This window comes from Mycobacterium sp. MOTT36Y (assembly GCF_000262165.1).
GTDB classification, from domain to species: domain Bacteria; phylum Actinomycetota; class Actinomycetes; order Mycobacteriales; family Mycobacteriaceae; genus Mycobacterium; species Mycobacterium intracellulare.
Window position 1 is genome coordinate 3,323,813 of record NC_017904.1, and the last position, 57,671, is coordinate 3,381,483.

The 57,671-nt window shown below is 69.5% G+C and carries 48 protein-coding genes, 1 pseudogene and 1 riboswitch (2 of these 50 running past the window's edge); of the genes and pseudogenes, 21 read left to right on the top strand and 28 right to left on the bottom strand.

Annotation, left to right across the window (positions count from 1 at the left end; all coding sequences use genetic code 11):
- Both W7S_RS14970 and nadA read right to left on the bottom strand, forming a co-directional pair.
- On the bottom strand, positions 1 to 1,014 hold the 5' portion of the coding sequence (locus W7S_RS14970; protein ID WP_014711918.1) for an L-aspartate oxidase. Its footprint begins 576 nt before the window's first position; only the first 1,014 of its 1,590 coding nucleotides appear in the window; it begins with the start codon at positions 1,012 to 1,014; the stop codon falls past the left edge of the window.
- Positions 1,011 to 2,060, bottom strand: coding sequence for a quinolinate synthase NadA (gene nadA / locus W7S_RS14975; RefSeq protein ID WP_014711919.1), 1,050 nt, complete (start codon positions 2,058 to 2,060; stop codon positions 1,011 to 1,013). The genes W7S_RS14970 and nadA overlap by 4 nt, the downstream gene beginning before the upstream one ends.
- 45 nt (positions 2,061 to 2,105) lie before the next feature.
- Between nadA and W7S_RS14980 the strand changes: the two genes are divergently transcribed.
- Positions 2,106 to 2,831: an NUDIX domain-containing protein gene (locus W7S_RS14980; protein WP_009954673.1), complete on the top strand. Its 726-nt coding sequence runs from the start codon at positions 2,106 to 2,108 to the stop codon at positions 2,829 to 2,831.
- A gap of 163 nt (positions 2,832 to 2,994) precedes the next feature.
- The gene (locus W7S_RS14985; protein WP_008257785.1) at positions 2,995 to 4,335 is read left to right on the top strand and encodes a lipase family protein; all 1,341 of its coding nucleotides are present in this window, start codon (positions 2,995 to 2,997) and stop codon (positions 4,333 to 4,335) included.
- Here W7S_RS14985 and W7S_RS14990 read toward each other — a convergent pair.
- From W7S_RS14990 to bioB, 3 genes are read right to left on the bottom strand one after another with little or no spacing between them, the layout of a single operon-like run.
- Positions 4,330 to 4,995, bottom strand: coding sequence for a DUF2567 domain-containing protein (locus W7S_RS14990; protein WP_008257786.1), 666 nt, complete (start codon positions 4,993 to 4,995; stop codon positions 4,330 to 4,332). The two genes, W7S_RS14985 and W7S_RS14990, sit on opposite strands and share 6 nt — an antisense overlap.
- Positions 4,992 to 5,219: a hypothetical protein gene (locus tag W7S_RS14995; protein ID WP_008257787.1), complete on the bottom strand. Its 228-nt coding sequence runs from the start codon at positions 5,217 to 5,219 to the stop codon at positions 4,992 to 4,994. The genes W7S_RS14990 and W7S_RS14995 overlap by 4 nt, the downstream gene beginning before the upstream one ends.
- A 30-nt stretch (positions 5,220 to 5,249) precedes the next feature.
- Positions 5,250 to 6,287: a biotin synthase BioB gene (bioB, locus tag W7S_RS15000; RefSeq protein WP_008257795.1), complete on the bottom strand. Its 1,038-nt coding sequence runs from the start codon at positions 6,285 to 6,287 to the stop codon at positions 5,250 to 5,252.
- 135 nt (positions 6,288 to 6,422) lie between these two features.
- On the opposite strand from bioB, the gene W7S_RS15005 reads away from it, so the two are divergent.
- From W7S_RS15005 to W7S_RS15030, 6 genes are all read left to right on the top strand, one after another.
- Positions 6,423 to 6,623, top strand: coding sequence for a hypothetical protein (locus W7S_RS15005; RefSeq protein ID WP_008257797.1), 201 nt, complete (start codon positions 6,423 to 6,425; stop codon positions 6,621 to 6,623).
- 113 nt (positions 6,624 to 6,736) lie between these two features.
- Positions 6,737 to 8,569: a hypothetical protein gene (locus tag W7S_RS15010; protein WP_014382779.1), complete on the top strand. Its 1,833-nt coding sequence runs from the start codon at positions 6,737 to 6,739 to the stop codon at positions 8,567 to 8,569.
- A gap of 4 nt (positions 8,570 to 8,573) precedes the next feature.
- Entirely contained in the window at positions 8,574 to 8,936 is a 363-nt protein-coding gene (locus W7S_RS15015) for a hypothetical protein (RefSeq protein ID WP_014385129.1), read from the top strand.
- Positions 8,933 to 10,297: a hypothetical protein gene (locus W7S_RS15020; RefSeq protein WP_008257803.1), complete on the top strand. Its 1,365-nt coding sequence runs from the start codon at positions 8,933 to 8,935 to the stop codon at positions 10,295 to 10,297. The genes W7S_RS15015 and W7S_RS15020 overlap by 4 nt, the downstream gene beginning before the upstream one ends.
- Before the next feature lie 51 nt (positions 10,298 to 10,348).
- Positions 10,349 to 12,532 (top strand): adenylate/guanylate cyclase domain-containing protein, encoded by a 2,184-nt coding sequence (locus tag W7S_RS15025; protein ID WP_014711920.1) that lies wholly within the window; start codon positions 10,349 to 10,351, stop codon positions 12,530 to 12,532.
- Positions 12,533 to 12,542: 10 nt separating this feature from the next.
- Positions 12,543 to 13,958, top strand: coding sequence for a mechanosensitive ion channel domain-containing protein (locus W7S_RS15030; protein ID WP_237394573.1), 1,416 nt, complete (start codon positions 12,543 to 12,545; stop codon positions 13,956 to 13,958).
- 66 nt (positions 13,959 to 14,024) lie between these two features.
- Here the strand turns inward: W7S_RS15030 and W7S_RS15035 are convergent, their stop codons facing one another.
- From W7S_RS15035 to W7S_RS15055, 5 genes are all read right to left on the bottom strand, one after another.
- A complete protein-coding gene (locus tag W7S_RS15035) occupies positions 14,025 to 14,534 on the bottom strand; it encodes an isoprenylcysteine carboxylmethyltransferase family protein (RefSeq protein WP_014711922.1) in 510 nt (169 codons plus the stop codon).
- A gap of 273 nt (positions 14,535 to 14,807) precedes the next feature.
- Positions 14,808 to 15,317: a 2'-5' RNA ligase family protein gene (locus W7S_RS15040; protein ID WP_014711923.1), complete on the bottom strand. Its 510-nt coding sequence runs from the start codon at positions 15,315 to 15,317 to the stop codon at positions 14,808 to 14,810.
- The gene (gene bioD / locus W7S_RS15045; RefSeq protein ID WP_014711924.1) at positions 15,317 to 15,997 is read right to left on the bottom strand and encodes a dethiobiotin synthase; all 681 of its coding nucleotides are present in this window, start codon (positions 15,995 to 15,997) and stop codon (positions 15,317 to 15,319) included. The genes W7S_RS15040 and bioD overlap by 1 nt, the downstream gene beginning before the upstream one ends.
- Before the next feature lie 9 nt (positions 15,998 to 16,006).
- Complete coding sequence (locus W7S_RS15050; RefSeq protein ID WP_014711925.1) at positions 16,007 to 17,164, bottom strand: 8-amino-7-oxononanoate synthase; 1,158 nt, start codon at positions 17,162 to 17,164, stop codon at positions 16,007 to 16,009.
- A gap of 196 nt (positions 17,165 to 17,360) precedes the next feature.
- A complete protein-coding gene (locus tag W7S_RS15055; RefSeq protein ID WP_014711926.1) occupies positions 17,361 to 18,665 on the bottom strand; it encodes an adenosylmethionine--8-amino-7-oxononanoate transaminase in 1,305 nt (434 codons plus the stop codon).
- Between the two features lie 62 nt (positions 18,666 to 18,727).
- Between W7S_RS15055 and W7S_RS15060 the strand changes: the two genes are divergently transcribed.
- The 7 genes and pseudogenes from W7S_RS15060 to W7S_RS27185 all read left to right on the top strand — a co-directional run bounded on the left by W7S_RS15060 (position 18,728) and on the right by W7S_RS27185 (position 29,187).
- Entirely contained in the window at positions 18,728 to 19,165 is a 438-nt protein-coding gene (locus W7S_RS15060) for a hypothetical protein (protein WP_008257820.1), read from the top strand.
- A 332-nt stretch (positions 19,166 to 19,497) separates the two neighbouring features.
- Positions 19,498 to 20,151, top strand: a pseudogene (gene ripD, locus W7S_RS15065) (NlpC/P60 family peptidoglycan-binding protein RipD); the annotation flags it as partial.
- A 329-nt stretch (positions 20,152 to 20,480) separates the two neighbouring features.
- On the top strand, positions 20,481 to 22,667 hold the full coding sequence (locus W7S_RS15070) for an acyltransferase family protein (RefSeq protein WP_014711928.1): 2,187 nt from the start codon (positions 20,481 to 20,483) through the stop codon (positions 22,665 to 22,667).
- 59 nt (positions 22,668 to 22,726) lie between these two features.
- Positions 22,727 to 24,937, top strand: a complete 2,211-nt coding sequence (gene glgX / locus W7S_RS15075; protein ID WP_014711929.1) for a glycogen debranching protein GlgX — start codon at positions 22,727 to 22,729, stop codon at positions 24,935 to 24,937.
- A 3-nt stretch (positions 24,938 to 24,940) separates the two neighbouring features.
- Positions 24,941 to 27,250: a malto-oligosyltrehalose synthase gene (gene treY / locus W7S_RS15080; protein ID WP_014711930.1), complete on the top strand. Its 2,310-nt coding sequence runs from the start codon at positions 24,941 to 24,943 to the stop codon at positions 27,248 to 27,250.
- The gene (gene treZ / locus W7S_RS15085; RefSeq protein ID WP_014711931.1) at positions 27,243 to 28,985 is read left to right on the top strand and encodes a malto-oligosyltrehalose trehalohydrolase; all 1,743 of its coding nucleotides are present in this window, start codon (positions 27,243 to 27,245) and stop codon (positions 28,983 to 28,985) included. Before treY ends, treZ begins: the two co-directional genes overlap by 8 nt.
- 37 nt (positions 28,986 to 29,022) lie before the next feature.
- A complete protein-coding gene (locus W7S_RS27185; RefSeq protein WP_014711932.1) occupies positions 29,023 to 29,187 on the top strand; it encodes a hypothetical protein in 165 nt (54 codons plus the stop codon).
- Between the two features lie 7 nt (positions 29,188 to 29,194).
- Here W7S_RS27185 and W7S_RS15090 read toward each other — a convergent pair whose 3' ends face one another.
- Positions 29,195 to 30,523 (bottom strand): aminotransferase class I/II-fold pyridoxal phosphate-dependent enzyme, encoded by a 1,329-nt coding sequence (locus tag W7S_RS15090; protein WP_014711933.1) that lies wholly within the window; start codon positions 30,521 to 30,523, stop codon positions 29,195 to 29,197.
- Between the two features lie 40 nt (positions 30,524 to 30,563).
- On the opposite strand from W7S_RS15090, the gene W7S_RS15095 reads away from it, so the two are divergent.
- A complete protein-coding gene (locus tag W7S_RS15095; protein ID WP_014711934.1) occupies positions 30,564 to 31,232 on the top strand; it encodes a pyridoxamine 5'-phosphate oxidase family protein in 669 nt (222 codons plus the stop codon).
- A gap of 2 nt (positions 31,233 to 31,234) precedes the next feature.
- Here the strand turns inward: W7S_RS15095 and W7S_RS15100 are convergent, their stop codons facing one another.
- From W7S_RS15100 to fadD11, 6 genes are all read right to left on the bottom strand, one after another.
- Complete coding sequence (locus W7S_RS15100; protein WP_014711935.1) at positions 31,235 to 32,140, bottom strand: phosphatase PAP2 family protein; 906 nt, start codon at positions 32,138 to 32,140, stop codon at positions 31,235 to 31,237.
- Positions 32,141 to 32,156: 16 nt separating this feature from the next.
- Positions 32,157 to 33,440, bottom strand: a complete 1,284-nt coding sequence (gene ilvA, locus W7S_RS15105; protein WP_014711936.1) for a threonine ammonia-lyase — start codon at positions 33,438 to 33,440, stop codon at positions 32,157 to 32,159.
- 38 nt (positions 33,441 to 33,478) lie between these two features.
- Entirely contained in the window at positions 33,479 to 33,916 is a 438-nt protein-coding gene (locus W7S_RS15110; protein ID WP_014711937.1) for a nitroreductase family deazaflavin-dependent oxidoreductase, read from the bottom strand.
- A gap of 623 nt (positions 33,917 to 34,539) precedes the next feature.
- Positions 34,540 to 35,325: a DUF6065 family protein gene (locus tag W7S_RS15115; protein WP_008257843.1), complete on the bottom strand. Its 786-nt coding sequence runs from the start codon at positions 35,323 to 35,325 to the stop codon at positions 34,540 to 34,542.
- Positions 35,326 to 35,412: 87 nt separating this feature from the next.
- Positions 35,413 to 37,317 (bottom strand): lysophospholipid acyltransferase, encoded by a 1,905-nt coding sequence (locus tag W7S_RS15120; protein WP_014711938.1) that lies wholly within the window; start codon positions 37,315 to 37,317, stop codon positions 35,413 to 35,415.
- A complete protein-coding gene (fadD11, locus tag W7S_RS15125) occupies positions 37,314 to 39,140 on the bottom strand; it encodes a fatty acid--CoA ligase FadD11 (RefSeq protein ID WP_008257846.1) in 1,827 nt (608 codons plus the stop codon). The genes W7S_RS15120 and fadD11 overlap by 4 nt, the downstream gene beginning before the upstream one ends.
- A gap of 100 nt (positions 39,141 to 39,240) precedes the next feature.
- Between fadD11 and W7S_RS15130 the strand changes: the two genes are divergently transcribed.
- Entirely contained in the window at positions 39,241 to 40,113 is an 873-nt protein-coding gene (locus W7S_RS15130; RefSeq protein WP_014711939.1) for a class I SAM-dependent methyltransferase, read from the top strand.
- Here W7S_RS15130 and W7S_RS15135 read toward each other — a convergent pair.
- Positions 40,092 to 40,481 (bottom strand): helix-turn-helix domain-containing protein, encoded by a 390-nt coding sequence (locus W7S_RS15135; RefSeq protein WP_008257853.1) that lies wholly within the window; start codon positions 40,479 to 40,481, stop codon positions 40,092 to 40,094. The two genes, W7S_RS15130 and W7S_RS15135, sit on opposite strands and share 22 nt — an antisense overlap.
- Positions 40,482 to 40,542: 61 nt before the next feature.
- On the opposite strand from W7S_RS15135, the gene W7S_RS15140 reads away from it, so the two are divergent.
- Positions 40,543 to 41,004 (top strand): PPOX class F420-dependent oxidoreductase, encoded by a 462-nt coding sequence (locus tag W7S_RS15140; RefSeq protein ID WP_008257855.1) that lies wholly within the window; start codon positions 40,543 to 40,545, stop codon positions 41,002 to 41,004.
- A gap of 69 nt (positions 41,005 to 41,073) precedes the next feature.
- On the opposite strand, the gene dnaE is transcribed toward W7S_RS15140, so the two are convergent.
- From dnaE to W7S_RS15160, 4 genes are all read right to left on the bottom strand, one after another.
- A complete protein-coding gene (gene dnaE, locus W7S_RS15145) occupies positions 41,074 to 44,607 on the bottom strand; it encodes a DNA polymerase III subunit alpha (RefSeq protein ID WP_014711940.1) in 3,534 nt (1,177 codons plus the stop codon).
- A 121-nt stretch (positions 44,608 to 44,728) separates the two neighbouring features.
- The gene (locus W7S_RS15150; protein ID WP_008257858.1) at positions 44,729 to 45,160 is read right to left on the bottom strand and encodes an SRPBCC family protein; all 432 of its coding nucleotides are present in this window, start codon (positions 45,158 to 45,160) and stop codon (positions 44,729 to 44,731) included.
- A gap of 381 nt (positions 45,161 to 45,541) precedes the next feature.
- Positions 45,542 to 46,345 carry an SDR family oxidoreductase gene (locus W7S_RS15155; protein WP_014711941.1) on the bottom strand — a complete coding sequence of 268 codons (804 nt, stop codon included), beginning with the start codon at positions 46,343 to 46,345 and terminating at the stop codon, positions 45,542 to 45,544.
- A gap of 3 nt (positions 46,346 to 46,348) precedes the next feature.
- Complete coding sequence (locus W7S_RS15160; RefSeq protein ID WP_014385148.1) at positions 46,349 to 47,389, bottom strand: SDR family NAD(P)-dependent oxidoreductase; 1,041 nt, start codon at positions 47,387 to 47,389, stop codon at positions 46,349 to 46,351.
- A 220-nt stretch (positions 47,390 to 47,609) separates the two neighbouring features.
- Between W7S_RS15160 and W7S_RS15165 the strand changes: the two genes are divergently transcribed.
- Entirely contained in the window at positions 47,610 to 48,017 is a 408-nt protein-coding gene (locus W7S_RS15165) for a group 1 truncated hemoglobin (protein ID WP_014711942.1), read from the top strand.
- Between the two features lie 44 nt (positions 48,018 to 48,061).
- The gene (locus W7S_RS15170) at positions 48,062 to 48,820 is read left to right on the top strand and encodes a methyltransferase domain-containing protein (RefSeq protein WP_014711943.1); all 759 of its coding nucleotides are present in this window, start codon (positions 48,062 to 48,064) and stop codon (positions 48,818 to 48,820) included.
- A gap of 7 nt (positions 48,821 to 48,827) precedes the next feature.
- Here W7S_RS15170 and W7S_RS15175 read toward each other — a convergent pair whose 3' ends face one another.
- Positions 48,828 to 49,754: an RluA family pseudouridine synthase gene (locus W7S_RS15175; protein ID WP_008257866.1), complete on the bottom strand. Its 927-nt coding sequence runs from the start codon at positions 49,752 to 49,754 to the stop codon at positions 48,828 to 48,830.
- Positions 49,747 to 50,349, bottom strand: coding sequence for a signal peptidase II (lspA, locus tag W7S_RS15180; RefSeq protein WP_072501351.1), 603 nt, complete (start codon positions 50,347 to 50,349; stop codon positions 49,747 to 49,749). The genes W7S_RS15175 and lspA overlap by 8 nt, the downstream gene beginning before the upstream one ends.
- A 70-nt stretch (positions 50,350 to 50,419) precedes the next feature.
- Between lspA and W7S_RS15185 the strand changes: the two genes are divergently transcribed.
- Positions 50,420 to 51,346 (top strand): asparaginase, encoded by a 927-nt coding sequence (locus tag W7S_RS15185; RefSeq protein ID WP_008257868.1) that lies wholly within the window; start codon positions 50,420 to 50,422, stop codon positions 51,344 to 51,346.
- On the opposite strand, the gene W7S_RS15190 is transcribed toward W7S_RS15185, so the two are convergent.
- The 4 genes from W7S_RS15190 to W7S_RS15205 form a co-directional block, all read right to left on the bottom strand.
- Positions 51,311 to 52,705, bottom strand: a complete 1,395-nt coding sequence (locus tag W7S_RS15190) for a DNA polymerase IV (RefSeq protein ID WP_165606224.1) — start codon at positions 52,703 to 52,705, stop codon at positions 51,311 to 51,313. The genes W7S_RS15185 and W7S_RS15190 overlap by 36 nt on opposite strands.
- Positions 52,706 to 52,912: 207 nt before the next feature.
- Positions 52,913 to 56,062 carry an isoleucine--tRNA ligase gene (ileS, locus tag W7S_RS15195; protein WP_014711946.1) on the bottom strand — a complete coding sequence of 1,050 codons (3,150 nt, stop codon included), beginning with the start codon at positions 56,060 to 56,062 and terminating at the stop codon, positions 52,913 to 52,915.
- A gap of 206 nt (positions 56,063 to 56,268) precedes the next feature.
- Positions 56,269 to 56,514 carry an Rv1535 family protein gene (locus W7S_RS15200; RefSeq protein ID WP_008257871.1) on the bottom strand — a complete coding sequence of 82 codons (246 nt, stop codon included), beginning with the start codon at positions 56,512 to 56,514 and terminating at the stop codon, positions 56,269 to 56,271.
- Between the two features lie 287 nt (positions 56,515 to 56,801).
- Positions 56,802 to 56,983: riboswitch (M-box (ykoK) riboswitch) on the bottom strand.
- 82 nt (positions 56,984 to 57,065) lie between these two features.
- A protein-coding gene (locus W7S_RS15205; RefSeq protein ID WP_008257872.1) for a nitronate monooxygenase family protein crosses the window boundary here: on the bottom strand, positions 57,066 to 57,671 show its 3' portion. Its footprint extends 519 nt past the window's final position; only the last 606 of its 1,125 coding nucleotides appear in the window; its start codon lies beyond the right edge, outside the window — the gene reads right to left on this strand; it ends in the stop codon at positions 57,066 to 57,068.

A 57,671-nucleotide genomic window follows, 5' to 3' on the forward strand; every position in this document is an offset into this window, starting at 1 on the left:
AACGGGAATGGGTTGACGGACGGGGTCGACGCCAGCGGCCCGGCAGGCGGCCGTCACCGTCGGGAACCGGTTGGCGAAGTCCCCGATGTGGCGGGCGTCGAGGAAGACGCACGGGTCACCGGTGGCCTTCATCCGCGCGTCGATGGCCGCGGCGACGACATCGCGGGGGGCCAGGTCGCCCATCGGATGAACACCGGCGGTTACCGAATCCCCTTGCCGGTCAATCAGTCTGGCGCCCTCTCCGCGGATGGCCTCGGTGACCAGCGGGCGCCGCCCGCCGGCGGCCCCGGGCGCGAAGAGCATCGTGGGGTGGAACTGGATGAACTCGAGATCGCTGACCGCGACGCCGGCCCACAGGCCCAACGCGATTCCGTCGCCGGTGGATCCCTCCGGGTTGGTGGTCGCGCCGTACAGGTGCCCGAGCCCCCCGCTGGCAATGATCACCGAGGGCGCGCCGATGATTCCGTATCCCTGCGGGTTGCCCACCAGGACGCCGGTCACGGCCGCGCCGTCGTGCAGCACGCGCAGGGCCACGTGCCCGGTGCGGATGTCCAGCGTGCGCGCGGCGTGGTCGAGTGCGCGCTGCACCTCGGCGCCGGTGGCGTCACCCCCGGCGTGCACGATGCGCCGCCGCGAGTGCCCGCCTTCGCGCGTCAGCGCCCACTGGCCGGGCGCGGATTCGTCGAATCGTGCTCCGTCGCCGACCAATTCGGTCACGGCCGCGTACCCGTCGGCGACGATCGAGTAGACCGCCTGCGGATCGCACAGGCCCGCCCCGGCGACCACGGTGTCGGCGACGTGCGCCTCGACGGAGTCGTCGTTGTCGGGCAGGACGACCGCGATGCCGCCCTGCGCGTAGTGGGTCGCCGTCGCGCCGCGCGCCTGATCGGCCTTGCTCAGCACGACGACGCGGCGCCCGGCGCGGTGGGCGGCCAGCGCGGCGGCCAATCCCGCGACACCGGTGCCGATCACGACGACGTCGGCGCTGTCAGTCCACTGGGGACGGGCGGTCATTCGCCACCGCCCGGCTGCCCGATCTCGATCATGCGCTGCACGCTGCGGCGGCCGGCGGCCGCGATGTCGGGGTCGACGTCGACTTCGTCGGCCCCCTCGACGAGGCAGCGCAGCAGGGCCGCCGGGGTGATCATCTTCATGAACTTGCAGGAGGCGCGGTCGTTGACGGCGCGGAAGTCGACCTGCGGCGCGGCCCGCCGCAGCTGATAGAGCATGCCGACCTCGGTGGCCACCAACACTTTTCGCGCGTTGGTCTGGGTCGCGGCGTCGAGCATGCCGCCGGTGGACAAGATCTTCACCCGGTCCGGGGGGAACGCGCCTTCGCCGGCGAGGTAGAGGGCCGATGTGGCACAACCACATTCGGGATGCACGAACAGCTCGGCGTCGGGATTCGCGCGGGCCTGGTCGCCCAGTTCGTCGCCGTTGATCCCCGCGTGCACGTGGCATTCGCCGGCCCACACGTGCAAATTCTTGCGGCCGGTGACCCGGCGCACGTGGGCGCCGAGGAACTGATCCGGGCAGAACAGCACCTCGCGGTCCGGGTCGATGGACTCGACCACGTCGACCGCGTTGGACGACGTGCAGCAGATGTCGGTGAGCGCCTTGACCGCCGCCGTCGTGTTGACGTAGGAGACGACGACCGCGCCGGGGTGCTCGTCCTTCCACGTGCGTAACTCGTCGGCGGTGATCGAATCGGCCAGCGAGCAGCCGGCGCGCTGATCCGGGATGAGCACCGTCTTGTCGGGGCTGAGCATCTTGGCCGTCTCGGCCATGAAGTGCACGCCGCAGAACACGATGGTGTCCTCGGCCGCCTCGGCGGCGATCCGCGACAGCGCCAGCGAGTCGCCCACGTGGTCGGCGACGTCCTGGATCTCGGGCAGCTGGTAGTTGTGCGCGAGCACGGTGGCGCCGCGCAACTTCGCCAGTCGGCGAATCTCGGCGGCCCACTGCGCATCGGCGACCACGCCGGCGTAGCCGGTGGGCGAATTCGTGATGTCGGCAACCATGTCTTCGGCGAGCGTGTCCATGCGATTGATCACCGTCATGGGGGCTCCTTTCAGCCAGGAGGTTTTCGACTTATAATCGAAAACATGGCCCATCGTAGCACCGCCCACGAAGTGCTCGCGGTCGTGTTCCAGGTTCGCGAAATCACCGACGGGGTTGCCAAGGGGCGACCGACGGCGAAACCGCAGCTGAACGTGCTGTTATGGCAGCGCGCCAAGGATCCGCAACGCGGCGCGTGGTCGCTGCCGGGCGGGCAGGTCCGAAACGACGAGGACATGATCACCTCGGTGCGCCGCCAGCTCGCCGAGAAGGTCGACCTCAAGGAGCTGGCCCATCTGGAACAGCTCGCGGTGTTCTCCGACCCGCACCGGGTGCCGGGCGCCCGGGTGATCGCGTCCACCTTCCTGGGCCTGGTGCCCTCCCCCGCCAGCCCCGAGCTCCCGCCGGACACCCGCTGGCACCCGGTGAACCGCCTGCCACCGATGGCCTTCGACCACGCCCCGATGGTGGATCACGCCCGCACCCGGCTGAACGCCAAACTGTCCTACACCAACATCGGGTTCGCTTTGGCGCCAAGGGAATTCGCGCTCTCCACGCTGCGCGACATCTACGGAGCGGCGCTGGGGTATCAGGTCGACGCGACGAACCTGCAGCGGGTGCTGGCGCGGCGCGGCGTCATCACCGCGACCGGCACCATCGCGCAATCCGGCCGCAGCGGCGGGCGCCCGGCCGCGCTGTACCGGTTCACCGACGCCGCGTTGCGGGTCACCGACGAATTCGCCGCGCTCAGGCCGCCCGGGGTCCCCGGCTAGGCTTACCCGAACGCGTCGTTGCAGCGACGCGCCATCCGGTCGGCACCCGTGACGTGTCTGGCCCGCCCGCAGGTGACGAGAAGTCGCTCACAGCGCGGCGATGACGTTTTGGTTACCTGCCGTTCGTACGCGAGAATGCCGGGTGGCCACGAAGGGAGCCTCAATGGCTGAGCTCGGCAACCTGGCAGGCACGCATGGCGCGGAATGGATCGCCCGGCCGCCCCACGAGGAACTGCAGCCCAAGGTGCGTCCGCTGCTGCCCTCGGACGACCCGTTCTACCAGCCGCCGCTGGGATTCCAGCACGCCGAGCCCGGGACGGTGCTGCGCTCGCGCGACGTCGAGTTGGCATTCCTCGGCCTGATCCCGCAGCCCATCAAGGCCGTCCAGCTGCTCTACCGGACCATGGACATGCACGGCCAGCCGGAGGCGACCGCGACGACGGTGATCGTCCCGACCGACCTCGCCCCGGGGCGTCCCTGCCCGGTGCTGTCGTACCAGTGCGCGATCGACGCCGTGTCGTCGCGCTGCTTCCCGTCCTATGCGCTGCGCCGCCGGGCGAAGGCGTTCGGGGCGATCGGCCAGTTCGAGCTCTTCCTGATCGCCGCCGCCGTCGCCGAGGGCTGGGCCGTCTCCGTGCCCGACCACGAAGGCCTGCGCGGCTTGTGGGGGGCGCCGTATGAGCCCGGCTACCGGGTCCTGGACGGCATCCGGGCCGCGCTGGGCTCCGAGCGGCTCGGGCTGTCCAAGTCGGCCCCGATCGGGCTGTGGGGGTACTCCGGGGGCGGCCTGGCCAGCGCATGGGCCGCCGAGGTGTGCGCCGAATACGCGCCGGAACTCGACATCGTGGGCGCGGTGCTCGGCTCGCCCGTCGGGGACCTGGGCAACACCTTCCGGCGGCTCAACGGCAGCTTCCTGTCGGGCTTGCCCGCGCTGGTGGTGGCCGCGCTCGCGCACATCTATCCCGATCTGGACCGGGTGATCAAGGAGCACGCCAACGAGGAGGGGCGCGCCCTGCTCGACTCGCTGGAGAAGATGACGACCGTCGGGGCCGTCGTCCGCATGGCCGGCAAGAACATGGGCGACTATCTCGACGAGCCGCTCGAGAAGATCCTGTCCACCCCGGAAGTCTCGTACGTCTTCGACCACATCAAGCTGGGCGCCGCGGTCCCGACGCCACCGGTGCTGATCGTGCAGGCCGTGCACGACTACCTGATCGACGTCCACGACATCGACGTGCTGGCCGACGCCTATTCGGCGGGCGGTGCGCGGGTCACCTACCACCGCGACGCGTTCAACGAACACATGATGCTGCACCCGCTGTCGGCGCCGATGACCTTGCGCTGGCTGACGGACCGCTTCGAGGGTCGCCCGCTGACCGAGCACCTGGTGCGAACCACCTGGCCGACGATGTTCAACCCGATGACCTACATCGGCATGGCCCGGCTGTTCAAAATCGCGGCCAAGGTGGTCACGGGCCGCAGGATTCGCCGCCGTCCGCTATGACACGGCCGCTTCCGCCGCGCCGCCCCGTCCCACGGGCAGCGCGGCGGAGGCCCGGCGCTCCGGGGGCAGCGCCCCCAGGTCGTCACGGGCGTCCGCAGCCACCCGCACGGCGTACACCAGCGCGGCGACGCCCACCGGCCACATCAGGCTGACCGCGATCTGCAGGGGACGGTCGGAGAAGAACACCGGCGGCGCCTGGGTGACGTAGGCGACGGACGGGCTCTTGCTCAGCGGCACCGCGTCGAAGTCCAAGGCGCCGTAGGCGACCCGCACCAGCCCCGCCCCGACCGCGGCGGCCGCGGCGGCGGCGGTCAGCATGCCGACCGACAGGGCGACGACCATTCCCGGGCCGCGGTGCTGTTGCCATTGCCACGCCCACACGGACGCGACCACCGCCAGCACGGTCAACAGGCCCAGCATCAGGGCGGGGGCGACGAAGAAATGCTCGGACTCGTTGCCCAGATAGTCATGCACCCGCTCGCCGGAGCGGGTGAGCGCCACCACGGCGCGGATCGGCGGCGCGATCCACGCCCACAGCGCGCCGATCAGCAGACCGGTCACCGCCGAGCCAGCCGCGACGAGCACGAGCGCGCGCACCCGCGCCCGGCGGGTTACGGCGACGGGCGGGGCCGGGACGTCCGGGGTGGCCTGCTCGCTCACCGTTGCGCCTCCAGGTCGGCGGAGTCGACCTCACCGTGGCGCGAGCAGCGCGCCCGCCACCCGTCGGGGCGGACCTGCACCACCATCCGGCGCCCGCACGCCGCGCAGAACCGGGGCGGCTCGAGGCCCAGCTGAGCCGCTGTCGGCACGGCGGTGCCCCCTAACTCGCCGGTGTAGACGTTGTAGACGCCGGCGCTGACCGCAGCACCCAGATCGCCAACCACAAGTGTCCAACCCTAGCCGCGGCGAGTCGCTTACAAACTGGCGTTGAGCCCCTTGAGGGGCATCTGCAGGTCGCCGAGCAATTCCAGGTCGGATTCGGCCGGGCGGCCCAGCGTGGTCAGGTAGTTGCCGACGATCACGGCGTTGATGCCGCCCAGCATGCCCTTCTTGGCGCCGAGGTCGCCCAGGGTGATCTCGCGGCCGCCGGCGAAGCGCAGCATGACGCGCGGCAGCGCCAGCCGGAACGCGCCGACGGACTTCAACGCCTCGCTGGCCGGCAGCACCTCCAGGTCGCCGAACGGCGTGCCCGGCCGGGGGTTGAAGAAGTTCAGCGGGACCTCGTCGGGGCCGAGTTCGGCGAGTTCGGCGGCGAATTCGGCGCGCTGCTCAAGGGATTCGCCCATGCCCAGGATCCCGCCGCAGCACACCTCCATGCCGGCGTCGCGCACCATCGACAGCGTCTCCCAGCGCTCCTCCCAGAGGTGGGTGGTCACGACGTTGGTGAAGTACGAGCGCGCGGTCTCGAGGTTGTGGTTGTAGCGGTGCACACCCATGGCCGCCAGCTGCTCCACCTGCTCGGCGGTCAGCATGCCCAGCGAGCAGGCGATGTTGATCTCGACCTCGTTGCGGATCGCCTCGATGCCCGCCGCGACCTGGGCCATCAACCGCTCGTCGGGACCGCGAACCGCGGCCACGATGCAGAACTCGGTGGCGCCGGACTTCGCGGTCTGCTTGGCCGCCTCGACCAGGCTGGGGATGTCGAGCCGGGCGCTGCGCACCGGCGATTCGAACAGGCCGGACTGCGCGCAGAAGTGACAGTCTTCGGGGCAGCCGCCGGTCTTGAGGCTGATGATGCCCTCGACCTCGACCTCGGGGCCACACCAGCGCATCCGCACCTCGTGGGCCAGCGCCAGCAGTTCGTCGAGCCGGTCGTCGGGCAGCCGCAACACCTGCAGGACCTGGTCGCGGCTCAGGCCCTGGCCGTCCTCCAGCACCTGCTGCCGGGCCACCGCCAGGATGTCCTCGCCGTTGCCGGTTTCGGCCGTCGGTCGGGTTGCCGCTTGGGTCACCAGGTACTCCCTTGCCTCTTTCTCGTGTCCGCGCGTGGGGACACATCTGCCCCGTGGTGGTGGCAGCGGTGAATGAAAAGGTGTTCAAAGTAGGGTAACGGCCGAAGAACTCCGCCTATCCCTGGGTATACGACCATGGTGACCCCGCACGTCGAATACCTGGCGCACCACTACCTGCTGTTGGCGGCGCCGGCATTCCTGCCTGCGGTGATCGTCGTCGCCGTCATCCTGTACATCGCGCTGCGCGACCGCCGCGAAGGCCGCAACGTCACGAGCGCCACCAAGGCCACCTCCGACGCGTCGAAACCCGACACGCCCGATCAAGAGCGTGATTGACGGGCGCCGGATCTGGGCATTAAACAAACAATCACGAACCTACTTGACAGTAATAAGCGGTTGACTTCAATCGGATCTTCCGGGGCAGCCCGGCGCGAGTGGGAGGCACGACGATGCGGCCGAATGAACTGACGATTGTTGCTGAGGCACCGGCGCGCGGTGCGGGGTTGGACCAGGTGATCGGGCTCTCGATCGCCGCGGTGGTGATCACGTTGCTGATGCTGTGGGTGGGCCACGCCCACCGCACGCACCGCATCACCTGGTTGGCCCGCCTCGCGGACAAGGTGGGCGAAAAATTCCACCGACCGAGCTGGGTCGCCCTGCCGGTGCTGGTGTTCACCACATCGATCATCTGCGCGCTGTTCGGCTTCATCTGGGACGTCAGCTGGCATATCGGCAACGGCCGCGACCCCGGCCCGCTGGCCAACCCGGCGCACTACTTCATCATCATCGGGCTGTTCGGCATCTTCCTCGGCGGGATGACGGCGGTCGTGCTGCCTTTCGAGCAGCCCGGCCCGGCGGCGGTGCGCATCACCCGGAACTGGCAGGCCCCCGTCGGCGGTGTGCTGATGGCCGGCTGCGGCCTGTACGCACTGATCGGGTTCCCGCTCGACGACATCTGGCACCGCATCTTCGGCCAGGACGTAACACTTTGGGGCCCAACGCATTTGATGATGATCGGCGGCGCCTGCTTCTCGCTGTTCGCGGTGCTGATGCTCGAGCGCGAGGGTGAGGCCCAACTGGGCGCCGACGTCCTGCACGGCGCGTTCATCACGTTCCTGCGCTACCTGTCGTTCGGCGGCATGTTCATCGGCTTGTCGGTCTATCAGATCGAATACGACTTCGGCGTCGAGCAATTCCGCCTCGTCCTGCAGCCCATGATGATCGCCGCCGCGGCGGCGCTGGCGGCGGTGGCCGCCCGCATCACCATGGGACGGGGTGCGGCCCTGATCGCGGCCGTCTTCGCCATCGCGCTGCGCGGTGGTGTGGCATTACTGGTCGGGCCGATCCTGGGGGCCCCGATCAACTGGTTCCCCCTGTATCTCGGCCCCGCGCTCGCGGTCGAGTTGATCGCGCTGACTCCGCTGATCAAGCGCCCCATCGCATTTGGCGCCGTCGCGGGCCTCGGTGTGGGGACCGTCGGGCTGTGGCTGGAGTCGCTGTGGATCGCGGCGGTCTACCACTACCCGTGGCCGGTCGGCATGTGGGGCGAGGCGCTGGCCATGGCGGTGCCGGTCGCGGTGCTGATGGGCATGTGCGGCGCGCTGTTCGGCATGGTGCTCACCGGCCAGCGGCTCCCCGGCCGCGCCGCCGGCATCTCGGTGGTGGTGGTCACGGTGCTGGTGATCGGCGGCGCGGTGGCCAACGGCCTGCACATCGTCGTGCCGCGCCAGAACAACGCCGCCATCACGCTGACCGATCTGCCCGCGGCGCCCGGGCAGCGCATGGTCTCGGCCGACGTCCAACTGCAACCGTCCGACATGGTCGGCCGGCATCCGGAGTGGGTGACGATCCTGTCCTGGCAAGGCCGGATGGAGAACAATCGCGGTCTACAGATCGACGAGCTCGAGCAGGTGGGTCCCGGGCACTACCGGTCGACGCGCCCGCTTCCGGTGTGGGGCACGTGGAAGACGCTGTTGCGGGTTCAGGACGGCTACACGATGACCGCGGTGCCGATCTACGAACCGGCCGACGAGGCGATCCCGGCGCCCGAGGTTCCGGCGTTGCCGGCGATGAACCGCCCGTTCGTGCAGGAGATCACGATCCTGCAGCGCGAACGCGACCAGAACGCGCCGGTGTGGCTGTTCACCGCCGGCTCGATCGTGGTGCTCTTCATGACGCTGATGGTCATCGCCGGCCTGACGTGGGGTGCGGGGCGGCTCGGCAACGCCGTCACCGAGCCGGAGCCCGTCGAGGACAAGCAGCCCGCTCCCCGGGCGGCGTAGGGCGATGACGATTCGCGGCACTCTCCTCGCGGCGTGGGTGACGGCGCTGGTCTGCGGGCTGGTCGCCTGCGGCGGTTCCACCGACAAGTCGCCGGCGGCTCCCCTGGTGATCGACGTGACCATCGCCCACGGTCAGGTGACCCCGACCAACGCCACACTGCAGGCCAAGGTGCGCCAGCAGATCACCCTGCACGTGACCAGCGACGCCACCGACGAGCTGCACGTGCACTCGACGCCCGATCACAAGTTCCAGGTCGCGGCGGCGCCCCACCAGACGTTTGACTTCGCCGTCGAGGTGCCCGGCAACGTCGCGGTGGAACTGCACCACCTCGACCGGACCATCGCCACCATCCAAGTGCAGCCGTGACCTCCGCCCACGCGGCGGTGGTGCTCGCGCATGGGCTCGGCGGGTCGGGCGACCTTCCGGTGCCGTACGCCTACGCGATGGTCGGGGCGGCATGGGCGCTGACGTTCACCTTCGCCCTGGTCGCTTTCGCCTGGCGACAACCGCGGTTCGATCCGCTGAAGCCGGGCAGGCCCTTGCCGGCGGCGCTGACGGTCTTCGTCGACGCCCGGGCGAGCCGCTGGGCGGCCGCGGCGCTGGCGCTGGTGTTCGCGCTGTGGGCGGTGTCGGCCGGGATCTGGGGCCCCCAGTCGGAGACCAACGCGCTGCTCGGCGCGTTCTACGTGCTGCTGTGGGTCGGGCTGGTGGCCCTGTCGCTGGCCTTCGGGCCGGTGTGGCGGGTGATTTCGCCCATGCGCACGGTGTACCTGCTGCTGCGCCGCGTCACGCCGCGGCGGATCGGCCGGCCGCGGCGGTCCTACCCGGAAGGCTGGGGCTACCGTCCCGCCGCGGTCGGCCTGTTCGCGTTCGTCTGGATGGAACTGGCCAGCCCGAACTCGGCGTCGCTGCCCTGGATCAGGACGTGGATCGCCGCCTACGCCGTGCTGATGCTCGCCGGGGCCTGGCTGTGCGGGCAGCGCTGGCTGGCGCGCGCCGACCCGTTCGGCGTGTACAGCATGGCCGTCTCCCGGCTCTCACCGTTTCGCCGCAATCGGGAGACCGGGCGGATCGTCGTCGGCAACCCGCTCGACCATCTGCCGTCGCTGCCGGTGCGTCCGGGCGTCGTCGTGCTGCTGGCGGTGCTGCTCGGGTCCACCGCCTTCGACAGCTTCTCGTCGTCGCCGACCTGGCGCGGCTTCGCCGATCGGCTCACGCGAGACGTCGGCGTGTCCCCCACTTTAGCGTCGTCGGCGCTACGCACCGCCGGGCTGATCGTCTTCATTTCCGTTGTGGCGGTGACGTTTTCGTTGGCCGCGCGGGCCACCGGCGGCGTGGACCGCGAGCGGCGCCGCGCGCTGCCCGGCCAGATGGCGCATTCGCTGATCCCGATCGTGGTGGGCTACATCTTCGCGCACTACCTGTCGTATCTGGTGGAGCGCGGACAGCAGGCGGTGTTCGCGCTGGCCGACCCGTTCGGCCGCGGCTGGAACCTGTTCGGCCTGGCGCACTTACACGTGGCCTACGTGTTGTCCATGCATCCGCCGCTGCTGGCGGCGATCAAGGTGATTTGCGTGGTCACCGGGCACATCGTCGCGGTGATCGCCGCCCACGACAAAGCCCTGCGACTGCTGCCCGCCGGGCATCAGCTCACCGGACAGCTGACCATGATGCTGTTGATGGTCGGCTACACCTTCACCGGTTTGTATCTGCTCTTCGGTGGGTAGGCGTTGCGGCGTGCGCTCCTCCGTAACGCGAACCCTGACCGAACTCGATTGATGGCGGGGCGCTCGACCGAGCCGGTCCCCCCGGACGAGCAGAACCCGGCCCGGACGACGTGGCGTCGCCTACGAGCGCTGTCCCGATTCAGCATTCAGTCCAAGGTGATGCTGATGCTGCTGGTGGCCAGCCTGGCGTCGCTGGGAGTGATCGGAACAGTCGAATACGTCGCGGCGCGCAACGCGCTGTTGCCCGCGGCCTCCGAGCGGATGACCCAGATGCGCGCGGCGCAGAAACGGGCCATCGAGACCCTGTTCTCGGATCTGTCGGATTCGCTGGTCGTCTACAGCCACGGAACCACCGCGTTGGACGCGGTGCGCGAGTTCACCGCCGGCTTCGACCAACTGGCCAACGCTCCCGTCGACCCCGGGCAGCAACGCGCGCTGGTGGACTTCTACACCAAAAAGCTGATCGAACCGATCGAGCGCGACACCGGCAAGAAGCTGGCACTCGACGCCGTGCTGCCGAGCAACAACGCACAGAAGTACCTGCAGGCGCACTACACCGTGGCGGCGAATCGGTCCTCGGATAAGTCGGCACCCACGCCCGACGACGCCGGCGACGGCAGCGCCTGGTCGGCCGCCAACGCGCGCTTCAACGACTACTTTCGCGAGATCGCAACCCGATTCGAATACCGGGACGCGCTGCTGCTCGACACCCGCGGCAACGTCGTCTACAGCGTGAAGAAATCCGCGTCGCTGGGTACCAACGTCCGCACCGGCCCGTATCGCCAATCCAACCTGCGCGACGCCTACGAGAAGGCGATGGCCGCCAACTCGGTGGATTTCGTGTGGATCACCGACTTCGCGCCCTATCAGGCTCAACTCGGTCAGCCCATCGCGTGGTTGACGGCACCGATCGGTCCACCCGGCAACGCGGCCGGGGTGCTGGCGCTGCCCCTGCCGATCGCCAAGGTGAATCGGATCATGACCGCCGACAAGCAGTGGAAGGCCGCGGGCATGGGCGACACCGCCGAAACGTATCTCGCCGGTCCGGACCACCTGATGCGCTCGGATTCGCGGCTGTTCCTCGAGGACCCCCAGCGATACAAACGGGATGCGGTCGCGGCCGGAACCCGGCCGGCCGCCGTCGACACGGCGATCAGGTGGGGCGGCACCACGCTGGTTCAGCCCGTGGCCACCGCGGCGGTGCGCGCCGCCGACCGCGGAGAGTCGGGAACCCTCACCGACACCAGCTATCTGGGCCGGCGCGAACTCGCCGCCTACGCCCCGCTGTCCGTGCCCAATTCCGACCTGCACTGGTCGATCGTCGCGACCAGGGAAACCGCCGAGGCCAACGCCCGCGTCATGTCGCTCACCCAGACCCTCGTGATCACCACCACCGCAATGGTTTTCGTTATCTGTGTGGCGGCGCTGCTGGTCGCGCAGATCTTCGTGCGACCCATCCGCAGGTTGCAGGCCGGCGCCCAGGAGATCGGCGCCGGAAACTACGACGTCGCGATCCCGGTCACCTCCCACGATGAAATCGGGGAACTCACGGCCGCTTTCAACGAGACGAGCCGAAACCTGCAGATCAAGGAAGAGCTGCTGGGCGAACAACGCAAGGAAAACGACCGGCTGCTCGGGTCGTTGATGCCCGAGCCGGTCGCAAGGCGTTACCGCGAGGGTGAACAGACGATCGCCGAAGAGCACCAGGACGTCACCGTCCTCTTTGCGGACCTCGTGGGCCTCGACGAGATCTCGGGCAAGCTTTCCGGACGCGAACTGGTGGGCATCGTCGACGGGCTGGTCCGGGAACTCGACTCGGCGGCCGAGTCCCTTGGCATCGAGCCGATTCGCACACTGCACAACGGCTACCTCGCCAGCTGCGGCCTGAACTTCCCCCGCCTGGACAGCGTCCACCGCACCGTCGAGTTCGCCGTCGAGATGAAGGGCATCATCGCGCGCTTCAACGCCAGGACGGGCTACCACCTGGACCTGCGGGCCGGCATCAACACGGGAAACGTGATCAGCGGACTGGTCGGACGATCCAGCATCGTCTACGACATGTGGGGCGCGGCGGTCAACCTTGCTCATCAAACACGCAGCAGCACAACGCAAACGGGGATCTTTGTCACCTCCACGGTGTACGAGGCGCTGCGCGACATCCGCCAATTCACGCCGGCGGGCACAGTGACCGTCGCCGGCGTCGAGCAACAGATCTGGAAGTTGTCGGAAGGATAAGGGCAGGGCCGTGACATCCTTGGATTCGCCATCGCTGTACTGGGCCGCCGGTGTGGTCGTCGGCCTGCCGCTGCTGCTGATCGCCCTCACCGAATGGCATCAGAGCCTGGCCCGCAAGAACAGCCCGCTGGCCCGGCCGGCGTTCCTGTTGCGCACCTACGTGATCCCCCTGGGCGCCCTGTTGGTGCTGCTGGTCAACGTGGCGCGGATGCCGGCGCAGTTCACGTCGGTGCGGGTTCTCGCCACGGTGTTCGGCTTCGTGGTGTTGGTGCTACTGCTGTCCGGGCTCAACGCGACCATGTTCGAGGGCGCACCGCAAGGGACGTGGCGCCAACGGATTCCGGGCATCTTCCTCGACGTGACCCGCTTCGTGCTGATCGGGATCGGGCTGGCGGTCATCTTCTCCTACGTGTGGGGCGTGCGCGTCGGCGGCCTTTTCACCGCGCTGGGTGTCACCTCGGTGGTGATCGGGCTGATGCTGCAGAACTCCGTCGGCCAGATCGTGTCGGGGCTGTTCATGTTGTTCGAACAGCCATTCCGGATCGGCGACTGGCTGGACACCCCCGCGGCCCGGGGCCGCATCGTGGAGGCGAACTGGCGCTCCGTCCACATCCAGACCGGCCGCGGGCTACAGATCACCCCGAACTCGGTGCTGGCCACCACCTCGTTCACCAACCTCAGCCGCCCGACCGGGGGCCACCAATTGGCAATCACCACAACGTTTTCCGAGGTCGACCCGCCCGACCGAGTGTGCGCATTGCTGGAACGGGTGGCCAACGCGCTGCCGCAGCGCAGGCCCAACGCAATGGCCGCCGCGACGCCCGCAGGCGGTGCCGAGTATCACCTCACCGTCGGATTGCGGTCGCCCGCCGACGATTCCGCCGCGCAGGCGACGTTCCTGCGTTGGCTCTGGTACGCCGCGCGGCGCGAAGGCCTGCGCCTCGACGGCGCCGACGACGACATCTCGACGCCCGAGCGCATCGAGCGGGCCATCAGGACCGTGGTGGCTCCCGCGTTGCGCCTGAGTCCACCGGACCAGCAGGCCCTGGTATCGCAAGCCAAAATCGTTCGCTACGGGGCGAACGAGATCGTCGAGCACGCCGGCCGGGTTCCCGACAAGATGACGTTTCTGCTCGCGGGCGGCGTGCGATTGACCGCCACCGCCAGGGACGGAACGGCGGTCGCGATCGGCGGGCTGGACGAGGGCTCGTTCCTGGGGGTGACCGCGCTGACCCGGCAGCCCAACCTGTCCGACGCGCAGGCGATCGACGAAATCACCGCGCTGGAAATCGATCGCGACCACCTCGTCGAATTGGTGACCAGTAAGCCGCTGCTGCTGCAAGACCTGGGCCGCGCCATCGACGAGCGACGCGCCAGGGTGCACGAGGCCATGGGGCAGGAGTTCGCACTGTCGGCCACCCCATGAGCCGGGCGGCGCCGCAGCGCGACGAACGCTGATGTGCGGCCGGAGCGCCGGGCCCAGCGGGCGATGTCATCTTGGGCCGGGCGTCCACGGGCGCAGTCGCGGAAACCACGCGGGCACCGCCTGCCGATAGGCCTCGTAGTCGGTCCCGAATTGGCGCTGCAGGGTGGGTTCTTCGTACCAGCGCACGAACGAGGCCGTCACCGCCCACATCACCGCGGCGTAGACGGCCGTGCCGAGGCTGCCGAACAGCAGGGCCTGGCCGACGACGACCACCAGCAGGCCGACGTACATCGGATTGCGGACATACCGGTTGAATGCACTGACGACGAGTCGTCGGGGCGCCGCGACGGGTGCTGGGGTGCCGCCCGCCTTGGCGAACTCCGCAAACGCCGACACCACCGGTACCAGGCCCACACAGATCAGCAGCACCCCGACGATCTGGGCGATCACCCAGTGTGGCAGCGGTTGATGGCAATGCCAGCCGGTGATCAGCCAGGGGATCAGTCCGGCGACGGTCCCCGGGGCGACGAGAAAAAACGCCGCGCTGCCTAGCGCCGCAGTCGTTGTACGCATCATGCTCCCCTTCGCTCAGAGCCTGTAACTCGCGCGTTCCCAATGGTTTTCACGCCAGGTACGGCGACGGCGTCCCGCCGCGGGAAGTCGGGCACCTTGATGACCCGGCGCACGACCCTTCGTGAAACCTGGCACCGCATAACTCCCCGACTGCGGAGTTTCTCCGCGTCCAAGCTAACGACATCGGCGGAGATAAGTCAACGACCGTAGAATTTCTGTGCGATGCGCCGACGGGCGGCCCGCCGCGGCCCCGCCATACCGCGTTTGCGGTCGCCACTAACCGATCAGGTGCTCGACCTTCTTGTTGCCGTCCCAGCGGCGCAAACCCGCGAAGCTGCCGTCGATCTGGGCGGGCCGGCCCGCGATGCGCAACGCGCGGCCGAGTTGGGCGCCGCCGACCCGGCGGGCGATCGTGACGTGCGCGGTCCATTGACCGGGCAGGCTGTTGGGCATCGGGCCGGGCACCAGATGCGGGGCGCACAGCTCGTGCACGCGGGCGTGCAGGGCCAGCAGCTCGCCGGTCGGCACCACGAGCCGCGCGAAAACTGCGCTGCTGCGGCCGAACAACACCGGCGCGCCGACGAGGCAGCCCAGCGGCAGCCGGTTGCTCAGCGGGGCCAGCAACGGGTCGACGTCGGCGGCGATGCCCTCGGCCACCGCCAGTGTCACGTGCGGCCGGCTGGCCGGCGCCTGGCTGGGAATTCCCGCCGCCGCCAACGCTTCCCAGATGTTTCGGATCGCGGCCTCGGTGTCGCGGTCGAAGACCAGCTCGATGGAGTGGACCATCAGCCGGCCAGCGTGGCGACCCAGTCGCGGTCGAATGCGCCTGCGCACAGCGCCGCGAAGTCGGCCGCGTCCAGCGACGCCGCCCCCGCCGGCAGCGCGGCGCGCACCGCGGCCAACCGGGCCAGCGCGGACCGGTTGGACGCCTCCACCACCCCGGGGCACCGGGGCCAGGCCCCGATCACCAGCCCGGCGCACGAAACATTGTGCGCGGCAAGTGATTCCAGCGTGAGCGCGGTGTGGTTGAGGGTGCCCAGCGACGGGCTGACCACCACCAGCGCCGGGGCGCCGAGCGCGACGGCGAGATCGCGTGCGGTGACACCGTTTTCGCCGAGTTCGACCAGTAGGCCCCCGGCGCCCTCGACCAGTGTCAGCCGCCCCGGCCGGTCCAACTCCCCGATGAGCCCCAGCAGCTGATCGCGGGTGGGCAGCGGCATCCCGGCCTGCTCGGCCGCGGCCACCGGCGCCAGCGGCTGCGGGTACCGGGCGAACCCGGCCAACTCGGTCACCCCGGACAGCCGGCCCACCTCCGCGAGGTCGTCGTCACCGTCATCGGTGCCGGTCTGGACCGGTTTGCACACCGCCACATCGATCCCGGCCCGGCGGGCGTGGCAGGCCAGCGCCGCGGTGACGACCGTCTTGCCGACCCCCGTGTCGGTGCCGGTAACGACCAGGACCGTCACCGGGGTGCCCTAGCCAAGCCCGGCGAGCACGTCGGTGAGCACCCGGCGTGCGAGGCCCAGCTCGGCGTCGTCCAGCGACGCGCGCGCGGTCAGCCGCAGCCGCGAGGTGCCGGCGGGCACGGTCGGGGGCCGGAAGCATCCGACCCGCACGCCGGCGTCCAGGCAGGCGGTCGCGGCGGCCACCGCCGCGTCGGGGTCGCCGAGGATCACCGACACCACCGCCGACTGCGGTAGCTCGCGTACCCCGCAGGCCTCGGCGAGGATGCCGGCATGGCGCAGCACGGCGTCCGCGCGCCACGGTTCGGCCCGCAGCACCCGCAGCGCGGCGCGCGCGGCACCCACCGCCGCCGGGGCCAGGCCGGTGTCGAAGATGAACGTGCGCGCCGAATCGATCAGATGGGCGCGCACCGACGCCGGCCCGAGCACCGCGCCGCCCTGGCTGCCCAGCGCCTTGGACAGCGTGGTGGTCATGACCACGTCCGGCGCACCGGCCAGCCCGACCTCGTGCAGCAGCCCGCGCCCGCCGCCGCGCACCCCGAGGCCGTGCGCCTCGTCGACGATGAGCAGGGCGCGATGCCGACGGCACACGTCGTGCAGTTCGCGAAGCGGCGCCAGGGCGCCGTCGGTGGAAAACACCGCTTCGGTGAGGACGACCGCGCGTTCCTCGTCGCGCGATCGCAGCGCCGCCTCCACGGCACCGACGTCGCGATGCGGCGTCACCGCCACCCGGGCCCGCGACAGCCGGCAGGCGTCGACGAGCGAGGCGTGCGAAAGCTCGTCGGACACCACCAGCGAACCCCGGCCGGACAGCCCGACGACGGCGCCCAGGTTGGCCGCGTAGCCCGAGGAGAACAGCAAGCCCGCGGCCGCCCCGGCGTAGTCGGCGAGCTCGGTCTCGAATTCCTCGTGCAGTTCGGTGTCGCCGGTGACCAGGCGGGACCCGGTCGCCCCGGCGCCCCACAGGCGCAGCGCAGCGACCCCACCGTCGATCACGTCGGGGTGTTGGGACAACCCCAGGTAGTCGTTGGATGCCAGGTCCAGCTCGGTGGCGACGGCGGGGCGCGGCCGCAGCGAGCGGCGCAGCCCGGCCTCGCGGCGCTGCCGTTCCACCGCCTCCAGCCAGGCCAGCGGGGAGACGTCGATCGGTGCCTGCGGGGAGGCGTTCATAGGGGCTCAGCCTAGTGGCGATCGCCAGCGCGGCCGCGGCGACCGCCAGCCCGGCCGCGGCGACCGCCAGCGCGGCGTAGTCGGGCGCAGCGGGTCGCCGCATAGTCCACGCCGGGCGCAGCGGGTCGCCGCATAGTCCACGCCGGGCGCAGCGGGTCGCCGCATAGTCCACGCCGGGCGCAGCGGGTCGCCACCGCTAGCCGACGAGGCGGGCGACCTGCACCATCGCCGAGGCGATCCGGGAGATCTCGTCGGGCGTGCAGATGTAGGGCGGCATCGCGTAGACCAGGTTGCGAAACGGCCGCAGCCAGACGCCGTGGTCCAGCGCCGCCGGCGTGGCGACGGCGAGGTCAACGGGGCGCGCGCATTCGATGACGCCGATGGCCCCGCGCACCCGGACGTCGGTCACGCCGGGCAATGCGCGGGCGGGTTCGAGCCCGGCCGCCAGCCCGGTGCCGATCTCGGCGACCCGCGACCGCCAGTCCTGCCCGAGCAGCAGCTCGACGCTGGCCACCGAGACCGCGCAGGCCAGCGCGTTGGCCATGAACGTGGGCCCGTGCATCAGCGCGCCGGCCTCGCCGGCGCTGATGGTGTGGGCGATCTCGGTGGTGCACAGAGTGGCGGCCAGGCTCAGGTAGCCGCCGGTCAGCGCCTTGCCGACGCACATGATGTCGGGGCTGACGCCGGCGTGGTCGGCGGCGAAGAGCTCGCCGGTGCGGCCGAAGCCGGTGGCGATCTCGTCGAAGATCAGCAGCACGTCGTGCCGTCGGCAGATCTCGCGCAGGTCGCGCAGGTACCGCGGGTCGTGGAAGCGCATGCCGCCGGCGCCCTGCACGACGGGTTCGACGATGACCGCGGCCAGTTCGTCGGCGTGGCGGGCCAGTTGCGCCTCGAACGCCGCGCTGTAGGCGGCGTCGTAGTCCCGGGGCACCTGCGGGGCGAACACCTGCCGGGCCAGGATGTCGGTCCACAGCGAATGCATGCCGCCGTCGGGGTCGCAGACGCTCATCGGGGTGAAGGTGTCGCCGTGGTAGCCGCCGCGCCAGGTCATCAGCCGGTGCTTGCCGGGCCGGTCGAGGCTGCGCCAGTACTGCAGCGCCATCTTCAACGCCACCTCCACCGACACGGATCCGGAGTCGCTGAAGAACACCGTCTCCAGGCCGGCCGGGGTGATCTCGACCAGCAGCTGGGCCAGCCGGGCCGCGGGCTCGTGGGTCAGTCCGCCGAACATGACGTGGTTCATGGCGCCGAGCTGGGCGGACAGGGCCGCGTCCAGGACCGGGTGGCCGTGCCCGTGGATCGCGGTCCACCAGGAGCTCATGGCGTCGAGCGCCTCGACGGGTTCGCCGTCGCGGATCAGGGTCAGCCGGGCGCCGTGCGCCGCGACCGCGACGACGGGTGCGATGGATTCGGCGCCGATCGTGCTGTACGGATGCCACAGGTGCGCGGCGTCGATCGCGCTGATCTGCTCGGGCGTCAGCCCGGCCTTGGCCGCGGGCATAGTGATCGAGGGTAAAGCAGCCGATTCGCGCAAACCCGGGCCGTCGGGAAGCATGGGACATCATGGCCACGCCGCAGCAGCCCGACAGCGCAGGGCCCGCACCCGACCTGGTGGATTACGACGCCGAGGCCCCCGGGGCGCCGCGGGTGATCCGGGTGCGGCTGGCGGTGTGGGACGTCGTCTGCACCGTCACCCTGCTGGTCCTGCTCGCCGTGCTGGCCACGGCGACGACCTGGCCGTCGCGGCTTTTCGGCTTCCTGGCGCATGTCTGCGCGGACGAGACCTGCGGGCCGGTTCCCTTCGGGCTGGATCTGTACATCCACCCGGTGGTGTGGGGCGGGATCGGGGCGGCCCTCACCGCCGCCGTCATCGGCCCGGTGGTGTCCATCCTGAAGGGCTGGTACATGTCTTTCTGGCCGGTTCTGGCTCTGGCGCTGGTCATGGTGAGCTCGGCGGCGGGAACGATGCTGACCTTGTTCAGCGAACGCTATTGGCTCTGATCGGGCCGGCGTCTCCGCCCCGTGACGGGATGGCTACGTCGTAGCCGGCTGAGACCGAAATCACAACTGCGCATACGGGATTGGGCCGCGCCAGTCACCGTCCGGTCACGGTACGACAAATAATCCCCCGGGGCCCTGGCGGCTAACACCATCTGTTGTCAAAGTTACGGTTGTGACTGATGTGAATACGGCCCTCTGACGGGCCGCTTCACTACGCAAGTGCCATGGACGGCGCGGCCCCAGCGTGGGGGCCGTCGCCCGATCCATGAACCGGGGGCGGACGCGCGAGGTCACCGCGTCGAGGCCCCACGAGCGCCTGAGAGGCCAGAAACATGAAACGCATCTACGCCCTCGCGATCGGTTTGGCCCTGCTCGGGGCGCCGATGGTGGTTCCCACCGTCGCGACCGCCGACCCGGGCGCCAGGTCGATGGACTATCAGCAGGCCACCGACGTGGTGATCGCCCGCGGTCTGTCGCAGCGCGGCGTGCCGTTCTCCTGGGCCGGGGGCGGCATCAACGGCCCCACCCGCGGCACCGGTACCGGCGCCAACACCGTCGGTTTCGACGCCTCGGGGCTGATGCAGTACGCGTACGCCGGTGCCGGCGTGAAGCTGCCGCGTTCCTCCGGGGCGATCTACCGCGTCGGCCAGAAGATCCTGCCGCAGCAGGCCCGCAAGGGTGACCTGATCTTCTACGGACCCGACGGCACGCAAAGCGTCGCGATGTACCTGGGCAACAACCAGATGCTCGAGGTCGGCGACGTCGTGCAGGTCTCGCCGGTACGCGCCAACGGCATGACGCCCTACATGGTCCGCATCCTCGGCGCTTCCGCGCCGACGCCACAGGCCCCGGCTCAGCAGCTGCCCACCCAGCAGGGCCCGGCTCAGCAGGCGCCGACACAACAGGCGCCGACACAACAGGCGCCGTTGCAGCAGGCGCCGTTGCAGCAGGCGCCGGTGCAGCAGTCCCCGTTCACGCAAGCGCCGCAGCAGCAACTGCCCACCCAGCAGGCGCCGTTGCAGCAGGTCCCGACGCAACAGGCGCCGCTGCAGCAGGTCCCCACGCAACAGGCGCCGGCGCAGCAGGTGCCGACCCAGCGCGCGCCGTTGCAGCTGGCACCGACACAACAGTCGCCGTTACAGCAGGCGCCCGTGCAGCAGCTGCCCACCCAGCAGGCTCCGTTGCAGCCGGCGGGCGCCGGTCTCACCCGGTAATTCCCACGGGTCGTCCGCTGCCTTCCGACGCCCGCCACTCGCTCCCCCGCCGCGCGCGGTCGGGAACGGGTGGCGGGTTTTGGGTAAATTAGCGGTCGATCATGCAGACCCCGACACGTCCTTCCGCACCGATCGCCGCCGCCGATCCGGGGGACTCGGGGGCGCCCACCGCGGAAACCTGGGGATCGCAGGGGTTCTATCGCGACGACCTCGACGGCTTGCGCGGTATCGCGATCGCGCTCGTCGCCGTGTTCCACATCTGGTTCGGCCGCGTCTCCGGCGGCGTCGACGTCTTCCTGGCGCTGTCCGGATTCTTCTTCGGCGGCAAGGTCATTCGCGCCGCGTTGAACCCGGCGGTCACCCTGTCGCCGGTGGCCGAGGTGATCCGGCTCGTCCGTCGCCTCGTTCCGGCCCTCGTCGTCGTGCTGGCCGGATGCGCGGTGCTCACCATCCTGGTTCAGCCGGAAACCCGCTGGGAGGCCTTCGCCGACCAGAGCCTCGCCAGCCTCGGTTACTACCAGAACTGGGAGTTGGCCAACACCGCCTCCGACTACCTGCGCGCCGGCGAGGCCGTCAGCCCCCTGCAGCACATCTGGTCGATGTCGGTGCAGGGCCAGTTCTACGTCAGCTTCCTCGTCTTGATCGCCGGCCTGGCGTACCTGTGCGGGCGTCGGCCGGGCGCCCGGCTGAAGACGGTGTTCCTGGTGGTGCTGAGCGCGCTGACGCTGGCCTCGTTCGTCTACGCGATCATCGCGCACCAGGACAACCAGACGGCCGCCTATTACGACAGCTTCGCGCGCGGCTGGGAGTTGCTGCTGGGGGCGCTGGTCGGGGCGCTGGTGACCCGCATCCGCTGGCCCATGTGGTTGCGCACGGCGCTGGCGACGGTCGCGCTGGGCGCGGTGCTGTCGTGCGGGGCGCTCATCGACGGCGTGCGCGAGTTCCCCGGCCCGTGGGCCCTGGTCCCCGTCGGCGCCGCCATGCTGCTGATCCTCGTCGGAGCCGGCTCGACGGGCGAGCGCGGCGCCCACGGCCGGCTGCCGCTGCCCAATCGGCTGCTGGCGACGCGTCCGCTGGTCGAGCTGGGCGCCATGGCGTATTCGCTCTACCTCTGGCATTGGCCGCTGCTCATCTTCTGGCTGTCCTATACCGGTCACAAGCACGCCACGTTCCTCGAAGGCGCGGTGCTGCTGGTGGTGTCGGGCGTGCTGGCGTACCTGACCAACCGGCTCGTCGAGGACCCCCTGCGCTACCGGGCCGCCTCGAAGCCGGCACCCCGTCCGGCCGCGCCGACCACCCGGTGGCTGGCCCGCCTCCGGCGGCCGACGCTGGTGCTGGGATCGGCGGTCGTGCTGCTGGGCGTGACGCTGACGGCGACGTCGTTCACGTGGCGTCAACACGTCACGGTGCTGCGGTCGGCGGGCAAGGAGCTCAGCGTCCTCAACCCGCAGGACTATCCCGGCGCACGGGCCCTGACCGAACGCGTGCGCGTGCCGAAACTGCCGATGCGGCCCACGGTCTTGGAGGTGAAGCAGGACCTGCCAGCCTCGACCAAGGACGGGTGCATCAGCGACTTCGTCAACCCCGCGGTGGTCAACTGTACCTACGGCGATGCCGCCGCCGAGCGCACGATCGCGCTGGCGGGCGGGTCGCACGCCGAGCACTGGCTGCCCGCGCTGGACATCCTGGGCAAGCTGCACCACTTCAAGGTCGTGACGTATCTCAAGATGGGCTGCCCGCTGTCGACCGAGCAGGTCCCGCTGATCATGGGCAACAACGCCCCCTACCCGCAGTGCCGCGAGTGGGTGCAACAGACGATGACCAAACTGGTCACCGACCGCCCCGACTACGTCTTCACTACGACCACCCGGCCGTGGAACATCAAGTCCGGCGACGTGATGCCCGCCACCTACATCGGGATTTGGCAAACGTTGTCCGACAACAACATTCCCATCCTCGGAATGCGAGACACCCCGTGGCTGGTGAAGAACGGCCAGCCGTTCGACCCGGCGGACTGCCTGGCCAAACGGGGCGCGACCGCGCAGTCATGCGCGATCAAGCGGTCCGACCTGCTCTCCGACCGCAACCAGACCCTCGACTTCGTCAGCCAATTCCCGCAGCTCAAGGTGCTCGACATGTCCGACGCGATCTGCCGCGCCGACGTGTGCCGCCCGGTCGAGGGCAACATCCTGGTCTACCACGGCGCCCACCACCTGTCCCCCACCTACATGCGGACCATGGCGCCAGAACTGGGCCGCCAGATCGCCGAGAACACCGGCTGGTGGTGAACCGCCTCGCGGACCGCCGTACGTTCGTGAGGATCCCGCGCCGCGGATAAGGTCGATAGGTGTCCACCAACAATTCCGCTTCAGAACCAGGCGGTCACCAAGAACCCAAACTCGCCACCGTCTGGCCGGGAAACCCATATCCGCTCGGGGCGTCCTACGACGGCGCCGGGACCAACTTCTCCCTGTTCTCCGAAATCGCCGAAAAGGTCGAGCTGTGCCTGATCGACCACCGGGGCGGCGAGTCGCGGATTCCCCTGGAGGAGGTGGACGGATACGTCTGGCACGCCTATCTGCCCAACATCAACCCGGGCCAGCGCTACGGGTTTCGCGTCTACGGCCCCTTCGACCCGGCGGCGGGTCACCGGTGCGACCCCAGCAAGCTGTTGCTCGACCCGTACGGCAAGGCTTTTCACGGCGATTTCGCGTTCGGCCAGGCGCTGTTCTCCTACGACCTGAAGGCCTACCGGGAAAGGGACCCCGAGGGACCCAACGCCGACGGAGCCGACCCGGGAACTCCCCCCATGGTCGACTCGCTGGGCCACACCATGACCAGCGTGGTGAGCAACCCGTTCTTCGACTGGGGATCCGACCGAGCCCCGCTGACCCCGTACCACGAAACCGTCATCTACGAGGCGCATGTCAAGGGCATGACGCAGAACCACCCCAGCGTCCCGGAGGAGCTGCGGGGCACCTACGCCGGCCTGGCCCACCCGGCGATCATCGACCATCTCAAGTCGCTCAACGTCACCGCCATCGAGCTGATGCCGGTGCACCAGTTCATGCACGACTCGCGACTGCTCGACCTGGGATTGCGAAACTACTGGGGCTACAACACGTTCGGGTTCTTCGCCCCGCACAACCAATACGCCGCCAACCGCAACTCCAGCGTCGCCGAGTTCAAGTCCATGGTGCGCAGCTTCCACGAGGCGGGCATCGAGGTGATCCTCGACGTCGTCTACAACCACACCGCCGAGGGCAATCACCTGGGGCCGACCATCAATTTCCGGGGCATCGACAACGCCGCGTACTACCGGCTCGTCGACGGCGACCTGCGGCTGTACAAGGACTACACCGGCACCGGTAACAGCCTCAACCCGCGCCACCCGCACGTGCTGCAGCTGATCATGGACTCGCTGCGCTACTGGGTGACCGAGATGCACGTCGACGGATTCCGCTTCGACCTGGCCGCCACGCTGGCCCGCGAACTGCACGACGTCGACCGGTTGAGCGCGTTTTTCGATCTGGTGCAGCAGGATCCGATCGTCAGCCAGGTCAAACTGATCGCCGAGCCGTGGGACGTCGGCGAGGGCGGCTATCAAGTCGGAAACTTCCCGGGTTTGTGGACCGAGTGGAACGGGAAGTATCGCGATACTGTGCGCGATTACTGGCGGGGTGAGCCCGCAACCCTGGGTGAGTTCGCCTCCCGGCTGACCGGGTCGTCGGACCTGTACGAGGCGACCGGCCGGCGCCCCAGCGCCAGCATCAACTTCGTCACCGCGCACGACGGCTTCACGCTCAATGACCTGGTGTCCTACAACGAAAAGCACAACATGGCCAACGGCGAGGACAACCGGGACGGCGAAAGCCACAACCGCTCGTGGAACTGTGGCGTCGAGGGCCCCACCGACGACCCCGACATCACCGAGCTGCGCTACCGACAGATGCGCAACTTCTGGGCGACGCTAATGGTCAGCCAGGGCACGCCGATGATCGCCCACGGCGACGAGCTCGGGCGTACCCAGAACGGCAACAACAACGTTTACTGCCAGGACTCCGAATTGTCTTGGATGGATTGGTCTTTGGTCGAAAAGAACTCCGACCTGCTGGCGTTCGCGCGCAAGGTGACCGCCCTGCGCAAGCAGCACCCGGTGTTTCGCCGGCGCCGGTTCTTCGAGGGCGAGCCGATCCGCAGCGGCGACGAGGTGCGTGACATCGCCTGGCTGAATCCGAGCAGCCGCGAGATGACGCACGAGGATTGGGGCGAGAGCTTTCATAAGTGCGTGGCCGTCTTCCTCAACGGTGACGCCATCACCGCGCCGAACGCCCGCGGGGAGCGGGTGGTCGACGACTCGTTCCTGTTGTGCTTCAACGCCGGCGACGATCCGGTGGAGTTCTCGATGCCGCCCGACGACTATGCGCAGGAGTGGACGGTGGAACTGGACACCAACGAACCGACGGGCAGCAAAGAGGGTTCCGACCAGGTGGTGACCGCCGAGGAGAAGGTGTCGCTGCCCTCACGCTCGTTGCTCATCTTGCGTAAGACTCTGTGACGCATGGATTTACCCATCCTGTCCACCTATCGGCTGCAGCTGCGTGGTGAGTCGAGCGGGTCCGCGTTCACCTTCGCCGACGCGGAAGACCTGCTGGACTACCTGGACGACCTCGGGGTGACGCACCTGTACCTGTCCCCGATCATGACCGCGACCACCGGGTCGAGCCACGGCTACGACGTCACCGACCCCACGACGGTGTCCCCCGAACTCGGCGGCCGTGACGGCCTGGCGCGGCTGTCGGCGGCTGCGCGGGCGCGTGGCCTGGGACTGGTCGTCGACATCGTGCCCAACCACGTCGGAATCGACCAGCCCCGGCAGAACCCCTGGTGGTGGGACGTCCTGCGGAACGGCCGTTCTTCGCCCTACGCAACGTTTTTCGACATCGACTGGGACCTCGACCAGGATGGCCGCATCGTGCTGCCGGTGCTGGGCTCCGACGAGGACGCCGCCGACCTGACCGTCGACGGGGACGTGCTGCGCCTGGGCGATCTGGCGCTGCCGATCGCGCCCGGCACCGCCGGCGGCACCGGTGCCGAGGTGCACGATCGCCAGCACTACCGCCTGGTGGGCTGGCGCAACGGCGTGTGCGGCTACCGCCGGTTCTTCTCGATCACCTCGCTGGCGGGGCTGCGCCAGGAAGACCGCGCGGTCTTCGACGCCACGCACGCCGAAGTCGGGCGGTGGTTCGCCGAGGGGCTCGTCGACGGTGTGCGCATCGATCACCCCGACGGCCTATCCGATCCGTGCGGCTACCTGGCGTGGTTACGCGAATTGGTCGGCCCCTCGGCCTGGATCGTGATCGAGAAGATCCTGGCGGTCGACGAGGCGCTCGAGCCCACCCTGCCGGTCGGCGGCACCACCGGTTACGACGTGCTGCGTGAGGTCGGCGGCGTCTTCGTGGATCCGCAGGGCGTCCCGGCGCTGACCGCGCTGGTGGAGTCCTCCGGCGTGGACTACCGGGCGTTGCCGGACATGCTGGCCGACCTCAAGATCCGTTCGGCCACCGACACGTTGGGCAGCGAGCTGTCCCGGCTGCGCCGCAGCATCGCTGCCGCCGCCGGCGCCGACCACCCGCAGCTGCCCGCGGCGGTGGCGGCGTTGCTCACCCACCTCGGCGTCTACCGCAGCGACTACCCCGGCCTGGTCGCGCTGCTGCCCACCGCACTGGCCGAAACCGAGGCGGCCGCACCGGAATTGGGCCCGGCGCTGCAGGTGCTGGCCACGGCGCTGGCCCGCGACTGCGAGCCGGCCACCCGGCTACAGCAGCTGTGCGGGGCCGTCACCGCCAAGTCGGTCGAGGACTGCCTGTTCTATCGCGACGCCCGGTTGGTATCGCTGAACGAGGTCGGCGGCGAGCCGCACCGCTTCGGGGTCGGCGCGGCCGAGTTCCATCACAGCGCCGCCAGCCGCGCCCGGTTGTGGCCGCAGACCATGACGACGCTGACCACCCACGACACCAAACGCGGAGAGGACGTGCGCGCCCGGATCGGGGTGCTGTCGCAGGTGCCGTCGCTGTGGGCCGAGTTCGTCGCCCGCTGGGAGACCCGCGCCCCCTCCCCCGACCCGGCGACCGGACAGTTCCTGTGGCAGAACATCTTCGGCGTCTGGCCGGTCAACGGGCAGGTCACCCGCGAGCTGCGCGACCGCCTGCACGGCTACGCGGAGAAGGCCATCCGGGAAGCGGCCTGGCACACCTCGTGGAACGACCCCGACGCCGACTTCGAGGACGCGATCCACCGCTGGCTGGACACGGTGCTCGACGGCCCGGTGGCCGGGCAGCTGACCGAGCTTGTCGCGCAACTCAATCCGCACGCCGCCAGTGACGCGCTGGGGCAGAAGCTGCTGGCGCTGACGGTGCCCGGGATTCCGGACGTCTATCAGGGCACCGAGCTGTGGGACGACAGCCTGGTCGATCCGGACAATCGCCGCCCGGTCGATTACGCGGCCCGGCGCGCCGCCCTGCACGAGTTGCAGCACCCGAAGATCCGGGTGGTCACCACCGCGCTGCGCGTGCGCCGCGCCCACCCGGACACCTTCCTGAGGGGGGAATACGTCCCGGTGCTGGCCGACGGCGACGCGGCCGACCACGTGGTGGCCTTCCGCCGGGGCTCAAATGGCGGCGACATCGTGGTCGCGGTGACCCGCTGGACCGTGCGGCTGGCCGAAACCGGCTGGGGCAACACCGTGTTGCCGCTGCCCGACGGCACCTGGAAAGACGCGCTCACCGGGGCGGTCGCGGACGGACCGACCTCGGCGGCCCAGTTGTTCGCCGACCTGCCGGTCGTGCTGCTGGAGCGACACCATGACTGACTTCCGGGTGTGGGCGCCCAAACCCGAGCTGGTCCGGCTCGACGTCGAGGGCGAGGTGCACCCCATGACGCGCTCGCGGGACGGCTGGTGGCGTGCGAGCGTGGACACCGCGCCGGACGCCCGCTACGGGTACCTGCTCGACAACGATCCCACCGTACTGCCCGACCCGCGCTCCGCGCGCCAGCCCGAGGGCGTGCACGCCCGCTCGCAGCTGTGGGACCCGGCCGGCGTGACGTGGACCGACACCGGGTGGGCCGGCCGGTCGGTCGAAGGGGCGGTGATCTACGAGCTGCACCTGGGCACGTTCACCGGCGCCGGGACCCTCGACGCCGCCGTCGACAAGCTGGACTACCTGGTGGACCTAGGCGTGGACTTCGTCGAGCTGATGCCGGTGAATTCCTTTGCCGGCAGCCACGGTTGGGGATACGACGGGGTGTTGTGGTACAGCGTGCACGAACCCTATGGCGGCCCCGACGCGCTGGTGCGCTTCGTCGACACCTGCCACGCAAAGGGGCTGGGCGTGCTGATCGACGCGGTGTTCAACCACCTGGGCCCGTCGGGCAACTACCTGCCGCGGTTCGGCCCCTACCTGTCCTCGGCAAGCAACCCGTGGGGCGAGGGCATCAACATCGCCGACGCCGACTCCGACGAGGTCCGCCGCTACATCATCGGCTGCGCGTTGCGCTGGATGCGCGATTTTCATGCTGACGGCCTGCGGCTGGACGCCGTCCACGCGCTGGTGGACACCACCGCCATCCATATCCTCGAAGAACTTGCCACCGAAACCGACTGGCTGGCACAGCAGTTGGGGCGCCCGTTGTCGCTGATCGCCGAGAGCGACCTGAACGACCCGCGGCTGATCACCCCGCGCGACCGCGGCGGCTACGGTCTGACCGCGCAATGGGCCGACGACGTTCATCACGCCATCCACACCGCGGTGTCCGGCGAGCGCCAGGGCTACTACGGCGACTTCGGCAGCCTGGCCACCCTCGCGCACACGCTGCGCCAGGGCTTCTTTCACGCCGCGACCTATTCGTCGTTCCGGCGTCGCCGCCACGGCCGCCCGCTGGACACCGGAGCCATCCCGGCCACCCGCCTGGTCGCCTACACCTGCACCCACGATCAGGTCGGCAACCGCGCCCTCGGGGATCGGCCCTCGCAGAACCTGACCGGCGGCCAACTGGCCGTCAAGGCGGCCCTGGCGCTCGGATCACCCTACACCGCAATGCTTTTCATGGGCGAGGAATACGCGGCGTCCACGCCGTTCCAGTTCTTCAGCTCCCATCCCGAACCGGAGCTGGCGAGGGCCACCGCCGAGGGACGCAAGGCCGAGTTCGCCGAGCACGGCTGGGACGCCGACGAGATCCCCGACCCGCAGGACCCCGAGACGTTCGTGCGCTCCAAGCTGAACTGGGACGAGGTCGACAACGGCGAACACGCCCGCCTGCGCCGGCTGTATCGCGACCTGATCGCGTTGCGGCGCACCGACCCCGACCTCGCCGACCCTTGGCTCGAGCACCTCGCGGTCGACTACGACGAGGACCAGGGCTGGATCGCCGTGTCGCGCGGGCGGCTGCGCATCGTGTGCAACCTGGGCGCCGAGCCCGTGCGGGTGCCGGTCGGCGGCGAGGTCGTGCTGGCCTGGGAGGAGCCGGCCGTCGACGCCGACGGCGCTGTGCTGCAAGGCCATTCGTTCGCCATCCTCGCCGCACCCGCGCGGGCTGTGGATAACTGAGTGGCGGCCGCGGGGCGTCGACCCCGATGATGCGGCCATGAATCATTCTGAATTCGGTCACAAACTGCGGCGGATCTGCTCGCACAATCCGACCCGCCGCGGCCTGAGCGCCCGGCGCACCGTGCGCCGCGACGCGCCGCCCAACCCCACCATCGAGCTGTTGTGGACGGGCCCCGGCCCGGGTGACGACGAGACCGCCTGACCTTCGGCTACACGATGGGCCGGCCGTCGGGGCGCACCGCCTGGGCGACCGCGTCGGCGAGTGGATCGATCTCGTCGGGCGCCAGGTCCGAGATCGTCAGCCGGATCCCCGCCGGAGTCCGCATGCGGAATCGGGCGCCCGGCGCCGCCGCCCAGCCGGCGCCGAGCAGCCGTGAGATCGCGACCGCCTCGTCGGGAACCGGCACCCACAAGTTGAGCCCGGACCGTCCGTGCGCGTCGAGACCGCGGCCGGCCAGGGCGTCGCACAGCCGCGACCGGCGGTCGGCGTAGTGCCGCTCGGCGTCGGCGACCAGCTCGGCTGCCGCACCGTCGGACCACAGGCCGACGGCCAGCCGCTGCAACAGGTGGCTGACCCAGCCCGGCCCGAGCCGCAGGCGGCCATGCACGCGCTCGACGGTCCGGTGGTCACCGGCCAGCACGGCCACGCGCAGGTCCGGGCCGTAGGCCTTGGACGCCGAGCGGACGAACGCCCAGTGGGCGGTGCAGCCGGCCAGGGTGCGCAGCGGTACGCCGGCGATGCCCGCGCAGTGATCGTCCTCGACCACCAGCAGGTCCTCGGCGCGGCGGGCCAACACCTCACGCAGGCCCTCGGCGCGTTGCGCCGATAGCGCGGCGCCCGTCGGGTTCTGCGCGCGGTTGGTCAGGACCAGCGCGCGCACCCCGCGCCCGAGGGCCCGGGCCAGGTCGGCGGTCAACGGCCCGTCGTCGTCCACGCGCACCGGCTCGGCCGAAAGCCCCAGGGCGGCAAGAAGATCGAGCAGGTTCGCCCACCCCGGATCCTCGATGGCGACCCGATCGCCGGGGCGCAGATGCGCGGTGAGCGCGCGCTCGATGCCGTCCAGCGCGCCGCTGGTCACCGCCAGGTGTTCGGCGGGCACCCCGTCTGCGGTCAGCGCGTGGCGGGCGAACTCCTCCAGCGCCGGCGAGATCGCGGGCCCGCCGTAGAGCACGGGCGCGGCGGGCGCCGGTGCGGGCGGGGCGGCGAACGCGATGGGCAGCAGGTGCGGGCTCGGGTTGCCGGTCGACAGGTCGCGCACGCCCGCGGGCACCTCGAGCCCGAGCAGCGAACGCGGGCTGGTCGCCGGCCGGTGCCGCACCCGGGTGCCCCGGCGGCCGGCGGTCTCGATGGCGCCGCGATCGCGCAGCAGGCGGTAGGCCGCGGCGGCGGTGTTGGCGTTCACGCCGAGCTGCGTGGCCAGCTCGCGGACCGGCGGCAGCGCGTCGCCGGGGGTCAGGGAGCCGGCCGAGATCGCCGCTTCGATGCTCGCGGCTATGGAATCCGCGCCGGTTCCGGTTATGCTGTTTTGTACTGGCACGCATTACATTATGTACTAGGACAAATCGGAGGGCAATTTCGTGGACACCGCATACCCGCCGACCTCACGCACCACCCCGACCCGCTACCGGGAACGCGCCCGCTACGACCGTCACACCGTCCACGACATCCTCGACGAGGCGCTGGTCTGCCATCTGGGATACCTGAGCGCCGGCCGCCCGGTGGTCCTGCCCACCACGCACGCCCGGCTGGACGAGACGCTCTACCTGCACGGTTCGACCGGCGGCGGCCCGCTCCTGGCGGCGCGGGCGGCCGAGGCAGCGGGTTCGGGCCTGCCGGTGTGCGTCACCGTCACCCTGGTCGACGGGCTGGTGCTGGCGCGCTCCGCGATGCACCACTCGGTGAACTTCCGCTCGGTGGTCGCGGTGGGTGAGGCGCGCGTGGTCGACGACCCGGCGGAGAAGTCGCGGGCGCTGGGCTGCCTGCTCGACCACATCGCGCCCGGGCGCGCCGCCGACTGCCGGGCCCCCGACGCCCGCGAGCTCGCCGCGACCGGGGTGCTCGCGCTCGACCTCGCCGAGGTGTCGGCCAAGGTGCGCGGCGGTCCCCCGGCCGACGACCCGCAGGACCTCCCGCTGCCCCACTGGGCCGGCGTCGTGCCGCTGACCCTGACGGCCGGGACCCCGGTGCCGGCCGACGACCTCGATCCCGCCATTCCCGCGCCGCCATACCTGGACCGGCGCCGCTGAGCTCACGCCCCCGGTTGCCGGTCGCGGGCCCGTCGGGTGTTGTCCCACCAGGTTCCGACGACCATGACCGCTCCCGCCCAGGCCATGCCCAGCAGCCAGCCCGCGAGCACGTCGCTGAGGTAGTGGACGCCCAGGTAGACGCGCGAGAACCCAATCAGGAACCCCGCGCCGATCGTGACGGCCCACACCGTCACGCGCCCGGTCCAGCCCCGGATCAGCCAGCGCGTCAATATCCACGCGGAGATGACCATGATCGCCGCGGTGCCGGTGGCGTGTCCGGAGGGAAACGAGTACCCGTCCGCGTCGACGAGGGCGAACGGCAGGGCCGGGCGATTCCGCCCCACCAAGGCCTTGGCGGTGAAGAGCATCAACGGGACCCCGGCGCCGCACGCCAAGGCGAGCACCACCGGGCGCCACGACCCGCACCGCCAGCCGGCGACCATGGCAATCGGCAGGGCGAACGCGGCCAGGAACAGGGGGCCGCCCGCGACGGTGATCGTCCGCAGGACGGTGGTCAGCCACAGGTCACGATGGGTCGCAAGCCACCGGGTCACCGGGTGGTCGATCACGGCGATGCCGTCGCCCTCGAGCACGTCGTCGAGCACTTCGGTGAAGCCGACCGCCAGCGTCACGACCACGGCCAGCCCGAGCAGTAGCGCCACGGCGGCGACCTCGCTGATCGGGAGCCGGCCGGCGAGCTCCCGCCAGCGGTCGCTGATCCGCTCGCGCGCCCACGCCAGCGTTTCGCCGATCACGGCGACGCCCGACACCCTCTCCCGCAGGCCCCGCAGCAGGCGCCCGCGCCGGGCGACCCAGATGGCCGCCCACGCGAGCAGCACGAGCCAGGCGATGGTGGCGGCGCTGACGACTCCGAAACCGGGGGTCCCGGGTCCATACGGCTCGTGCATCAATTGCGGCCCGAGACTAGAGCAGCAGGTAGCGGTAGGCGGGCGACCCGGGTTTCAGGCTTTCGACGTGCAGCTCCGTCGCGCGCATCCTCGACAGCAGGCCGTCCAGGTCGGCCGAGGATCCCAACTGGATGCCGACGAGCGCCTCGCCGGTCTCCCGGTTGTTGCGCTTGACGTACTCGAAGAGCGTGATGTCGTCGTTGGGTCCGAGTACCTCGTCGAGGAACCGGCGCAGGGCGCCGGGCTCCTGCGGGAAGTCGACCAGGAAGTAGTGCTTGAGGCCGAGGTGGACCAGCGAGCGCTCCAGCACTTCGCCGTAGCGCGAGACGTCGTTGTTGCCTCCGGAGATCAGGCACACCACCGTCGAGCCGGGCTCGATGTCGGCGTCCAGCAATCCCGTCACCGACAGGGCGCCCGCGGGTTCGGCGATGATGCCCTCGTTCTGGTAGAGGTCGAGCATCGTGGTGCACACCGCTCCCTCGTCGACCGCGGTGATCGACACCATGTCGCCGGCGGCCGCCAGCGCGGCGTAGGTCAGGTCGCCGGCGCGGCGCACCGCGGCGCCGTCGACGAACTGGTCGACGTGATCCAGCGTTACCGGCTCGCCGGCGGACAGGGCGGCCATCATCGCCGCGGCGCCGGCCGGCTCGACGCCGAGCACCGACGTGTTCTCGGTCCGCTCGGCGAGGTAGCTGGTGATGCCGGCGATGCAGCCGCCGCCGCCCACCGGGACCGCCACCAGGTCCGGCTCGGTCTCGAGTTGGTCGAGCAGTTCGACGGCGATGGTGCCCTGGCCCGCCATGGTGCGCGGGTCGTCGTAGGGCGGGACCAGGGTGGCGCCGGTGCTTTCCACGTCGGCCAGCGCGGCCTCGGCGGCAAGGTCGTAGGTCGTGCCACCGACGATCAGCTCGATGAAGTCCCCGCCGTGGTAGCGGATCCGGTCACGCTTTTGCATGGGCGTCTTGGCGGGCACGTAGACGCGTCCGTGCACCTGCAACATCCGGCACGCGTAGGCGAAGCCCTGGGCGTGGTTGCCCGCCGACGAGCACACCACGCCCGCGGCCAGCTCCGTCTCGGAGAGCTGAACCAGCAGGTTGTAGGCGCCCCGCAGTTTGTAGGAGCGCACGATCTGCAGGTCCTCGCGCTTGAGGTAGACCCGCGCGCCGGTGATGGCCGACAACCGGTCGCTGAACTGCAACGGGGTCGGCGTCACGACGGCCGCGATCCGCTTGGCCGCGGTGTCGATGTCCGCCGCGGTCAGCGGCGCGACGCTCGGAGGACGGCTCAATTCAGCGGACACTGATTAATGGTGCCATGCCAGCTGGCCAACTCCGGAATTCAGCCGACCGGGGTCAGCACGAACACCGGGATCTGGCGGTCGGTCTTGGTCTGATACTCGGCGTACTCCGGCCAGGCCTCGACGGCCCGCTCCCACCAGGTGGCCTTCTCGTCGCCGAACACCTCGCGGGCGTCGTAGTCGCGGGTGACGGAGCCGTCCTGCAACTCCACCCGGGGGTTCTTCTTGATGTTGTGGTACCAGACCGGGTTTTTCGGCGCCCCACCGAGCGAGGCGACGACGGCGTACTGGCCGTCGTGCTCGACCCGCATCAGCGGCGTCTTGCGGAGTTTGCCGGTCTTGGCGCCGACCGTGGTCAGCAGGATGATCGGCTTGCCCTTCATGTCGGCGGCCTCGGCGCCCCCCGACGCGGCGTACTTTTCGGCTTGCTCGCGAGACCAATCCCAGGGCGACGGCTCGTACTCTCCAGAAAGCGGCATGCCACCAACTTTAAGCGCGGCGCCCCGTCTGCGGTGACCGAGTTCGCCACAGGGGCCGCACCGGCCCCACGGGTCACGGCTCGAGGGACATAGTGCCAATGCCCATCTCCGAGCGACAACGGCCGGTTCTCATTGTTCGTGGCACATGGCGATCTCTACCTTGCTCCCCCTCGTGGCGCGGCGGCCGTCACGCGACGCGGTCAAGCACAGCAAGACGCAAACCATCGACGGCTGTGAACCGCGGCGCGCCCAGCCACACTCAAAGCATGCGCTTCGCGCTCGAGGTCCCAGATCTATGACCGCCCAGCCTGATTCGCCAACACGATCAGCGGCCGCCCAACGGCTGCGCTGCCGAAGGCCAGCCACGCGGTTGGCTTATCCGTGCGGCGAGCGGTTTCACCCCTCAGTGGCCGCGGTGACTAGCAGATGACGGCCGGGCCGCCCGTGAGGGGGCAGTAGGGAGGTACGCAGCTCACCGAGGTTGTTGAGACCGCGAAGGCGAGCAACAGCGCAAACAAGACCCTCGTAACCTTGTTCATAACTAGAAAGTGTAGGTCCGGCCAGGACCCCCAGGTTGGTTACGGCTCGTCCACACCGCTGTCGCTGGAAGGCGGGCAATCGCGCTAGTCCCGGTGCTCGGGTTCGTGCGCGGCGAAGGGCCGCAGGCGGCGCTTCGTCTGGTGGTCGTCGGCCCCGGACTCGCCGTCGGCGTGGCGGCCCCGGGTGTAGTCGCCCTGCCACGGCACCCGCTCGCCGGGGGCGCCGTCGGCCGTCTCCTGCTCGCGTCCCAGCGCGCCGCGTGAGCCCAGGAAGAACTCGTGCTTGCGATGCAGTTCCTCGTCGGACTCGATGGGCCGCAGTTCGGGCGCGAACTCCTCCAGTTCGGCGCGGCGCTGCGGGACGATCATGCAGATCGGCTCGTCGACCTCGAAGCGCACCGGCATGAACTCGCGGGTGAATTTCCAGTTCATGCTGAAACTCGAACTGGACCAATCGGTTTCGACGACGCCTTCCAACGCGGAGATGGCGTCCTTGGGATGGTTCGCCGGACCCCGCACCAACAGGTTGTAGCCCGGCGGGGTGCGAAACAGCATCGGCAGATGCCAGGTCAAGATGCCGTAGCCGAAGTGGCTGGAGGGCAGGAACTGGCCACTCTCGCGGGTGTCGGGCGCGATCATCAGGCTGGTGCGGTCGTCCCCGCCCATCCACGTCGCCGTGAACGCGTTGCGGTTGCGCACCTCCCAGCCGCTCTGATTGGCGATCAGCATCGGCAGGCACCGGTGGGGCCAGCCCTGACGCATCTCCGACATCCACGTGCGACCGATCGGCGCGGGGGTGATCTGCGGCGCGATCTCATGGGTGATGTACCCGATCAGCGGGCGGGCCTGCCCGGTCGACTCGTCACTCATCAGATCCTCGCTTCACCGATAGGGCCAACGCACTATCGCGACCAAACGTTAATGGTCCGTGAACCCGCGCGCCCGGTGGACGAGTGATCAGCAGGTCCTGGCCAGCTCCGCGATGGCGTTGACGCGCCGGACCGCGGTGGCGATCTCGTCGGCGAACTCACGCCGGCGTCGGGCGATGTCCGGCCCGTCGACGCCGTCGACCAACTCGCGATGCCGGGCCAGTCGCAGCGCCGTCTTGAACAACTCCATCGACCGCGACTCGGCGCTGGCGATCCTGCGCTGCAACTCCCATTGCTTGCCCACCTCGAGGCACTCGGCGAGAAACGCGTCCTCGTCGAACGATTCGTCGTCGTAGGCGGCGAGCCGGTCGGCCACGATGTGGTAGGCGTCGAGGAACGGGCGCAGCACGAGGTGCGCCAGCAGCACGTCGGCCTTCTCCAGCAGGCCGCGTACGTCGGCCGCGTGGGCGGCCTTGCGGGTGTCGTCCACCCGTCCGATCAGGCGCACCTCGTCGGTGAGCTCCTTCTCGAACTGCGCGCGCGCCGAGAACAGGAACTCGAACTTCAGCAACTCGCGCAGGCGCAGCGCCTCATCGCGCACGGCCGTCGGCTGGACCAGGCCCTCGACCGAGGCCTCGGCGTCTTCGACGGCGGCCAGCAGCGCCGTCTCGGCGATCGCGCGGTCGACCACGATGTGAATGGCGGCGTTGCGGTAGAACGCGGCGACCAGGTGCTGCTCCGCCCCGATGCCCCAGACCGGTTCTGTGCCGGCGTCATACACGCTCACGACGCCGGAGGCGACCAGCTGGTGCAGGGTCCAGCGGATGGTGGAGCGATTCGTCAGGTCGGCGGCGCCGGCCACCGTCCAGTTGCGCGCCGCGATGTAGCTCGCCAGCGGCCGCACGGTGGCCAGCACCTCGCTGATCGACAGCGAGCGGTCGGCGCCCAGCAGCGCGAGGCTCACCACCGCGGTCGGGGTGACGGGCGTGGCGCGGTTGATCCGGTGCTCGACGTCCAGCGCGATGCGTTCGATCTCGGTGCTGGCGCCGGACTCTGATGTTTTTTGCAAGGCGCGCAGCTCCTCGAGGCGCTTGCGCAGCGGCAGCGGTTCACCGAAGTCGAGGTAGGCGCGGCCCAGCCGCTCACCCTGCTGGCGCGCCAGCCGGATCAGGAAGCGGAAGTCTTCCGGCCGCTTCGTCGCGCCGTAGGCCTCGGTGGTCATGGCCTCCACCTCGTGCAGCTGGTCGTACACGATCGAGGTCGGCACCAAATACACTTCGGGGCCGTCGATTTCGTCGACCGCGTCGGCGATGTACCGCAAGATCCCGAACACCGGGGGCCGCAGTTTGCCCGTCCTGGTTCGGCCGCCTTCGATGGACCACGTCATGTTGGCGTGGCCTTGCACCAGCTGCGCGGCGTACGCCCGCAAGACGAAGCGGTAGACGGGAATGTCTTTCGTCTGACGCCGGATGAAGATCGTCCCGGTTCGCTTGGCCCAGGCTCCCATCGGGAAGAAGTTCAGGTTGGCGCCGCCGAACGTGAGCGCCGGCGAGAGCCGGTTGGCCTGGATCACCTCGGGCAGCAGCAGCCCGTCCAGATACGAGCGATGCGAAAAGGCAAACGCCAGAGTGGCTTTGCGATCCAGCCTGCGCAGCTGGGCGATCTGGTCCTCGTCGACCAGCACGTCGTATGCCCGCATCAGCCAGCAACTGAAGCTGCGCCAGGCCCGCACCGCCCGCTCGTCCAGCGAGGGCGCCATCTCCCGCAGGTAGGACGCGGCCTCGGCGCGCACAGCGGAAGGGTCGCGGCCGAGGTCGTCGGCCAGCTTGCTCAGCCGCTCGTCATACCATGGCGCGCGCAGCAATCGGGCGACCTCGGCCGGGTCGGTCGCCAGGGGCGTCGTCGACTCCTCGATGAGGCCGGTGCGCTGCAACAGCTTTCGCGCTCCGACGCGACCGATCTCACGGGCGGTGCCCGCCGGCCCGCCGATCATGCCGGCTGCACCGTTGCGGCGCCGGAGGGCTCGTACACCTCGGGCGGCGGGTCGAGCGCGTAGAGCTCTTCGATTTCCTCGGCGTACTTGGCCATGATCGGCTTGCGCTTGAGTTTCATCGTCAGCGTGATCTCGTCGCCGCCGGGCTCCCACAGCGTCGGCAGGATGCGGAAGCGTTTGATCTGTTCCACCCGCGAGAGTTTCGCGTTGCCGGCGGCCACCCCGGCGGCGATCTGGGCGACGACCTCCGGGTCGGCCGCCAGCGCGGCGGGCGACGCGTCGGACAGCCCGCGTTGGGCGGCATAGGGGCCGACCGAGTCGGCGTCGAAAACCATGAGCGCGGTGTTGTAGGGCCGTCCGTCGCCGATGGTGATCATCACCCCGACCATCGGGCACGCGGCCAGGATGGAGTTCTCAATGTTGGCCGGCGACATGTTCTTTCCGGCCGCATTGATGATCAGCTCCTTCTTCCGGTCAACCACCCGCAGGTAGCCCTGCGCGTCGGCCTCGAGGATGTCGCCGGTGTGCAGCCACCCGTCGGCGTCGATCGCCTCGGCCGTCTTCTCCGGCTCCTTGCGGTAGCCCTTCATCACCAGCGGGCCGCGCACCAGAAACTCGCCGTCGTCGGCGATCTTGCCCTCGAGCCCGGGGAGCAGCTTGCCGACGGAGCCCAGGCGCGCCTCGCGGGGGTGGCTGACGGTGGCGACGCAGCTCAGCTCCGACATCCCCCAGACCTCGGCGATCGGAATGCCGATGCCGGCGAAGAAGGCCAGCGTCTCCTTGGGGATGGGCGCCGCCCCGGAGACCGCCCAACGCAGGTCGCCGAAGCCGAGGCGCTCGCGCAGCTTCGACAGCACCAGCTCGTCGGCCGTGGCCCATTCGGCGGCCAGGTCATCCGGCATCGGCTCTGAGGCCACCAGTGCGGCGGCGCGCTTGGCGGCCACCGACATCGCCCACTGCAACGCCTGCCGGGTGGCCTCGTCCGCCTCGTTGGCGATCGCGAATTCGATTCCCGCCTTGAGCTTTTCCCAGACCCGGGGCACCGCTCCCCACACGGTGGGCCGCGCGTCGGGCAGCGCGGCGGCGATGGCGCGTGGGTCGGAGACCACCGTCACCTGGGCGCCGAACACCTCCAGGCTGTACAGGCCCATCACCCTGTCCGCGATGTGCGCCGTGGGCAGAAACGACGTGACGCGGTCGGCGTACCGGCTGGGCAGCACGGCGTCGAAGGCATACATCTCGAAAAGCAGGTTGGCGTGGGTCATCTCCACGCCCTTGGGGTTTCCGGTGGTCCCGGAGGTGTAGATGAGCGTGGCGACGTCGCCGGGTTGCACTGCCCGCCAGGTGGATTCGAAGTCGAAATCCTCCTGCGCGGCGGCATACAGGTCATCCACGGAGAGGGTGCCGGGCGGCGAGCCGTCGATGCAGACGATGTGCTCGATGGGTGCGCCGCTGGCGCGGATGCGGTCCACGTAGTGCGCCTCGCAGATGGCGACCTTGGTGCCGGCGTTGTCGAACAGATACGTCAGCTGCTCGGCCGGCAGCGTGCTGTACACCGAAAACGATGTGGCGCCGAGGTGTTGGGCGCCGATTTCGAAGGGGTAGAACTCGATCCGGTTGGCCATCATCAGCGACACCGTGTCGCCCCGCCGTACCCCCAGGCCCGCCAGCCCGGCGGCGACCTTGCGCACCTGGGTCGCGAGCTCTCGCCACGTCAACGTCTGAGTGTCGCCGGGCGTGCGGAGCGCGACGGCATTCGGGTCGATCGCGGCGGTGCGCTGGAACGCCTCGCACAGGGTGGCCGGATGCTCGGCAGTCGTCATTTCCGTAGCGTACGTCGGTGGTCAGCGAGCACGGAATACATTGATCGAATTCTTCGGTGCGGCAACGACGCCGCTCGGGTCACCTAGTACGTTGGCGATTATGCGGTCCGAACCGGGATTTGACGTACACGATCTTTCCCCACTTGAGCAGACCGCGTTGCTGACCCAGTACGCGCGAGCGCTCGACAGCCGTTGGCCACGGCCCATCCTGGGCGACACGCTCGCCGACGAGACCGTCCGAAAAATCGACTACGACTTCGGCGCGCTCGGCATCCCCAGGAGCGTGGTGTGCCAGTCGGCCCTGCGGGCGAAGATGCTCGATGACCGGGTCCGGGGTTTCACCGCCGTCCACCCCGATGCGGTCGTGGTGGACCTCGGCGCGGGTTTGGACACGGGCCTGTTTCGAGTCGCCCCGCCCGCCACGGTGGACTGGTACAGCGTCGACCTGCCGGGTGTCATCGCGTTGCGCGACCGGCTGCTGCCGACGAGCCGGCAAGCCCACTCGGTCGTCGCATCGGTGGCCGACGAGAGCTGGCCCCAGACCATCCCCAGCGATCGGCCGACCATGGTCATCGCGGACGGGCTGTTCGCGTTTTTGTCCGAGGCGGTGATCGTCGGCGTCTTCCGTCGCATCACCGAGCACTTCAAATCCGGGGAGCTGGCCTTCAACGACTACGGGCACATCGGTTGGTTCAGCCGGCTTGCGGTCAGGCTGGCCCCGCAGCAGATGTTCAGCCAGGTTGGTGCGCAGTGGGGCTATTCGGGCTTCAAAGACGCGCGGGTGCCGCAGACGTGGAATCCGCGGTTGAGGCTGGTCGAAGAATCCAGCCTGGCGCACGCTCCTGAGGTCGAGTCGTTTCCGGGCTGGATTCGGTTGGCTACCAAGATGTCCGGAAAGTTCAAGGCGTCTGTCCGTAAAGCGCGGATACTCCGTTACCGGTTCGAGCCGGCTCAGGCCGGCGGTGCGGTGTGAATGCCGCACGTACAGTCGTCAATTGACGGACACGTGCAGCGCATCCCCCACTCGATGACCGCGCGGGCGCGGGCCAGCGATTCCAGCTGGGCGTCGATCTCGGCGAGTTTCGCCTCGGCGAGGGCGCGGCTGGCCGGCCGTCCGGGCGCGTCGTCGGCGAACAGCAGCTGGATCTCGTCGAGCGAGAACCCCGCGGACTTGCACAGCGCGATCACCTCGAGCCGGGACAGAATCGAGTCGTCGTAGCGACGCTGGCCGCCCCGCCGCGTCGGCTCGGGCACCAGGCCGATCTGCTCGTAGTAGCGCAGCGTCGTCGCGGCGACCCCGGTTTGGCGGGATATCTCCCCGATGGTGCGGCCACCGGCCATGGCGCCTCCCGAACGATTCGATGCTTGACTTAGAGCCAACTCTAAGTCCTTGACTGTGGTTATGGCTATCCCCTCACGCCCCTCACGAGCGGAACTGGACGGATCCCGCTACGCCCTGCTCCGCTCCTTTCGCCGCGACGGCACCGCCGTCGACACCCCGATCTGGTTCGCGTTCGACGGCGACGGATTGGTGTTCCGAACGAAGGTGGGCCCCAAGACCCGGCGGCTGGCCGCGCGCGGCGACGTCGAACTGGTGGCCTGCGATTACCGGGGCCGGGTGCGTCCGGGTGATCGGGCGCCGTGGGTGCCCGGCCGCGCCACGGTCCTGTCTGGCGCCGACGCCGAGCGGGCGAACCGCGTGCTGCACCGCCGTTATGGCTGGCAGTGGAACATCGTGCCGCTGCTCAAGGTGCCGGGCGTGACCAACGTGCACCGGGATCTGTGTCTGCGTGAGAAGGTGCGGCGCGCCCGGGACCGCGGGGTGTGGCCGGACAGCGTCATCGTGCGGGTGCAGCTCGCCTGAGCGTTTGCGAGCGTGCGCCCAGCTTCACACTCGTCGGCGAGTGCGCGGCCGGCTGCACACTCGGCGCCGCTAGCCGCCCAGGCAGCCCGGGCCGAGCAGCTCCTTGAGGTCCCCCATCAACGCCGGCGACGGCGTCACCCGAAGCGACGCATCGAGTTCCAGCGTGGTGATCCGGTCCCCGCTGATCAGCCGCAGGTGCACCTGCGAGGTCCCCGGATGCCGCGCCAGCACCTGCTTGAGCGCGCTGACCTTGTCGATGGTGCACTGCCGCGTCGGCAGGCTGACGGCGATCGGCCGGTTCACCTGGGCGCTGGAAAAGTCCGGTACCACAAGTTCGTTGGCGATCAGGCTGATCCGGTCGTCGCGGATGGCCACCTTGGCGTTGATCAGCACGACGGTGTCATCGGCGATGTCGGCGCCATAGGTGGAATACGCGTGCGGGAAGAACATCACCTCGATGCCGCCGGTGAGGTCCTCCAATTGCGCTGACGCCCAAGGCATCCCGTTCTTGTTGACCCGCCGGTTGACCGACGCGAGGATGCCGCCGACGCGCACCTGGGTCTCGTTGGGCACGTCGCCGTCCAGGATGGCCGGGATCTGGGTATCCACCTGCGCGGCGAGCAGGTGCGCCACCCCGTTGAGCGGATGCCCGGACACGTAGAGGCCCAGCATCTCCCGCTCCAGCGCGAGCTTGTGCTTGTCCTCCCACTCGTCGTCGGGCACCTTGATGGTGAACACCGCTTCGGTGCACCCGTCGTCGCCGCCGAACAGGTCGAACTGGCCGATCGCCTCGGCCTTCTTGGTGCCCAGCACCGAATCGACCGCGTCGGTGTGCACCAGGAACAGGCCCTTGCGGGCGTGACCGAGCGAGTCGAACGCGCCGGCCTTGATCAGCGACTCGGTGACCTTCTTGTTGCAGGCCGCGATGTCGATCTTGTTCAGGTAGTCCGAGAAGTCGGTGAACTTGCCCTTGCCGTTGCGGGTGCCGATCAGCGAACCCACCACGTTGGCGCCGACGTTGCGCACCGCGCCCAGCCCGAAGCGGATGTCCGTTCCGACCGAGGCGAAGTTCACCAGCGATTCGTTGACGTCGGGCGGCAGCACAGTGATGCCCAGCTTGCGGCAGTCGGCCAGGTAGACGGCGGCCTTGTCCTTGTCGTCACCCACCGAGGTCAGCAGGCCGGCCATGTACTCGGCCGGATAGTTGGCCTTCAGGTAGGCGGTCCAGTACGAGACCAAGCCGTAGCCGGCCGCGTGTGATTTGTTGAACGCGTACCCGGCGAACGGAAGGATGGTGTCCCACAACGCCTTCACCGCTTTTTCGGAGAACCCGTTGGCGGTCATGCCCTCGTAGAAGCCCTTGTACTCGGCCTCGAGCACTTCGAGCTTCTTCTTGCCCATGGCCTTGCGCAGCGCGTCGGCCTTGCCCATGGTGTAGGAGGCGACCTTCTGGGCGATGAACATGATCTGCTCTTGGTAGACGATCAAACCGTAAGTCTCGGAGAGGATTTCGCGCAGCGGCTCCTCGAGCTCCGGGTGGATCGGCTTGATCGGCTGGCGGCCGTTCTTGCGGTCGGCGTAGTCGTTGTGGGCGTTCATGCCCATCGGGCCGGGGCGGTACAGCGCCAGCACCGCGACGATGTCGTTGAACTCGGTGGGCTGCATGCGGCGCAGCAGGTCGCGCATCGGCCCGCCGTCGAGCTGGAACACGCCCAGGGTGTCGCCGCGGCCCAGCAGCTCGTAGGTGGGTCCGTCGTCCAGCGGGACGGATTCCAGGTCGAGGTCAATTCCCCTGTTGGCCTTGATGTTGTCCAGGGCGTCGCCGATGATCGTCAGGTTGCGCAGGCCCAGGAAATCCATCTTCAGCAGGCCGATGGCCTCACACGACGGGTAGTCCCAGCCGGTGATGATGGCGCCGTCCTGCGGCCGCTTCCACAGCGGAATGGCCTCGGTCAGCGGCTCGCTGCTCATGATCACCGCACACGCGTGCACCCCGGCGTTGCGGATCAGGCCTTCCAGGCCGCGGGCGGTCTGGTAGATGGTGCGGACGTCGGGGTCGGTTTCGATCAGGCCGCGGACCTCGGCGGCCTCCTTGTACCGCTCGTGGGCGGGATCGGTGATCCCCGACAGCGGGATGTCCTTGGCCATGATCGGCGGCGGCAGCGCCTTGGTAATCCGGTCGGCGATGGCGAAGCCGGGCTGGCCGTAGTGGATGCGTGCCGAGTCCTTCAGGGCCGCTTTGGTTTTGATGGTGCCGAAGGTGATGACCTGGGCGACGCGGTCGGAGCCCCACTTGTCGGCGGCGTAGCGCACCATCTCGCCACGACGGCGGTCGTCGAAGTCGATGTCGATGTCGGGCGCCGACGGGCGTTCCGGGTTGAGGAACCGCTCGAACAGCAGGCCGTGCGGAATGGGATCGATGTTGGTGATGCCCAGCGCGTAGGCCACCAGCGAGCCCGCCGCCGAACCGCGGCCCGGCCCCACCCGGATGTCGACCGACCGGGCGTAGTTGATCAGGTCGGCGACGATCAAAAAGTACGACGGGAAACCCTTGTCGCAGATGACCTTGATCTCGTACTCGGCCCGGTCGATGTAGTCCTGGCCGACGCCGGACGGGAAGCGGCGCGCCAGCCCCGCCATCACCTCGTGGTGCAGCCAGCTCGCCTGGTCGTGCCCCTCGGGCACCGGGAAGATCGGCATCCGGTCGCGCGGCGCCCAGACCTCGTCGTAGGGCTGCACCCGCTCGGCGATCAACAGGGTGGAGTCGCAGGCGCCGGGGACCTCGTCGTCCCAGATGCGGCGCATCTCGGCGGCCGACTTCAGGTAGTAGCCGTCGCCGTCGAACTTGAACCGGTTGGGGTCCGAGAGCGTCTTGCCGGTCTGCACGCACAACAGCGCCTCGTGGTTGTGGGCGGCGTCGCGGGTGACGTAGTGGCAGTCGTTGGTGGCCAGCGGCGGAATGCCCAGCTTGCGGCCGATCTCGAGCAGCCCGTCGCGGACCCGCTGCTCGATGGACAGCCCGTGGTCCATCAGCTCGAGGAAGTAGTTGTCGGCGCCGAAGATCTCGCGCCACTTGGCCGCCGACTCCAGCGCCTCGCGGTCGTGACCCAGGCGCAGCCGGGTCTGCACCTCCCCCGAGGGGCAGCCCGTGGTGGCGATGATGCCCTCGGCGTGTTCGGCGATGATCTCGGCGTCCATCCGCGACCACTTGCCGAGCTGGCCCTCGAACGACGCCAGCGAGGACAGCTTGAACAGGTTGCGCAGGCCGGTGGGCGTCTCGGCCACCATCGTCATGTGCGTGTAGGAGCCGCTGCCCGAGACGTCGTCGGACTTCTGGCCGGGGTCACCCCACAGGATCCGCCGGGTGTCGAACCGCGACGCGGGCGCGATGTAGGCCTCGACGCCGATGATCGGCTTGATCCCGGCCTTGGTCGCCGCGTTGTAGAACTCGCTGGCGCCGAACATGTTTCCGTGGTCGGTCATCCCGACCGCGGGCATTTGCAGCCGGTCCACCTCGGCGAGCATCGGCGCGATCTTCGCGGCACCGTCCAACATCGAGTACTCGGTGTGGTTATGCAGGTGCACGAAGGACGAGTGGTTCATAGGGACGCCAGTCTATGACCGCGGACCGACACGAGTTGGGCGTGTCGCCGCGTGTGTCACGGATGATTTCGGAGGCGACCCGCCGCGCCGGGCTTCGCCGCGCTTGCGATCGCCACAGGGTTTATCCGTACAGCTCGACGAAGTTTTTCAACGACTTCTGCACGTCGCCTTTGACGGCGCGGGCCGCCGCCGCGCCCACCGGACCGAACAGCGGGCGCCCACCCAGTTCCAGGCGCAGGCCGAGCGTCGAGCCCTCGCCGGTGGGTCGCACGGTGAGTGAAACGGCGTATTTGGTGCCGCCCTTGCCCGAGCCCGCCATCGCGACCTCGTGCGGCGGGTCCCACTTGGTCACCGTCCAGGTCACCCGGTTGCGGAAGCCCTTGGCGCGGGCCACGCCGACGACCTGGCTGCCTTCGCCGAGCTCGTCGGGCAGCTCGCTGCGCCAGCCCTCGTGCATGACCAGCCAGTCGCCCAGGTCCGACAGATCGGAGACCCGGTCCCACATCTGCTGGGGGCTCATCGGTACGTCGGCGGTCATCTCCACGGCGGCCACCGACTGAGCTTAGCCCGGCGTCACATCCGTCACTTGGGTCGCGGCTCACATCTTCACTCGGGTCGCGCCTCACATCCGTCAATTGGGTCGCGCCGGGGAGGGATGTGGTCTTGTGCCCACCTCCGCGCGACAACGGGAGGCGACGCGCGGCCGGCAACAGGAGGCGACGCGGGGCGACAACGAGAGGCGACGCGCGGCCGGCAACAGGAGGCGGCACGGGGCGACAACGAGAGGCGACGCGGGGCGACAACGAGAGGCGACGCGCGGGCGACAACGGGCTGCGACGCGCGCCATCACATTTGTCGCTCGGAGGTGGGCATTTCGTCATTCGCCCGACGGAGGGACGGATGTGGCGCGTGAGACGAACGCGCGCCATATAGCTCAGTGTTTGGGCCCGCCGCGAAATCGGTTGCCGATCCGGATGCCCGGCAGCAGCAGGCTGCGCGGCGCAAACCGCCCGCCCGTGCTGACCACCTTGGGCACCACGCCGGGCACCACCGTGCGGCGGCCGGACAGCATGCCGCCGATCGCCGCCTCGGCCACATCGCGCGGCGAGACCTGCGCGAGCGGAATGCTGAACCGCTCGGCGTTGGCGATCTCCGCCCACTCGGTCGGCACCGGGCCCGGGCACAGGCAGGTCACCGACACCCCGGTGTCGTGCAACTCCTCGTGCACGGCTTCGGAGAACGTCTGCACGAAGGCCTTGGTGGCCGAATAGACGGCCATGTAGGGAACCGGCTGAAAGCCAGCGATCGAGGCGATGTTCATCACCGCGCCGGCGCCGCGCTCAACCATGCCGGGCAAGGCCGCGTGGGTGAGTTCCATCAGCGCCAGCGCGTTGAGGGTGACCTCCTCGCTCTCGCGTTCCACCGGCAATTCGTGGAAGACGCCGCTGGTGCCGAAGCCGGCGCTGTTGCACAGCCCGGCGATCGGCTCCGCGCGCAGCCGGCTCGCCAGCTTGGCGCGCTCCTGCTCGTCGGCCAGGTCCAGCGGGAGCACCTCGACCGCCACCGAGTACTCCTGGCCGACCTCGTTGGCCAGCTCGTCGAGGCGCTCGCGGCGCCGCGCCACCAGCAGCAGCGGGAATCCTCGGCGGGCCAGGCCGCGGGCCAGTTCGGCGCCGATGCCCGAGGAGGCCCCGGTGATGACGACGGTGGTCTGGATATCAGGTTTCGGAAGGCTCATGTCTCACCAATGTATCCCGCGGGTCGCCCGCACAAACGTTTCGCTTCGTCTATCGAATTCCGTTGTGTCGCTTGTCGATTGATCACCCTTCGCGGCGCTGGAGTCACCGAACATGGTGAACGCCCGGTTGCGCACCCGGTCCATCACCGCCGGGTTGACCGCATCGGCGACGGCGGCGAACTGCCCGAACGGCGAGCTGGCCCGGCGCGGCCGGTGCACGATCGCGTCCGCGATCACCCCGGCCGCCTGCTCGGGCGTCAGCGCCGGGAACTTGTCGTACAGCGTGGTCGGGCTGATCATCGGCGTGCGCACCAAAGCCATGTGCACGGTGGTGAACTTGACGCCGTCGTTGACGGTCTCGGCCTGCAGCGAGTCGCACAGGCTGTCCAGCGCGGCCTTGCTGGCGATGTAGGCCCCGAAGCGGGGTGCCCGCGTCTGCACACCCACCGAGGAGACGTTGACGATGTGCCCATACCCCCGCTCGCGCATCCCGGGGATGAACTTGAGAATCAGCTGGACCGCGCCCAGGTAGTTCAGCTGCATGGTCCGCTGATAGTCGTGGATGCGGTCGTAGGACAGCTCCAGCGATCGGCGAATCGACCGCCCGGCGTTGTTGATCAAGACGTCGACGCCGCCGAGCTCGTCGAGCACCTGATCGGCCATGGCCGCGATGGCGTCCATGTCGGACAGGTCGCAGGGGTAGACGTGGGCGGCCCCGCCGGCACCGCTGATTTCGTCCGCGACCTTCTCGAGGTTTTCCCGGGTGCGGGCGACCAGCGCCACGGTTCCCCCGGCCTCGGCGATCTTCTTCGCGGCGGCCTCGCCGATGCCCGACGATCCCCCGGTGATCAGGATGGTCTTGTCGCGGACCGCTTCCTCGAGCGTGCGGCCCTGCACCGCGTCGAGCAGATTCCTCAGATAGAACGGCCGATACCGGCCTGCCGAGTTCGGGGTGTTGACGAGGTGAGACACCGTCGCCAGCGGCTTTTCCACCAGGCTCCCGAGCGAGTTCTCCACCAAGTTCGTCAAGTCGCCAAGGTTCATCGGCGTTCGCTCCTGGACAGTGATGTGACGCGGGTCATACCGCCAACCTAGGTCATCAGCCCCCGCCCCGATGCCGATTACGCTCATGTGACCCGCCGCGCCCTCTCACGGTTCACCCATCACGATCGCCACCGATAGGCAATCCGCTTGTTACACACCGCAATCCGGACGTGATCGCGCACTAACCGACGGGCAACGCCGGGATGTTCCAATCGGCCTTATGAAAATTCTGGCGCGCTTCCGCAAGCCTGAACCGGGCACCATCTACGACCGGATCGGCGGGCACGAGGCGATCGAGGTCGCCGTCGACGACTTCTACGTCCGAGTGCTTGCGGACGACGAACTGGCCGGCTTCTTCGCCGGGACGAACATGAACCGCCTCAAGGGCAAACAGGTCGAGTTCTTCGCCGCGGCGCTGGGCGGCCCGCAGCCTTACACCGGCGCACCGATGAAGCAGGTGCATCAGGGCCGCGGAATCACCATGCACCACTTCGGTTTGGTGGCCGCGCATTTGGCCGATGCGCTGGCCGCCGCCGGGGTGCCGCCCGAGACGGTGACCGAGATCCTCGGTGCGATCGCGCCGTTGGCGCCCGAGATCGCGACGGGCGACGCCAAGGCGACGGTCTGAGCGCGCGCGTGCTATCCGTCTCGAACGGTGCCTAGCATGCTGACATGCGGCGCACATTTGACGACCTAATCGCGGAGGCGGAGGCCGCCCCGGTCGACGGCTGGGATTTCTCGTGGCTGGACGGCCGGGCGACCGAGGAACGCCCGTCGTGGGGCTACCAGCGCCTGCTGCGGCAACGGTTGGCGAGGGTGTCGGCCGCGCTGGACATTCACACCGGAGGCGGCGAGGTGCTGGCCGGCGCGGCCCCCTTCCCGCCCACCATGGCGGTCATCGAGACGTGGCCTCCCAACGCCGTCCTGGCCACGCAACGCCTGCATCCGCTGGGCGCGGTGGTCGTCGCGACGCGGGACGAGCCGCCGCTGCCGTTCGCCGATGACGCGTTCGACCTGGTGACCACGCGCCACCCGATCTCCGTCTGGTGGACCGAGATCTTTCGGGTGCTCCGCCCCGGCGGCACCTACTTCGCGCAGCACATCGGCCCCGCCACGATGGCCGAGTTGGTCGAGTACTTCATCGGGCCCCAACCGGAGAAAGGGACCGAGTTTCACCCCGACGCCGTGCGCGCGCAGGCCGAGGCGGCCGGGCTGCAGATCGTCGATCTGCGCATGGAGCGGATGCGCGCGGAGTTCTTCGACGTCGGCGCCATCGTCTACTTCCTGCGCAAGGTGATCTGGTCGGTGCCCGACTTCACCGTCCAGCGCTACCGCGACCGGCTGGCCGAACTGCACGAGCGCATCGAGTCCGAGGGGCCGTTCGTCACCGACTCCGTGCGGCTGCTCGTCGAGGCCCGTAAGCCCGCGTGAACGATCCTCAGCCCTCGTCGCGCAGCACGTCCAGCGCGTGCTGCAGGTCGGGCGGATAGGGGCTGACGATCTCCATCCGCCGGCCGTCGGCCGGGTGGGCGAACGACAGCGAGCGGGCGTGCAGCCATTGACGTTCCAGCCCAAGCCTTTTCGCGAGCTTGGGGTCGGCGCCGTAGACCAGGTCTCCGCAGCACGGGTGGTGCAACGCGGAGAAATGCACCCGGATCTGATGGGTGCGCCCGGTTTCCAGGTGCACGTCGAGCAGGCTGGCGGCGACGAAGGCCTCCACGGTGTCGTAGTGGGTGAGGCTGTGCCGGCCGTCCTTGGTGATCGCGAACTTCCACTCGCCGCCGCGGTGGCGCCCGATCGGCGCGTCGATGGTGCCGCTGGACGGATCCGGGTGTCCCTGCACCAGCGCGTGATAGCGCTTGTCGACGGTGCGTTGCTTGAACGCCCGCTTGAGCAACGTGTAGGCGCGCTCGGAGAGCGCCACCACCATCACCCCGGAGGTGCCGACGTCGAGGCGATGCACGATGCCCTGCCGCTCGGGCACGCCGGAGGTGGTGATCCGGTAACCGGCGGCCGCCAGGCCGCCCAGCACCGTCGGCCCGCTCCAGCCCACCGACGCGTGCGCGGCCACCGCGGCCGGTTTGTCGACCGCGACGATGTCGTCGTCGGAATACAGGATCGTCATGCCCTCGATGTCGACCGGCGTGTTCTGCAACGGCGCCGGCGGCTCGGGCAGGCGCACCTGCAGCCACGCCCCGCCGGTCAGACGATCGGACTTGCCTGCCTGCACCCCGTCCAGCTCGACGCCGCCGTCTTCGGCCAGCGCCGCCGCGGCGCTGCGCGACAGCCCCAGCAGGCGGGCCAGCCCGGCGTCGACGCGCATGCCCGCCAGTCCCTCGGGTACCGGCATCGAGCGGTCACTCACCCGCGCTGTCCCCGGCGTCGTCGTCCTTGCGGCGCCGACCGACCGAGTCGAAATCGAAGCCGAAGATCGACAGCACCACCAGCAGGATGGCCCCACCGACCACCGAGGGGTCGGCGACGTTGAACACCGGCCACCAACCGACCGAGAGGAAGTCGACGACGTGGCCGCGCAGCGGTCCGGGGGCCCGGAAGAAGCGGTCGACCAGGTTGCCCATGGCGCCGCCGAGGATCAACCCGAGGCCCACCGCCCACCAGGGCGACACCAGCCGCCGGCCCATCCAGAAGATGCCGACCACCACGCCCGTCGCGATCAAGGTCAGCATCCACGTGTAGCCGGTGGCCATCGAGAACGCCGCACCCGAATTGCGCACCAGGGTCCAGGTGACCGTGTCGCCGATGATCGGCACCGGCTGGCCGGGCGGCAACAGCTTGACGGCGAGCACCTTGGTGACGATGTCGAGGGCCAGGACGATGGCCGCCACCGACAGCAGCAGGCGCAGCCGGCGCGGGGGCCGCTGCGGGTCGGTCGCCGCGGCGTCCTCGGGCTTGTCGGCCGAGGTCACCGGCTCAGTCGATCCCGTTGGTTCTTCAGGCACTCTCCCATCATCCCCTACCGCCCCGCGCGGGCGAGCGACGTCCGCGACGGCGATGCGCAATGATTCGAACATGGCCCGCCTCACCGTGATCGCCACCGGGGGCACGATATCGACGGCCACCGGCGCCGACGGGGTGCATCGGCCGGCCTACGGCGCGGCGGAGCTGACGTCCGGCCTCGACGTCGACGTCGTGGACCTGCTGGCGGTCGACAGCTCGGAGCTGACGCTGGCCGATTGGGACCGGATCCGCGACGCGGTGACGGCCGCGCTCGACGCGGGCGCCGACGGGGTGGTCGTCCTGCATGGCACCGACACCATGGAGGAAAGCGCCCTGTGGCTCGACCTGAGCTACGGCGGCGACGCGCCGGTCGTGTTGACCGGCGCCATGCGCAGCGCCGACGCGCCCGACGCGGACGGTCCGGCGAACGTGCGCGACGCCCTGGCCGTGGCGGCCAGCCCCGCCGCCCGCGGCCTGGGCGTGGTGACATGTTTCGCGGGCCGGGTGCTGCAGCCGCTGGGCATGTACAAGGTGGCCACCGAGGACCTGAGCGGCTTCACCGGCCGGCTGCTGGGCACCGTCGCCGGCGAGGTGGCGTTGACCGGGTCGAAGACGCGGCCGTACGTGGGCGAGCTGCGGGCGGGCTCGGCGCCGCGGGTCGACATCGTCGCGGCCTACCTGGGCAGCGACGCGGTCGCGCTCGACGCCTGCGTGGCTGCCGGGGCGCGCGGCGTGGTGCTCGAGGCGCTGGGCTCGGGGAACGCCGGACCCGCGGTGGTCGACGCGGTGCGCCGGCACTGCGGCGACGGGGTCGTCGTCGCGGTGTCCACCCGGGTCCCCGGCGGGCGGGTCGGCGCGAGCTACGGCCCCGGCCATGACATGGCGGCGGCCGGGGCGATCATGGTGCCCGGGCTGCGCCCGCCCCAGGCGCGCGTTTTGCTGATCGCCGCGCTGGCCGCCGGGTTACCCGTCGCCGACGTCATCGGCCGGTGGGGCTGACACGGCTCTGACTTCGGAGGCCTGCAGATCGCCCACATAGTCCGGCCAGTCCAGCGAATCGACCGGGTTGGCGCGGGCGAGGTCTCCGCTGTCGGCGGGAAACGTCCGGGCCGGGCCCGGCCCGGAGGTGCGGGTTTCGAACCGCGCGGTCACCACGCCGTGTCCCGCGCCCTGCACCCAGCCGTGCCCGAGCTCGCGGTGCACGACGTCGTCGCCCACCCGCCACCCAGCCTCTTCCGGCCCCTTGGTGAACATCACCTCGGTCGCGGTTTCGACCGAAGACGAATCCGGTTGCGGCTGCGGCAATTCCAAATCGGGGAACAGCGACTCCTGGCGCACGTCGCTCAACCCCGAAAACCCCACGCCGAGAAGGCGAATGGGCCCGATCTCGCGCGGATCGAGCAACAGCCGGCGGGCCACGCCGACCAGCGCGGCGACCTCGGTGGTGGCGTAGGGCAGCGTCGCGGACCGGGTCAGCGTGCTCATGTCGGACTTCTTCAGCTTGACCGTGACCGTGCGCGCGCCGCGGCCATCGCGCAGCAGCCGGTGATGGGCATGCTCGGCGATCGGTTCGATCGCTTCCCGCAGCTGCTCGAGGCTGGTCAGGTCGACGGCGAAGGTCGACTCGGAGCTGATCTGTTTGGCTTCGGCGCGCTCGGCGACGGGGCGGTCGTCGACGCCGCGGGCCAGCCGGTGCAGCGCCGGCCCGATCGTCGCGCCCAGGATGTTGGCCGCCTCGGCGTCGCTCAGCGCGGCCAGCTCGCCGACGGTCTCGATGCCGAGGCGATGCAGCTTCTCCTCGGCGACCGGACCGATTCCCCACAGCCGGCGCACCGGCAACCCGCCGAGCAGCGACCGTTCTTCGTCGCGGCGGACGACGCGGATCCCGTCGGGCTTGGCCAGACCGGAGGCGATCTTGGCGATCTGTTTGCCCGAGCCCGCGCCGACCGAGGCGATCAGCCCGGTCTGGTCGCGGACCCGTCGGCGCAGGTCCTCGCAGAAGGTTGCGACGTCGGCGGCGGACGCGCCGGCCAGCTGCGCGGGTTCGCCGAATCCCTCGTCGAAGGAGAGCTGCTCGACGACGGGGACGACGGCGCGGATGGTGTCGAAGACCCGCCGGCTGGCCACCCCGTACACCACGCCGCGCGGCGGCAGCACCACCGCGCTCACGCCGACCAGCCGGCGGGCCTGATGCATGGGCATGGCCGACCGGGCGCCGAACACCCGGGCCTCGTAGCTGGCGCCGGCCACCACTCCGCGCCCACCCAAACCGCCGACCAGCACCGGCCGACCGCGCAGGGTCGGCCGGGTGAGCTGCTCGACGGAAGCGAAGAACGCGTCCATGTCCAGGTGCAGCACCCAACGCGACTCCACAGATTGATGCTAGGGCCCTCCGGACGCGCGCCCGGCTCGCTTGGCCGCCGAAAGCCGCGTCCGACCATATGGTGTTGTGCCCGCCTCACAGCGACAGTTGGTCACGCCGACACGCTGCGGTGGCGATTGTCGCTCGGAGGTGGCACAAAACGTGTCGCCTCGCGGAGAGACGAAAGTGGCGGATGTGACGGCTCAGGCCTTGGCGATGCTCACCCGCACGCCGTCGCCGATGTCCGCGCCGTCGGCCGGGTCGCCGAATTCGAAGCTGGTGGCCAGGATTTCGCCGGCAATGAGGTCGCGGTGCGCCCGCGCCCAGTCGGCGCGCTCGGCGGGCACCGACATCACCACGCTGATGCGATCGGAGACGTCCAGCCCGCTCGACTTGCGCAGCTCCTGCAGTTCGCGGATGCGGTCCTTGGCCCAGCCCTCGGCTTCGAGTTCTGGTGTGACGGTGCCGTCCAGCACCACCAGGCCCGCGCCGTCGGGCAGGGCCGCGGTGAATTCCGGGTCGGCGGCCACCAGCCGCGAGCTGTACTCACCGGGCTGCAGCACCGCGGGCCCGGCGGTCAGGGTGCCGTCGTCGTTGACGACGCCCTCCCCCGCCTTGACCGCCTTGATCGCCGCCTGGACGTCCTTGCCCAGCCGCGGCCCGGCCACCCGCGCGTTGACGGTGAGCTCGAAGCAGCCGTAGGTGTCGATCGCGTCGGTCAGCTCGACGCTCTTGACGTTGAGCTCGTCGGCGATCAGGTCGACGAACGGCTCCAAGAGGTGCGGGTTCTCCACGGCCACAGTGAGTTTCGGCAACGGCAACCGCACCCGCAGCTTCTTGGCCTTGCGCAAGGAGGACGCGGCCGAGCACACCTCGCGAACCTGATCCATCGCGGCGACCAGGTCGGGGTCGGCGGGCACGTCACCGGGTGCCGGCCAATCGGTCAGGTGCACCGAGCGCTGAGAAGTCAGGCCGCGCCAGACGACCTCGGTCACCGACGGAAGCAGCGGCGCGGCCAGCCGTGCGGTCACCTCCAGCACGGTGTGCAGGGTGTCGATGGCGTCGACGTCCTCGGCCCAGAACCGCGAACGCGACCGCCGCACATACCAGTTCGTCAACGCCTCGGTGAACAGGCGCAGCTGCTCGCAGGCCCGCGAGATGTCACAGCTGTCCATCTCGCGGGTCAGGTCGTCGCGCAGTTGGGCGAGCTTGGCCAGGATGTAGCGATCCAGCACCTGAGCCGAATCGGTGCGCCAGGTACCGACTTTCGGCGCGTAGAGGGCCAGGAAGCTGTAGGCGTTCCAGAACGGCAGCAGCACCTGGCGCACGCCCTCGCGGATGCCCTGCTCGGTGACGATGAGGTTGCCGCCGCGCAGGATCGGCGAGGCCATCAGGAACCACCGCATGGCGTCGGAGCCGTCGCGGTCGAACACCTCGGACACGTCGGGATAGTTGCGCAGCGACTTGCTCATCTTCTGGCCGTCGGAGCCCAGCACGATGCCATGGGCCACACAGGTTTTGAAGGAGGGCCGGTCGAACAGCGCGGTGGCGAGCACGTGCAGCGTGTAGAACCAGCCGCGGGTCTGGCCGATGTACTCGACGATGAAGTCGCCCGGGTAGTGTGCGACGACCTGCTTGCCAGGGTCGGCGCAATCGACACCGTCGAACCATTCCTTATTCTCGAACGGGTAGTGCACCTGGGCATAGGGCATCGAGCCGGAGTCGAACCACACGTCGAGCACGTCCGGGATGCGCCGCATCACCGAACGCCCGGTCGGGTCGTCGGGATTGGGCCGGGTCAGCTCGTCGATGAAGGGACGGTGCAGGTTGGTCGGCCTCACCCCGAAATCGCGCTCGAGCTCGTCGAGGCTGCCGTACACGTCGATGCGCGGGTAGTCCGCATCGTCGGACTTCCACACCGGAATCGGGGTGCCCCAGTAGCGGTTTCGCGAGATCGACCAATCGCGGGCCCCCTGCAACCACTTGCCGAACTGGCCGTCCTTGACGTGTTCGGGGTACCAGGTGATCTGCTGGTTGAGCTCCACCATGCGGTCCCGGAATTCGGTGACCGCGACGAACCACGACGAGACCGCCCGGTAGATCAGCGGATTGCGGCACCGCCAGCAGTGCGGGTAGGGGTGCTCGTAGGTTTCGTGGCGCACCAGCACCGCCCCGTTGGCCGCGGCGGGGCCGGTGCCGTTCTTCAGGTCGCGGATGATGTGCGGGTTGGCGTCAAAGACGTGCTGCCCCTGGTAATCCGGGACGCTGGCGTCGAATCGGCCCTTGGAGTCGACCGGCGTGACGGGCGCGATGCCAGCCGCCTCGCCGACCGCCATGTCGTCCTCGCCGTAGGCCGGCGCCATGTGCACGATGCCGGTGCCGTCCTCGGTGGTGACGAACTCGCCCGGCAGGACCCGAAATGCGTTGGGGGTGTCCACGAAATACGGGAACGGCGGCAGGTACCGGGTGCCGATCAGGTCCGCGCCCCGAAAGGTGCCCAGCACCTCGGGCTCGTCGCCCAGCTCGCGGGCGTAGGCGGCCAGCCGCGCCTCCGCCAGCACGAAACGACGCTCGCCCACCCGCACCTGCACGTAGGTCACGTCGGGGTTGACGGCGACGGCGAGGTTGGACGGCAGCGTCCAGGGCGTCGTCGTCCACACCAGCAGATGCGCGCCATCAAGCGAACCGCCCACCACCCGGAATCCGACGGTGAGAGCGGGGTCCTGGCGGCTCTGGTAGACGTCGTCGTCCATCCGCAATTCGTGGTTGGACAACGGGGTTTCGTCGCGCCAGCAATAGGGCAACACCCGGTAGCCCTCATACGCCAGGCCCTTGTCCCACAGCTGTTTGAACGCCCAGATCACCGACTCCATGTACGGCAGGTCCAGCGTCTTGTAGTCGTTGTCGAAATCGACCCAGCGCGCCTGGCGGGTGACGTAGGCCTGCCACTCGTCGGTGTAGCGCAGCACCGAGGCGCGGCAGGCGTCGTTGAATGCGGCGATGCCCATGTCGTCGATCTGGGACTTGTCGGTGATGCCCAACTGGCGCTCGACCTCGAGTTCGGCCGGCAGCCCGTGGGTGTCCCAGCCGAATCGGCGCTCGACCTTGTAGCCGCGCATGGTGCGGTAGCGCGGGACGATGTCCTTGACGTAGCCGGTGAGCAGGTGCCCGTAGTGCGGCAGGCCGTTGGCGAACGGCGGCCCGTCGTAGAACACGTACTCCGGCGAGCCGTCGCGGCGGGCGATGCTGGCGCGGAAGGTGTCGTCTCGGGCCCAGTAGTCCAGCACCTCGACCTCGAGGGCCGGGAAGTCGGGCGCCCCGCCCGCCGGCTTCGGGTATGTGTGCTCGGTCAAACGTCGTCTCCTGTGCCAGTCTCCAGGCCTGGGGACGACGACGCGCCGGCTGCGCGAGCGCCGCGGTACCACCCCGCTTGCCGCGCTCACGCGCGACCGCTCATTGAAGGCTGTGACGGGCCTACCCGTTCGGTTCTACTGAGCCGGAACGGCTGTTCTTCCGAAAGCTCCCCGGTGATGGCCGGATCGACGCCAATGAAACGATTCTACTGGCCCCGAACCTCGAGCACACCCACCCGCCACAGCGCCGCGTACACGTGGCGCAGCGGAATGCTGAGCAACCGGCAGGCCCCGTGGATCAGCGGGTCGCCGCCCGGGCCGAAGAGCGGGAAGTCGCTGCGGCGCGGCTCTTCCACGGGCTCGGGGACGTGGATTTCGGGGACGTCGCGTACCACCCTCAGGGTGCGGGCGGGCGCGACGGTGACGACGTCGTCGTAGAGAGCTGCGGTCATGATCGACTCCTAAAGGAGAATTCCAACGGGGACCAAAAAGGACTGACGTGTCCCGTCCCGGGTGGGTTCCGATCTCAGAACGCTTGGCGGATAAGCACTTAGCGTGTGCGACGCCTCAGCCGAGGAGGTCGCGCCGGAGAACGGATCGGGACGAAACAGGGTTCGGACTTCGATCCGGACTATCGCAAGAACTCATGTGTCCCTCACCTCCTCGCGGTCGCGACGCATGCGGGGTCGCATGCGATCTAGGCGCAGCAAAAGGAGCAGAATCCGACGACCGCCGGAGATCCGCACCCCTCTCGTCAGAGCTTCGGCACCACACGACGTGTCCTGGCCTGGAAAAACCAAACCGGAAGCCACCTGGGCTCAACCCTTAAGCCGGGAGGAGCTGTCCTGACCCGGGGCGTCTTTCGACGTTCGGGGTCAGTGGCCTGTATTCGTGTAGACGCCTCACCTAACGAGGTGCTTACCCGACCGATAATGCACGAGCGGTCTGACGCGGTCAAATCCCTGGACAGCGTGTCCGCGATTCGTTACCGACCGGACCGCGATCACTTCTCGACCAGGCCGTCGAGCCGGCCGATCGTGTCGATGAATTCCTCGACCATGTCCAGCACCACCGAGCGCGTCGGCCGGACCCGATCGAGCGAGCCCACCACCTGCCCGACGAAGTAAGTCGCCAGCTCACGCGCCCTGGCGCCGTCGTGGGCGGCGGCGGAATTGATCCGCAGCTGCGGCTCGGTGATCAGCGCGGTCTGCAACGGCATGCCCAGCGGGTCGGGGTTCTCCGGCCGGTCCCACTCCTCGGTCCAGGCGGTGCGCAGCATGCGCGCCGGCTTGCCGGTCATCGAGCGCGACCGCACCGTGTCCGAGGACGTGGCGGCCAGGAACTTCTCCTTGACCACGGGCACCGTCTCGGCTTCCTCGGTGGTCAGCCACACCGACCCGCACCACACGCCCTCGGCGCCCAGCGCCAGCGCCGCCGCGATCTGGCGGCCGCGGGCGATCCCCCCGGCGGCGAGCACCGGCACCGGGGCCACGGCGTCGACGACCTCCGGCACCAGCACCATCGTCGCCACCTCGCCGGTGTGGCCGCCCGCCTCGGTGCCCTGCGCGACGATCAGGTCGACGCCGGCGGCGGCGTGCCGCTGGGCGTG

Excerpts from the sequence above, each read along its gene's own strand:
- W7S_RS15160 (WP_014385148.1), bottom strand. The coding sequence starts at position 47,389 with ATGAACCTTGGCGACTTGACGAACTTGGTGGAGAACTCGCTCGGGAGC.
- W7S_RS15120 (WP_014711938.1), bottom strand. The coding sequence starts at position 37,317 with ATGATCGGCGGGCCGGCGGGCACCGCCCGTGAGATCGGTCGCGTCGGA.
- W7S_RS15170 (WP_014711943.1), top strand. The coding sequence starts at position 48,062 with ATGCGGCGCACATTTGACGACCTAATCGCGGAGGCGGAGGCCGCCCCG.
- fadD11 (WP_008257846.1), bottom strand. The coding sequence starts at position 39,140 with ATGACGACTGCCGAGCATCCGGCCACCCTGTGCGAGGCGTTCCAGCGC.
- W7S_RS15015 (WP_014385129.1), top strand. The coding sequence starts at position 8,574 with ATGACGATTCGCGGCACTCTCCTCGCGGCGTGGGTGACGGCGCTGGTC.
- W7S_RS15100 (WP_014711935.1), bottom strand. The coding sequence starts at position 32,140 with ATGCACGAGCCGTATGGACCCGGGACCCCCGGTTTCGGAGTCGTCAGC.
- W7S_RS15185 (WP_008257868.1), top strand. The coding sequence starts at position 50,420 with ATGGCCCGCCTCACCGTGATCGCCACCGGGGGCACGATATCGACGGCC.
- W7S_RS15055 (WP_014711926.1), bottom strand. The coding sequence starts at position 18,665 with ATGCCCGCGGCCAAGGCCGGGCTGACGCCCGAGCAGATCAGCGCGATC.
- W7S_RS27185 (WP_014711932.1), top strand. The coding sequence starts at position 29,023 with ATGAATCATTCTGAATTCGGTCACAAACTGCGGCGGATCTGCTCGCAC.
- W7S_RS15025 (WP_014711920.1), top strand. The coding sequence starts at position 10,349 with ATGGCGGGGCGCTCGACCGAGCCGGTCCCCCCGGACGAGCAGAACCCG.
- W7S_RS15200 (WP_008257871.1), bottom strand. The coding sequence starts at position 56,514 with ATGACCGCAGCTCTCTACGACGACGTCGTCACCGTCGCGCCCGCCCGC.
- W7S_RS15115 (WP_008257843.1), bottom strand. The coding sequence starts at position 35,325 with ATGAGTGACGAGTCGACCGGGCAGGCCCGCCCGCTGATCGGGTACATC.
- W7S_RS15060 (WP_008257820.1), top strand. The coding sequence starts at position 18,728 with ATGGCCACGCCGCAGCAGCCCGACAGCGCAGGGCCCGCACCCGACCTG.
- W7S_RS15050 (WP_014711925.1), bottom strand. The coding sequence starts at position 17,164 with ATGAACGCCTCCCCGCAGGCACCGATCGACGTCTCCCCGCTGGCCTGG.
- W7S_RS15165 (WP_014711942.1), top strand. The coding sequence starts at position 47,610 with ATGAAAATTCTGGCGCGCTTCCGCAAGCCTGAACCGGGCACCATCTAC.
- W7S_RS15010 (WP_014382779.1), top strand. The coding sequence starts at position 6,737 with ATGCGGCCGAATGAACTGACGATTGTTGCTGAGGCACCGGCGCGCGGT.
- W7S_RS15155 (WP_014711941.1), bottom strand. The coding sequence starts at position 46,345 with ATGAGCCTTCCGAAACCTGATATCCAGACCACCGTCGTCATCACCGGG.
- W7S_RS15110 (WP_014711937.1), bottom strand. The coding sequence starts at position 33,916 with ATGCCGCTTTCTGGAGAGTACGAGCCGTCGCCCTGGGATTGGTCTCGC.
- W7S_RS15130 (WP_014711939.1), top strand. The coding sequence starts at position 39,241 with ATGCGGTCCGAACCGGGATTTGACGTACACGATCTTTCCCCACTTGAG.
- treZ (WP_014711931.1), top strand. The coding sequence starts at position 27,243 with ATGACTGACTTCCGGGTGTGGGCGCCCAAACCCGAGCTGGTCCGGCTC.
- W7S_RS14980 (WP_009954673.1), top strand. The coding sequence starts at position 2,106 with ATGGCCCATCGTAGCACCGCCCACGAAGTGCTCGCGGTCGTGTTCCAG.
- W7S_RS15140 (WP_008257855.1), top strand. The coding sequence starts at position 40,543 with ATGGCTATCCCCTCACGCCCCTCACGAGCGGAACTGGACGGATCCCGC.
- W7S_RS15040 (WP_014711923.1), bottom strand. The coding sequence starts at position 15,317 with ATGGTCCACTCCATCGAGCTGGTCTTCGACCGCGACACCGAGGCCGCG.
- treY (WP_014711930.1), top strand. The coding sequence starts at position 24,941 with ATGGATTTACCCATCCTGTCCACCTATCGGCTGCAGCTGCGTGGTGAG.
- dnaE (WP_014711940.1), bottom strand. The coding sequence starts at position 44,607 with ATGAACCACTCGTCCTTCGTGCACCTGCATAACCACACCGAGTACTCG.
- W7S_RS15005 (WP_008257797.1), top strand. The coding sequence starts at position 6,423 with ATGGTGACCCCGCACGTCGAATACCTGGCGCACCACTACCTGCTGTTG.
- nadA (WP_014711919.1), bottom strand. The coding sequence starts at position 2,060 with ATGACGGTGATCAATCGCATGGACACGCTCGCCGAAGACATGGTTGCC.
- W7S_RS15070 (WP_014711928.1), top strand. The coding sequence starts at position 20,481 with ATGCAGACCCCGACACGTCCTTCCGCACCGATCGCCGCCGCCGATCCG.
- W7S_RS15135 (WP_008257853.1), bottom strand. The coding sequence starts at position 40,481 with ATGGCCGGTGGCCGCACCATCGGGGAGATATCCCGCCAAACCGGGGTC.
- W7S_RS15035 (WP_014711922.1), bottom strand. The coding sequence starts at position 14,534 with ATGATGCGTACAACGACTGCGGCGCTAGGCAGCGCGGCGTTTTTTCTC.
- W7S_RS14985 (WP_008257785.1), top strand. The coding sequence starts at position 2,995 with ATGGCTGAGCTCGGCAACCTGGCAGGCACGCATGGCGCGGAATGGATC.